The following is a 57,671-nucleotide window of genomic DNA, read 5'->3' as shown; positions in this document are numbered from 1 at the left end:
TGTCAATTCACTTTGTTTAGCGGGTCAGTTTTTTCCTTTTATGGTCATCTGAACCGGACATCAGGTTTAGCGTATTTCAAATCTATTGTTAAATAAAATTATGGTAAAAAGCTTGTTATGAATGGTTTTAATTACATACTCATTGACCCTGAATTTTGAAAGGTAATAAGTATAATTGAAAAAAAATAAATATTAGTTGTGGAAGTCAACTAAATAGTTTTACATTTGTATTCTTAAGATATATGGAGATGAACATAGGTTTAAAAATGGGGGCAGTTATAAAATCTATTGGTAAGCTGATTGATCAATCTGTAATGGATGAAGGAATTGAGCTTTCTATGGAGTACTTCATCCTACTTAATATTCTTTATGATAGAGATAACATCATCCAGAACGACCTCGCCAACCTTATGCATAAGGATAAATCAGCTATTTTGAGGCAGATAGATTTACTGGAAAAGAAAAAATTAGTCGTGCGCATTAACGATAGTGTGGATAGGCGTAAGAAAATTATTATGCTTACTAAAGATGGAATGAAAACTGTGGAGAGACTAAGGGAGGTGGAAGCTGATATTTTTAATAGCCTGCTGAAAGGTATATCGGAAGAGGATTTAAAAATTTTTGATTCGGTACTGAATAAAATGAGGGCTCAGGTATAATATTTTTTTGCCCTAATAATTGACAAAGTCAACATTCTTTTAAATCAACTATAATAACTGATGATATCGAATTATTTAAAATCGAAATGGATCCTGCTCTTAATGGCAGTTTATCTCGGTGCTTTTGAAGCCAATGCGCAAAGCCAGGTTCTTTCCTTAAAAGAAAGTATCAACTACACTTTAAAGCATCACCCGAGCAGTACAATATCTCAATACTCAGCCCAATCGGCAGCGGAAAAAATCAGGGAAAGTAAATCTGTTTTTTTGCCTTCTGTGGCTGGTAGCGTGGGGCTAGATTATAATATTAAACTTCAAACCAGCATTATCCCGGCGGGCAGCTTTTCTCCCACAGAGACAAAACTGCAAATAGGCAATAAATTTAGTAATTCTGCATATGTACAGGCTGATCAGAATCTGTTTGATAAAAGTTCTTCTTTAGGGATTACCGTGGCTAAAGTGGATAAGGAAATTGCGGACCTGAATGTATTAAAGCAAAACGAAACGCTTATTTACAATACTGCAACGGCTTATTACGAGGCTTTAACTTATGCTGAAAAAGGAAGATTGTTGAGGGAAAGCGAAAAGCAATACGCAACGATGGTTGGGATTTTGAAACTGCGTTACGAGCAGGGCGTGGTGAAGAAAAGCGAATACGACCGGGCAAGAGTTAACTATAATAATGTTCAATCTGAAATTCAGGCTAATGACAGTTCGTATAAACTTGCATTGAACACCCTTAAAAACAGCATGGGGCTTGAGCTTGAGGCTGTTATTACTATTGAAGATAGCGTGAGTAATGCTGATGTGAAGGATTTAAAACTTGCCGAATCTTCTTTATCAGCGCCTGATAATATTATCAATTACCGCATCGATCAAAAAAACCTGGAGTTGAAGAGCCTCGATGTGAAACAAAAGAAAGCCGCTTTTTTTCCTACCATTTCCATGTATGGCAAATACGGTGGCAATGCCTATAGTTCAGAATTTGTACCTGCCTTGAGTAATTGGTTTGATTATTCTACTATTGGCATAAAGGCTACCATACCTCTATTCAGCGGCTTTAAAAAGAAAAGCCAACTGGCACAGAGTAAGTTTAGCCTTGCCTCGCAGGAGCTCACCAACAAACTGAACCTGCAAACTTATAAACTCAATGTACAGAATGCCTCTACGCAAATTGTAAGTGCCTATACCAATCTTAAAAAGAACAAAGAAAACCTTCTGCTTGCAAAAGAAATGATGGATGCATCAACAATTGAATACAGGGAGGGCACAGCTACATTATCTTCTCTACTTGATGCCGAATATTCTTACAAGGAAGCACGGACTAATTATACCAATACGCTGCTGGATTACCTGAATGGCCGATTAAGCTATTATAACAACACTGGCACCATTTCTCAATTTGTAAACGATTTAAAATAACCACTCAACATGAAAGCGAAAAGAATTATTACCATCATAGTAATTGTAGCGGTGCCTGTAGCCATCATCATTGGGTTGATGACGAATAAAAAGAAACTGGATGATGCGAAGCAACCTGTTGACAGAAGCAATATTGGAGTAAAGGTAACTATAGATACGGTTTTATTGAAAACGGTTGATGGCTCGGTTACACAGCCGGCTACCCTGATTACTGACAATGACGCGAATGTAGCGGCAGAAACTGCCGGAAAAATTAGCAGTCTCAGCATACAGTTGGGCACAACAGTTAAAAAAGGCCAGGTAATCGGGCGTATTGATGTTACTGAAAACCAACAAAAACTGGAGGCTGCAGTGCTTTCCATTACTAAGCTTACGTCTGACTACGAAAGAAATAAAGTATTGTTGGCGGGCAATGCCACCAATGCCAATGCCGTAACAGATGCAAAATATGATCTGGATGCAAAAAAGCTGGAAGCTGCCCAGCTGCGTACTCAAATTAGCAGGGCCAATATTATAGCCCCATCAAGTGGTGTGATTACCGATAGACAAAAAATTGCTGGCGAATATGTTACAACGGGCACCACGATAGCGATCATCACCAATGTGAATACTTTAAAAGCCAATGTTAGTGTGCCGGAAAGCCAGGTTTTGTATATCAAGAAGGGGCAGAAGGCGATGATCACTTCTGATTCTTACCCGGGAGAGACTTTTACTGGCACAGTGAATTATGTAAGCCCTAAAGGTGATGATAACCACAACTACACGGTGCAGCTTGCCATTGCCAACACTGGTGCTATGCAGTTGAAGGCAGGGCTATACGTGAATGTTGAGTTTACCTACCCGACAACAAAGCAATCATTCTTGATGATTAATAAAAATGCATTGACTGACGGTGTGAAAAATCCGGCTGTATTTGTATTTAAAAGCGGTGTGGTTGAAAAAAGGAAACTGGTTACTGGTACTGAACATGGGGATGATATAGAAGTAAAAAGTGGCTTATCTGCAGGCGAATTGGTGGTAACCAGCGGACAGATCAATCTATCAGACGGCAGCAAAGCCCAAATTATAAAGGTAAAATAAAATACACCAGAAGCCCGCAGTTTTTGCCTCACCGAAAATTTTGAAAAAATGACTATCACAGAATTAAGTATAAAACGTCCGTTGTTGATTACGGTAATATTTGTAACGCTGATCTTATTTGGGTTGATTAGTTACAATTCGCTGAGCCTGAACCTGCTGCCTAAGTTTACGACGAATATGGTTTCGGTTAACACTACTTACACGGGTGCATCGCCTGAAGAAGTGCTTACCAGTGTTACCAAGCCATTGGAAGATGCCTTGTCTTCTGTTGAAGGTGTGGATGCGATAAGTTCTTCCTCGCAGGAAGGTTCTTCTTCCATTTCATTGGAATTAACCAATAGCGTATCGACCAGTGACGCACAGTTGGATGCGGAAAGGAAAGTAAACCAGCTATTGGCCACACTGCCACAGGGTGTAGATGATCCTGTAGTAAGCCGGATGAGTTCAGATGATGATCCGATATTGAAATTAAGCATCAGTTCTGATATGAATGATACGGAACTTTATGATTTTATTGATAATGAAATCAAACCATTGCTGACCAATATTCCTGGTGTATCGGATGTAACGGTGATCGGTGGCACAAAGAGGCAAATCAATGTGGAGATCGACAATGATAAATTGAAGGCCTATAACCTTTCTTTACTTGATGTTAACTCTGTGGTAAGTACAAGTGGAGCTTCATTTCCTTCTGGTAAAATTGAAAATGACAACAATCGCTATTCGCTTGATTTGAATGCAAAGGTTCAAACGGTGGCGCAGTTGAGGGATGTGGTGATCAGACAAAATAATGATGGGAGCAGGGTTTTGTTAAAAGATGTGGCTTCCATTACTGACGGAAAAGAAAATGTAACACAATTAAACCGTTTAAACAGTGAGCCTGCCATTGGTATCGAAATTAAAAAGCAGACGGATGCCAATACGGTAGAGGTAAGTAAGCTGGCTAAACAGCGTTTGGAAGAACTTAAAAAGAGCTATGCAGCAGATAATTTCGATTATAATATCGCTTCTGACCAATCTATTTATACGCAGGCATCTGCTGATGCGGTGGTTCATGATTTAATACTGGCTATAATCATCGTGTCATTTGTGATGTTATTCTTTTTGCACAGCGTCCGCAGTTCAACGTTTGTATTGGTGGCTTTACCTTCTGCAATGATCCCTTCTTTTATTTTGATGTGGATATTTGGTTTTTCGCTGAATATGATGACGCTGATGGCTCTTTCGCTGGTGGTGGGTGTTTTGGTAGATGATAGTATCGTGATCCTGGAAAACATTTTTCGCCACATGGAAATGGGGAAAGATAAAAGAACCGCGGCATTGGATGGCCGTAACGAAATCGGCTTTACGGCGTTGGCGATTACGCTGGTGGATGTGGTGGTATTTTTACCACTTGGATTTGTTGGCGGGATGATTGGCAATATTGTGAAAGAATATGCACTGGTAGTCGTTTTTTCTACCTTGATGAGCTTGTTTGTGGCTTTTACACTTACTCCGCTGTTGGCATCTCGTTGGGCAAAGCTTCCACATTTGAGCAAAACAACTTTATGGGGGAAAACCAATATCTGGTTTGAATCACTGATCGACCAATTTCGTGAGTTTTATTCAAATATCCTGAAATGGTCGTTGAGCCATAAACGATATGTAATTATTGCCATATCCGTATTGATTATTGGTTCTATGGCTTTGATTCCTGCTGGTTTTGTGGGTACGGAGTTTATACCCACCTCTGACCGCGGTGAATTGAACATTCAGATCGATTTGGCAGGTAACACGCCTTTAAAAGAAACAAATGCGAAGATTGCCCAGATAGAAAGCGTCATACTCAAACACCCCGAAGTGGTGAATGTGTTTTCAAAAGTGGGTACGCAAAGTGGTGCTTCCATGGGATCTAATGCATCATCTAACAGTAACCTTGCAGAAATTTCCATCCAGCTTACTGATGTAAACGAACGCTCAATAAGCACTGTCAATTTTGGCAGGAAGGTAAGGGATGAAATTGAACAGATACCGGGTGTGAAGCCTACCATAAAAACAGTGGGTATGACGGGTAACGCTAGTTTTGATATTCAGATGGATGTTCGTGGGGTGAACAGGGATTCGATTATGAAGGCTGCGGCCATTGTTAAAAATATTTTCGAAAAAACAGCCGGTACCGATTATGTGCAATACAGTAGCAAAGAGGCTAAACCACAGGTTTCCATTGTACTTAACCATGATAAAATGGCCAGCTATGCGGTTACCACTAATGATGTGGGCAATGCGGTGCAGTATGGATTCAGTGGAAACGATAATACTAAATTCAGAGATGATGGAGAAGAATATGCCATTAACCTGCAGTTAGATGGTTTCAATACCATGACGATAGAGGATGTGAAGAAGTTTAATGTGAAAAATTCCAGGGGTGCAACCATTCCGCTGGAGGCTATTGCGACCATTACCGAAACATCCAGCCAATCGGTACTTGAACGCAAAGACCGACTCAATTCAGTTACTGTAAATGCCATTGCAGTGGGGCGTGCCTCGGGCAGTATTACGGATGATATTAATAAGGAGCTTGAAAAAATTAAGTTCCCTGCAGGAGTAGATGTTGTACAAGCGGGATTCGGTAAAAACCAAAGTGATGCATTCAGCAGTTTGTTTATGGCGGTTGGGTTGGGCATATTACTGATCTACCTCATTATGGTGGCTTTATACGAAAGTATTGTATATCCTTTTGTGGTATTATTCTCTTTGCCTGTTGCCATTATTGGGGCCATACTGGCTTTAGCACTTACACTACATACCATCAACCTGTTTTCTATATTGGGGATCATCATGCTTTTAGGGTTGGTTGCTAAAAACGCCATCCTGATTGTCGACTTTACCAACCAGGAAAAGGAGAAAGGCAAGTCTGTAAAAGATGCCCTCATTGAAGCTGGACGGGAGCGTTTACGGCCTATTTTAATGACCACACTGGCAATGATTTTAGGTATGCTGCCAATGGCACTTTCATCAGATGCGGGTTCAGAAACCAAGAATGGTATGGCCTGGGTAATTATCGGTGGCTTAACAAGTTCTATGATTTTTACGCTGGTATTTGTACCTGTTATGTATACCATTATTGAAGGTTGGAAAAACAAAGTGAATGGGTGGTTCGTAAAGAAAAATGTTCAGACAGCAAGGGTGCAGGTGAAAGCATAGGTTCTTCATTATATGTTGAGGGGGTGGCAATCTTTTTTAAGAAAATTTAGGTGCATTGGGAAACTGGCGAAGTCTTGCTGCGCACTGGCCTTTGAGACTTCGCAAGTTAATAAGCAAAACGTCGTTTCATGCTGAAAGTACTCATGTTCTTAATGTTTCTGGACTACGATATTTGTAGCTATATATCAAATTTATACGGTAAGGAGATTCTAACCTGTGTGCCTTCTCCTGGTCTGGAATTGATTTTGATGGTACCTTTTAGTAAAAGCACTTTGCTTTTGATAGAGGAGATACCTATTCCTGGTTGATGTAATTTTGGGTGCATGCCTTTACCATTATCTCTAACGGTGATTAATACATTACTCTCTTCTTTTAATACAATAACATCGCAACGCGTTGCCTCCGCATGTTTAACCACATTTACCATCAGTTCTTGCAAAGTTCTGAAGATGGCGAGTTCCATAAAGGTATCTAGTTTGGTTTGTTTAAGTGCTACCATACAATGAAATTCTACTTTTTCAGTTAACTGAGAGCAAGCTTCTTCAATAGCGGCCTTGAGTCCAAATTCTGCCAAAGCGGTTGGCATGAGTTCATGTGAAATTCTCCTGGTCTCTTTGATAGACTCGCCCAATAATTTTGCTGTATAGTTTCGTGAATCATTGAATTTTGTGAGGTCTTCAAATGCCATTTTTGCGGTAATATGATTCATCGATAGCTGAGTGCCATAAAGGAGTTGACCAACCCCGTTATGCAGGCTCTCGGAGATTCTCCTCTGCTCTTGTTCTTGTGTAGTGAGCATAACACGAAGGATTTCCTGCTGTTGCCGCATTTCTAAACGGCGAAGTTTATTTTCTGATTCTCGTAGGGCAGTAATGTCAATATCAACACCCAATACTCGTACGGCATGATCTTGTGTGCTTTTTGCGATAATTCCTTTTAAGCGAACTAGTTTATATTTTCCATTGATATGAAGCGATATGGTTTCTTCAAAGTCTTCACGGCCGTTTTTGATTAAATCCACTACTTTTTGTGCGGTCTTTAAACTTTCTTTAGTGGCGTATTTTAAGTAAATCTCGGGTGCTATTGCTGTGCCTGGTGCTATACTAAAAAGCTTGTACATACCATCTGACCATTTAAAATCATTGCTGTTTACTTGATAATCCCAGCTGCCGCTCAGCGATAATTCTTCTGATTGTTGCAGCAAAATATAATCCCGGAGTCTTTGTTGTTCGGCAATCACCCTATCGGTAATGTCAAGATTGGTACTAACCAAAATGTCTTCTCCTTTAACAAACATGGTAGCGTACCATTTATTAACACCATCAAAATTATAGTGATATTCCATGTTTCCGGGTATTCCGGTCTGAATAGTTTTTACCATCAAATCAAAAATGCCTGTTTCACGGATTCCCGGGAAAACCTCAGTATAAAGTTGCCCTACCAGATCATTCTTGCCAGATTCATCCTGGATCTTTTTATTCACGGTTACAATCTCAAAATCAATGATGGTATTCTGCTCATTACGCACCGGTTTAAATACCGACATACCAACCAATGTGGTGTTATAAACGGTTTGTAAAAGCGTTAAATTTTCCTGAAGTTCCATTGTACGTTTAGCTATTTCCTGCTCCAGGTGTTCATTGAGTTCGACGAGTTTCTGCTCTGCAATTTTTCGCTCGTTGATGTTCACTGCATAAGTTACCAGTGTGCCATCACCAAGCGCCGCAGCGGTAAAAATTAGCCATACCTGGGTGTCATCGCTTCTTTGTACCTCTACTTCAAGCGGTCCGCCAATACCAGACTGCTGCACATCAGAAAGCAATTTTATACTTGCTTTTACATCACTGTTAACAAAATCAAACCAACGATGCTTCTTAAATTCGAAATCTACTCTTGCATATTTAATCATTTCTAAAAAAGCATCATTTGCAGAAAGAATTTTACCGCTGAAATCTAATGTTAGTACGCCAACCTGTGGTATGTTAAGCATCGATTTGAGGTGCTGCTCACTTAATTTCAATCGCTCTTCAGCTGCTGCTCTTTCTACAGCAGCCCAGGTTCGTTGGGCAACTTCTTCTACCAATTGAATTTCCTTTAAGGTCCATTTCCTGGCTTCAATGCTGTGAACCGCCAATGTGGCTACCCAAACCTCTTCCTTAATTAAGGGTACGGCCAGATAAGCATGAAAACCTGAGCTGCTTAAAAACTGACGCTCAACAGGTGAGATTAATGGATCTTTGCTAATGTCGTTAGATACCTGAGTAAGCCCTGCCCGGTATCCTGCTACGAGGTGTTTTCCGAAGTTCTGATAAGGAAACTTGCCTACAAGTGGGGGAAGAATATGGCTCCATCCTTGCTTAATTACGACCAGATCACCTTGTGTTTGCCCATAATGAACCTGATTGGCACCTAAAAAATTGCCTAAAAGGCGACATGCAGTAGCCTCTACATTTACCGGATCGCTGATGAAGCGAAGTTCATCGCCAAGTGATAAAAGAAATGATTGAATGCTTTCGCTCTTTTTGCGCTCAGTAATATCATTGAATAATACGGCGACCTGATAGGGAGATTGTTCTCCGATGGCAAAAGCATATGCCTCATAAATTCGGTTAAGGGCAGCTGCCGGTGCCTCAAAACGTTTAGGTTTGCCACTTAAGGCTACTTCGCCATAACGCTGATACCAATACGTTTCATGATTTGGCGCAATAGACTTCATGGTCTTACCGATCACACCAGATAAACCAGTCTGGACTTCGAAAATCAGGTTTGTTTCCAAAATAAGATAATCTGTAGCCGTTCCTTCTTCATTGAAGAGCATCTCAATTAAGCAGAAACCCTGATCAATTGAATTGAATAGGGAATGGTATTTTCGGGTTGAATCTCTGTAACGGCGTTCTGATTCTCTGAGTAATGTTTCTGCAAGCCTTCTTCCGGTAATATCAACTCCTGTTCCAAACCATTCGGTAATCTTTCCGTTATGATCAAATAATGGGACTGCACGGGAATGTACCCATCCAATTTTACCATCTGCAAGAATTACACGATGCTCAAGCTCAAAATTTATTTTCTTTTCGATGGCTAAGGCGATATGCTTAAGTACCAAATCATGGTCTTGATGGGGAATGTATTTTTCTAACCAGTTTTCGTTAATAAATTTTGTATCATCCAGTGTATCATTCCCTTCCAGCATGTACATCTTTTTCCAATCGGCACTCATGTTGTAAACCATGGATGAGCCTGCTATTACATAATGTTGAAATTTTTTTTCTGATTGCTGAAAGGTATTGGTTTTAAGTTTCTTTAACTCTTTTTCGCTTACATCCTCATAGCGAATGGCTACTTTGGCTGGGTTATTCTCTCCAAATTTAAATGCACTAATTTGAACGCGCTGTTCCGTATCCTTATTCTGAATTATATGCTGATCTGGATTTCCGGATTTAGCAACCTGATGGCAAAATGCATCAAAGTCCCAGTCAGTAGTATTTAGTTGTTTTAAGTATTCACCAATTTGCAAGTTGCCGAATATATTTCTGGCAGAACGGTTTACGCTCAGAGCGGTAATTGCTTGATGCTGTGTGGTATTTTCATGACTGACTTCAAGTAATACATAGGCTTCAGCAGAATTTTCGAAAAATGCTTTGTAGTCATTTTCTGATGCAGAATTTTCAGGTTTTTCCATGAGATTTATTAACTACTTTATCTTAAGCCATTAAACTATGGCTAATTGCAGAATGGATCAATACACCTATATTTTTGGAAGCGTTATAAAGAATAGCACTACCTTGATTCTTTAATATTGAAATCTCTACTTATACGATCCATGAGTATTTAATCTTTAACTTGACTTCTATCCTCTATCTTCGGATATAGTAATATACAACTATCTTGTTTAAAAGGGGCGTGGATAGCCATGGATACGTATCTATTCGGGGAAATTAAGTATTTAACCATCCCAAGATCATCGTTGAGACTTTAATTCATTTCAATATCGATTGAAAGTTTTAAGTTTTCTTATTGAACGGGGGGCAGGCTTATCAGTTAATGGTGAGCGAATACTTATTATTGATCTTAGATAAAGAATAAATATTTCGTTATTTGCTATATTAATTGTAATATTGCGATATAGAATTATGGGACTTACAAAATCTGAAATATTTACCGAAGAGCAAAACAGATTGTCAACTTTGCTCAAAGCGATGGCTCACCCTGCACGGATCGCAATTTTGCAAAGAATTTTGGCATCCAATACCTGTATATGTGGCGATTTAGTGGAGGAATTAGGACTTGCGCAACCTACTATATCTCAACATTTGAAAGAATTAAAGCTTGCCGGAATTATTCAAGGTACTGTTGAAGGAGTAAGTATCTGCTATTGTATTAATCCAGTAACATGGAAGTTATTGAAGGATCAATTGGGTATCTTTTTTGAATCTTACAAAGGCGAAGTATCTTGTTGCTAAGCTTTTTTTTAAAACCAAATCAATCGTTAAATTGCAATATTATAAAATATAAATACACGCATTATGAAACTATCAGAAATAAAAGACATTCTTGGGCAAGTAGACGGTGTTAATTTTCAGTTGGAAAATGGAGCGATGGTTCCAGAACATTTTCATGTGACGGAGATAGGGGTAATCACTAAAAATTTTATCGACTGCGGAGGAACTGTTCGCCATGAAAAAGTTGCCAACTTCCAATTATGGGATGCAGATGATTTCGAACACAGGTTAAAACCTAAAAAATTACTTGACATTATAGGTCTATCGGAAAAAGTATTGGGAATGGAAGATTCAGAAATTGAGGTGGAATACCAGGCAGAAACTATTGGTAAATATGATTTAGCTTTTGATGGTACCAATTTCATCTTGATGGCTAAAAAAACAGCTTGTTTGGCCATGGATAAATGTGGTATACCTGAACCTTCAAAAAAGGCTGGATTGGTTAATCTTGCCGGCCCTGCAAATTCATGTACTCCTGGTGGTGGCTGCTGTTAATAACCTGAATTTGATCATTATTAATTGATTTTAACACACCCGGTCTGCGCGGAAGATTATAATTTGTCAATTGAAAACTGCTTTTGAATGGTTAACCACCCCCGCCCCTCCTAAATTAGGAGGGGAGTTTCCCTCATAGCTGTATAATGTAATATAATTAGTCAATTTAAAACTGCTTTTGAATGGTTAACCAACCCTGCCCTGTTAAATTAGGAGGGGAGTTTCCCTCATAGGTGTATAATGTAATATAATTTGTCAATTGAAGACTGCTATTGAATGGTTAACCACCCCGCTTCTCCTATATTAAGAGGGGAGTTCCACTCATAGGTTTATAATGTAAACTGTAAGGCATGTTATTAATCGAATTTAGGTTAATACTTTCCTTAAAATTAAATCTAAACCAGTTCTCCAAATGTGTAATCACTGGGTGAACTCACATAAAGTAAAAATCCATGAAAAAAATTTTAGTGCTCTGTACGGGCAACAGTTGTAGAAGCCAGATTGCTGAGGGCTATTTAAGAAATTTCGCAGGTGATGTTGCGGATATTTATAGTGCCGGAATTGAAACCCATGGGGTAAATCCGAAGGCAATCCAAACCATGAAGTCAGATGGTATTGATATTTCCGGACATACTTCCAATCACATCAATGAATACGTGGATATTGAATTTGATTACATCATCACGGTATGTGATCACGCAAAGGAAAGTTGCCCTTATTTTCCAAGCAAAGCATTAAAACTGCATCAGAATTTTCCTGATCCTGCTAAAGCTACTGGAACGGAATCAGAAATTGATGCGGAATTTGAGCGTGTAAGGAACATAATCAAAGGTTATACTCAGGCTTTTACGCAGCAATATCTTAAATCGTAATACGGTTTTCGATCGCAATACAACTTCTACTTGAATAAAATAAATTTACATGTCTGCTAATAGCTGCGCACCTGCATCGGAACGAAAAAAATTAAGTTTTCTAGACCGGTATTTAACCCTTTGGATTTTCCTGGCCATGGCTATAGGCGTTGGGGTAGGATCTTTATTCCCATCATCGGCTGTATTGATCAATTCATTCTCTAATGGCACGACCAATATACCACTTGCCATAGGATTGATTTTAATGATGTACCCGCCATTGGCTAAAGTGAAGTATGAGAATCTCGGACAGGTTTTTAAGGATACTAAAGTGTTAACCACTTCTTTAGTATTGAACTGGGTTGTTGGTCCATTTTTAATGTTCTTTCTGGCCATTACTTTTTTACATGATTATCCTGAATACATGGTTGGTCTTATCCTAATTGGACTTGCCCGCTGTATTGCCATGGTGGTGGTGTGGAATGAACTTGCTGAAGGAAACCGTGAATATGCGGCTGGTTTAATTGCCTTGAACAGTATTTTCCAGGTATTATTATACAGTGTATTTGCCTATATATTTATTACTGTTCTTCCGCCGGTGTTTGGATATAAGGGACTTGAAGTTAACATTTCCATTAGTCAGATTGCGAAGAGTGTCGGCATCTACCTTGGCATTCCTTTCGCGATGGGATTAATCAGTCGCATCATTCTAATTCGGGTTAAAGGGGAGGAGTGGTTCAATACGAAGTTCATCCCGTTAATTTCTCCAATTACATTAATAGCACTGTTGTTTACCATTGTAGTGATGTTTAGTTTGAAAGGAGAACTCATTGTTCAGATTCCGATGGATGTTGTTCGAATTGCCATACCGCTGATCATCTATTTTTCGATCATGTTTGTAATGAGCTTTTTTGCTGGGCGTTATTTTGGCGCTGATTATTCAAAAAGTGCGGCTATTGCATTTACCGCAACCGGCAATAACTTTGAGCTGGCTATTGCGGTAGCCATTGGTGTATTTGGAATAAATTCTGGTCAGGCTTTTGCAGGAGTGATTGGTCCATTGGTAGAAGTTCCGGCCTTAATTGCATTGGTAAATCTTGCCTTTTATTTCAGGAAGAAATACTTCGGCTTAAGCTCAGCTACTTGATATTTGGATAGCAATTCTTCGTATAAACCATATTTGTGTGATGAAAAAATCAGGTTGGTTTTAAAAATGTATATTTGAAATTTTGCAGAATAAGATGGAGAAAACAACTATAGAAAAAATCATGGCACCTGTGAGCCACTTTATTCATCTGGAATATACCAGTGGAATAGTCCTGTTGATAAGCGTGATTGTTGCGATCGCCTGGGCGAATTCACCATTCCATGAATTCTATGAACACTTGTGGCATATTAATTTTTCTGTAGGGTTTGATAAGTTCTTGCTCAGCCATCCACTCCATATATGGATCAATGATGGCCTGATGGCTATATTTTTCTTTGTAATTGGTCTTGAACTCAAGCGGGAGTTTATGGAAGGAGAGCTTTCATCACTTCAAAAGGCCTCTCTGCCCATGACAGCAGCTTTGGGAGGTATGCTTGTTCCGGCAGCTATTTATTTTTTCATCAATAGCGGAACTGATGCAGGGCAAGGTTGGGGAATTCCGATGGCGACTGATATTGCATTTGCACTGGCCTTGCTCTCTATGGCAAGTAAGCGTATACCCGTTTCTTTAAAGATTTTTCTTTCTGCTCTTGCTGTAGCAGATGATCTTGGTGCGGTGTTGGTTATTGCCTTCTTTTATACCGACCAGATTAACTTTGTGCCTTTGGCAATTGGAGCAGGGTTTTTGATCTTATTAATGGTGGGAAACCGAATTGGAATCAGAAGTGCGATATTTTATCTTATTCTGGGTATTTGCGTTTGGATTGGGTTTTTGCTTTCTGGCGTTCACGCAACCATTGCCGGAGTTTTGGTCGCTTTTACTATACCTGCCGTAACCAGAATTGATGAACAGATTTACTCCAGCAATCTGCGAAAGCTTTCTTATGATTTTGAAGCTGATATACCCGAAAGAGGAAAACTGATTACACCTGACCAAAACAAGACCATCCAAAAAGTAAAAACTTTAAGTATGGCCGCTGAAACACCTCTTCAGACTATCGAACATGCGCTCCATCCCTGGGTTGCCTTTGGCATTATGCCACTTTTTGCATTGGCTAATGCTGGGATAGTCATCAGTGCTGATTTCTTTAGCTCTATTGCAAATCCAGTATCAATCGGTGTAGCGGCTGGTTTGATTATAGGTAAATTTTCTGGTATTTTATTTTTTTGCTGGATAATGGTAAAGTTTCGTTTATCTAAATTGCCAGAAGGGGCGAACTGGAAACACATCGCTGGCGTAGCATTGTTAGCGGGTATTGGGTTTACGATGTCGCTTTTCATCAGTGGACTTGCTTTCAAAAATCCTGTTTTTATTGATCAGGCTAAATATGGAATTTTAATCGCCTCCATTTTTGCGGGCATTTTAGGGACAATTGTTTTGAAAAGGGTTGGCAAAGCTGGTAGTGATCCCAAGCTTGATCATTTAACTGAAGATAACAGTTAAAAGAAACCAAAGACTCTTCCATCGATTAAATTTCTCATATTTATGTATAGCTCTTCATGCAGCTTTATGCTCCTTAAAGGAGTAAATAAGTTATAGAGGATTTGCAAATAATTGTATCTTTGCTGCAATCGAAATGAGAAAAAATCAACAAGTTTTAAATAACCCTGTGACAAAGCCCTGAATTCTTTCAGTGTAATTTTCTCCCTTAGCTTATTCAATTGCTGAGGAAATATCCGTTATATTTTATTTTTTACTTTAAATTTTCCTGGTATGTTTTTACGTACACGTTTTTTTGATTTTTCTCAAAAAGTCAACTATAAAACCGAAGTTTTGGCAGGCATTACCGTGGCCATGACCATGATGCCTGAATCGCTTTCATTTGCTATTTTGGCTGGTTTCCCTCCATTGGTTGGGTTATATGCCGCATTTATTATGGGTTTGGTCACTGCAGTTTTAGGTGGTCGGCCAGGTTTAATTTCCGGAGGTGCAGGTGCTGTGGTGGTGGTACTAATCGCTTTAATGAAAGCCCATGGGATTGAATATGTATTTGCTGCGGTAGCATTGGCCGGGGTGGTGCAAATTTTGGTTGGCATTTTTAAGCTTGGCAAGTTTATTCGGCTGGTACCTCAACCTGTGATGTATGGCTTTGTAAATGGCTTGGCTGTGATCATTTTTATGGCACAACTTGAGCAATTCAAGACTGTTATCAATGGAAAAGAGACTTGGTTAACTGGCCAGCCTTTACTCATTATGGGTGGCCTTGTTGCATTAACCATAGCCATTGTAGCCTTCTTTCCTAAAGTTACGAAAGCTGTTCCGCCATCACTCGTAGCCATCATTGTGGTATTCCTGGTGGTATTGGGATTTGGAATCCATACGAAGACGGTTAGTGATATTGCTTCTGTAAGTGGGGGTTTTCCACCTTTTCACATCCCTCAAATACCATTTACATTTGAAACTTTTCAGATTATTTTACCTTATGCGGCTATAATGGCAGGGGTTGGACTTACAGAAGGGCTCCTTACACTCAATCTTGTAGATGAAATTACGGAAACCAGAGGAAATGGTAACCGTGAATCTATAGCGCAAGGCATTGCCAATATTTTAAATGGATTTTTTTATGGCATGGGTGGCTGCCCAATGATTGCACAAACGTTGGTGAATCTTTCAGCAGGAGCAAGGGCACGTTTATCAGGAATTGTTGCAGCACTTACTATTTTGCTGATCATCTTATTTGGTGCGCCGATAATTGGACTGCTTCCGATGGCTGCATTAACAGGTGTAATGATTATGGTTGCTGTTGGGACTTTTGAGTGGGTAAGTTTCAGAATTATCAATAAGATGCCTAAGCAGGATATTTTTGTTGGTATTCTCGTCGCCGTAATTACGGTGTGGTTACATAATCTCGCCTTGGCGGTATTGATTGGTGTAATTATTTCAGCTTTGGTATTTGCCTGGGAAAGTGCTAAAAGAATCAGGGCAAGAAAATATATAGATAAAGATGGCGTGAAACATTATGAAATATATGGCCCACTGTTTTTTGGTTCTGTAACGGCCTTTCTTGAAAAATTTGATATAGCAGAAGATCCTGATACGGTTATCATTGATTTTAAAGATAGCAGGGTTACGGATATGTCTGCAATAGAAACGCTTAATAAACTTACGGAAAGATATCATGTGGCAGGTAAAAAACTTCATCTTAAACACCTTAGCCCAGACTGTCTTCTGCTATTAAAAAATGCATCTGAGGTGATTGATGTTAATATTTATGAAGACCCGAATTATAGAATTGTAGCTGATCAAGCATAGGCATTTAGTAGTGGTCTACTCTGCAGGTTTGCACTATACAAAGAAATTAAAATTAAGATAACTTGTTAACTGTTGGCAAAGACTATTTAGTCTTTGCCAACAAAAGCCAGAAGTGATTCGCCTGGTTTTTTGCAGTTGTGTCATTTGCCGTTTAAGTAATTTGCTATAAATGGAGCAGTCTTGCTGTTTTTACATTTTGCAAGGCCATCTAAAGTTCCGGTGTAAATGATTTTTCCACCTGCATCTCCTGCACCTGGTCCAACATCAATTAGCCAGTCGCTTTGTGCGATTACCTGCATATCATGTTCTACCAATACAACAGTATTTCCAGCATCAGCCAGCTTATGAAGCTGAATCAATAACCGTTCAACATCAGCAGGATGTAATCCGGTAGTCGGCTCATCCAGAATATAAATGGCAGATCCTTTCTGACCTTTTTGAAGTTCGGTAGCCAATTTAATGCGTTGAGCCTCTCCACCCGAAAGCTCTGTCGCGGCTTGCCCCAACTTTAAATATCCCAAACCAACTTCCCTTACAATGTCAAGCGCCCGGTATATAAGCGGATCTTCATCAAAAAAAATGCAGGCTTCCTCTACGGTCATTTCCAATACCTGGGCAATGTTCTTTCCTTTATAAATTACTTCAAGTGTATCTGCATTATACCGTGTGCCTTTACAGGTGGGGCAGGGTGTATAAACGCTTGGAAGAAAGAGTAGTTCAACCATTACAAAACCTTCGCCAAGGCAATGCGGACAGCGTCCTTTTGCTACGTTAAATGAAAATCTACCAGCATCGTATTTACGCTTTTTGGCCAGCGGTACCTCAGCAAAGCGTTTTCTCACATGGTCAAAAAGCCCGGTATAGGTGGCCAAATTTGATCTGGGCGTGCGTCCGATTGGGCGCTGGTCTACTACAATAAGCCTCGAAAGCTGTTCCAGCCCTGCTGTTATGCTACCTTTAATTGAGGCGGTATCGTTAATTTGTGGCCCATCTGTAATATCTTCGGGCTGAGCTTCGAGTTTTTGATGAAGGCCATTAGCAACCAATTCAACGAGTAACTGACTCACCAAACTGCTCTTCCCCGAGCCAGATATTCCGGTTACACAAGTCATTACGCCTAATGGAAAATCGATATTTAAATTCTTTAGGTTGTGACGGGAGCCTCCTGTGATGCTTAGCCAGCCTGTAGGTATTCGTGGATTGGTAATTTTTCTCACTTCCTGATTAAACAGGAAAGCTGAAGTTTGCGATTCTTTAACCTTTTTTAGCCCTTCAGGTAGCCCACTGTACAAAATGTAGCCACCCTGATCTCCAGCCATAGGGCCAACATCAATAATCCAGTCGGCATGTTTAATCACCTCAAGCTCGTGTTCCACTACAAATATGGTATTTCCAGCCGCTTTCAATTTATCCAGAATACCCAATAAGGCTCTGGTATCTGCGGGATGAAGTCCAGCTGAAGGTTCATCAAGCACATAAATGACTCCAAATAGATTAGAATGTACCTGAGTCGCGAGTCTCAGGCGTTGAAGCTCTCCGGGAGAAAGGGTAGGTGTGGTACGTTCCATGCTCAGGTAGCCAAGCCCAAGCTCCAGCATCACTTTAATCCGTGAAAGGATATCTGAAGAAATACGTCCGGTAACGATTTGCTTCTCTGTTGATACTTTATCTTTTCCTGATTTTGCATGCTTTTCGAAAATTATGGCGAGTTCAGCTAAAGACAGGCTGGAGATTGTAGCAATATCTTTTCCATCAAATTTAATGGAAAGTGATTCTTTTCTAAGTCTCTTACCTTCGCAAAGCGGACAGATGGCACTACGCATATACTGGCTTACTCTTTTTTTCATCAGCTCAGATTGGCTGGACGAGAAGGTTTTGAGGATATAAGGCTTGGCACCTATGAAAGTGCCCATATAATCGGGTGTTCTTTTATTTTTAATCGCTGCTGCGGTTTCTTTTGGTGAGAAACCCGGATATACCGGAACCGTTGGCGTTTCCTCGGTGAAAAGAATCCATTCGCGATCTTTTTTCGGAAGGTCTTTCCATGGAATATCAACATTATAACCCATCGATACCAGAATATCTCTTTGATTTTGGCCCTGCCAGGCCAGAGGCCATGAAGCAATTGCCCTTTCCCGGATCGTTAGCTGATCATTAGGTACCATGGTACTTTCTGTGATCTCAAACACACTGCCTAATCCATGGCATTCAGGGCATGCACCCTGTGGCGTATTGGGTGAGAAACCTTCGGCATATATCATTCCCTGATGTTCAGGATAATCTCCAGCTCTTGAAAAAAGCATTCTCATCAGATTCGACAGGGTAGTAACACTTCCTACTGATGACCTGGTGCTTGTTCCACCCCGTTGTTGCTGGAGGGCTACCGCTGGTGGAAGACCATCTATGGTATCCACATCTGGTACGCTCATTTGATTAAACAGCCTTCTGGCATATGGAGAAACAGATTCCAGGTACCTTCGCTGTGCTTCGGCATATAATGTTCCAAATGCGAGTGAAGATTTTCCTGAACCAGATACACCAGTAAATACAACGAGCTTATCTCGGGGAATGTCCAGGTTAATATCTTTTAAATTATTTTCTCTGGCTCCACGAACCCTGATCATATTACTCCGCTTATCTATTGCCATTACTTTCTTAGGTGATTTTCAATTTCATTTATGCAACAATAGAGTGCAGACTAAGTTTTCAATTTTGTGGATGTTTTAGCTTTAGGTTATTTGGAGCTTATTGGCATTTCTGAGATAATATAGTTAGCAAGGCATTTTTGTGCCTGCTCTCGGATTTTCCATTATGCGGCGATCAGCCCATTCCCTTAATTCGTTGATCAATGGAATAAGCTCTTTGGCATTGGCTGTTAGCGAATATTCAACCTTTGGCGGAACTTCCAGGTATACTTTACGGTTAACCATTTCATCCTGTTCAAGTTCCCTTAATGTTTGGGTGAGCATTTTAGTTGTAATTCCTTTAAGCAGTCTTTTCAATTCACCATATCTTAATACCTGATGTAAATGAAGATACCATAAAATTCTGCCACGGTATTTTCCTCCAATTCTTTGGAATGCAAAATCAACAGCGCAATAAGGTTCGTCTTTTTCCTTTCTCATTTTTTTTATCATTTTATGTAGCTGATTTTCAACAATAGAATATAAAAGGTATGTAGGATACTTAAAAGTACATACTTGACGCAAAGATATCAATATGATAGATTTGAAGAAAAAAAATGGACAGAAGAACAGCATTATTAAGATTTGCCGGACTTGCACTCATCGGGTTAACGGATATCAGCAGTTTAGTGGCTAAACCCCTAAATGCTACAGGAAGGCGCAAGAATAGCTTTCATCAATTTAAACTTGGTGAATTGGACCTGATGGTGGTTAGCGATGGCCGCATTGTGATGAAGCCAGTTCAGCCGAATTTTGCACCAGGTGTCAATTCAAGATTGGTTGAACAGGAGTTAGAACGTAATTTTGCACCAACAGACCATATTGAATTGGGTATTAATATTTTGGTGATTAAATCCAAAGACAGAACGATTCTATTGGATAGTGGATGTGGCGCAAACTTTGGTGAATTGTCTGGCGGATTAATTAAGAATCTGCAGAAGGCTGACATCAATCCTGATGATGTGACCGATGTGATGATTACACATGCGCACCCAGATCATATTGGCGGATTAATTGGGACAGATAATCAATTGTTGTTTCCTAAAGCAAAGGTTTATTTATCACGCATTGAGCATGATTTCTGGTTATCGGAAAAACCTGACTTTTCAAAAAGTAAGCTTACTGATCAACGGCTGATTAAGTTTGTAATTGATGTGGCTAAGAAAAATATTAATGCTTTGGGTGAGAAATTACATCTTTTTGAAGATGGCGATACGTTACTTGATTGTATAACCATGCAGCTGGCACCAGGCCATACGCCGGGTCATTGTGTAGCTAAAATTTTCTCCAATAGAGAGTCACTTTACCATATTGCAGATTTAGTTCATTCAGCAGTCTTAGTGGTAGCGCACCCTGAATGGGGATTTGAAGGCGATAGCAATTTTAACCAGGCTGTACAAACCAGAAGAAAAGTGATGAATGAATTAGCGGAATCGCGATCGCTAATTTTTTCTTATCATTTGCCATGGCCGGGATTAGGACATGTACGCAAAAAAGGTAATGCATTTGAATGGGTGCAGCAAATAGCTATGGTACCAGATTAATCCTCATGAAATTGATCTGTTAGGCTTTTGCCAGATATTTTTATCGTTGATTAATAAGCCTATCTGTATCAGCGTATTCACTTGGTACTGTTTCCATTACTTGTGTTTTGAAAACCCAAAGCTTCATCATAGGATAATTAAAACCATAAGAAACAACACTGTCTATCAATAAACGTCCGATACGGTAATCGAGGTTAAAACACTTTTGTAAGATATACGTGCCTGCTGATTTTAGGGAAATACTTCCCAGTACAACGGCTGCAAATTTTATGAGTTGGTTCCTTGGAGATGCAACATACTCCGCTTCATCATTGAATGCCCAGAACCTATTGATACAAAAATTAACGATGCCGCCCAATGTTCCGGAAAGCAGGATGGAAATGGTAAAGTGAATGCCCAGAATTTCAGTAAAAAGGATCATAAGGCCATAATCGGTTAATCCACCAGCGAATGCAGATACCTGTGCTTTTAGAAAAACCAAAATTGATTTCTTTTTACTCATGCTTTGCGTATGATATTTCCTAATTGATCTGAAGCAGCTCTGATGAAGGCTTCATGTATTGTTTATTTATTTGTTAAGGTTTGATTTCTCTTTCTTGGCGATCCCGGTCATTTCCAAGTTCCAGCAGCGCATTCGTGTCTTTCAGGTTAATTACCAGTAAGATCACTGTAGTCATTAGGGCAGAATAGGTAATTGATCCAGGAATAGCAGTTTCCAACAGCAAGATGATGGCAATAATGACGCGGAGTTCGGTAGGGCCTAAAAGACCTGCATCAATTCGATAAACACCCAAAATCTTATAGCGCAGTAATGAGATAATCATAGACCAGCCATAACATACCACGAAGATAAAGCCTAAAATCCTTGTAGAATCTGTTGCATAAAAGTAATACCCCATTCCAATCAGGATAATGCTTAGCCAATCCATAATAATGTCTAAGGCAAATCCGTACCATTTTCTGGCGATGCCACGGTAATATGCCAATCTTCCATCAAGTGAATCACCGAACCAGTTGATAAAAAGTCCAATAATTCCTATCGGTAAAAATAAATTTCCAAAATTCGCACCCAAAAGAAAGGCTGCGCATACTATAATAGAGCCAAACATGCCTACTCCAGTCATGATATTTGGCGAAATAAAGCCAGGTATCTTTCTGAGTAAAAAATGAATAAATTGTTGTTCTCCTGCTCTTAAAATGTTTGTTCTTTTTCTATCTGCGAAAATCTGTGCCCGTTCTGTTGTAATCTCTTTCATTTAATTTAATGACCAAAAGCTAAAAGCCAGTATGGCTGTTTTAGGTCTGATCAGCTTTCCACTGATTTTTCCGGGCAATGACTTGATTAGGATAAGCTGACGTTTTAGTTTGCCCGTTCGCGCAAGATAAGTCAAAAATAGGATTATTAGCATATGTTATTTGACTATTCCAGCGAAACGCTGATAAAACACAGTTGGACTATTCTCGTTTTTAGGCACATATTTTCCGACAATGATCGGAATGTAGATGACTCTTCTCCGGCTTGTTTCACCTCGTAGAGAAGATTGTGCTACGCGATGCCAAAGCCTTCCATCATGCACGGTTAAATCTCCAGCTTCTGGCAAAATGGAAATTTCATCTTTATCAGGACGGTTATCCAAAAAGTATTTTTTACGGAAAAGCATTTGATAAATACTTTGCTTGTGCGTACCCGGGATGATTTTTAAACCACCATTTTCTTCCGTTTGGGTACTTAAGTGTACGCCAACATTTAACATTGGGTTTAGTTTGCCACCATAGAAAATGTCTCTCAAACCATCTGTATGCCATCCCATTTTAGTGAAACCACTTTCCGGGCCGTTCACGTAATGGTTGAATACCATTCCATCTTTTTCTTCTATTCCCAATCTGGAATCTTCTCCTGCCAATGGCAATAAAGACGATAATCTTGGATCCAGTAATAATCCGCTTAAGGTTTTATGGTGTTGGTTAATAAAGGCGAAGCGTTGTACAATTTTTTCACCATCTAGATCCTTTCCATATTTTATAGGAACACCATTAACTTTCTGGATATCAGCATTAATCCATTTTTGCTGAACTTCTTTTGAAGCCTGGATAATGGATTCAACAGTTGGTTTGGTAATGAAATTTTTGAAGTGTATAAATCCGTGAATATTAAAAAATTCTACCTGTTGATCGGTGAGTTTTTCTGATAGGGTAAAGGTTGGATACGATGATGCCATTGAAATCAATTTAATAGTTGGAAATGAAGAATTGGTAGAAGAGAAAATTATGCGCAGCAACAACACATTCGCATTCGCGATGAGTTTTGTACCGACAAATAAAACAGCTGCGCTTTATTATACATAATCTATAGATTTTGTAGTGTATGATACAAACTTAACATTTTTTTAACATTCTTAAGAACAATGTAGCGTTTTTTTTTCTGATTAAATTTTTTAAATAAATAGCTGATGATAAAAAACAAGCTTGTATAGTTAATAGGGGCAGTTTTTACCTACGTAGATTTTGATTGAAAAGCTTTTTATTTGGAGGGTTAGAGGGAGATGGTTAGATGGTTTAGGGGGGTAGGGGTTTAGATGGTTTGTTGTTTAGATTGCCGCTCGAAGACTAACGAAATTTCCCCAGCGCACATAAGCCATCAAAACTTCGTAAATCGGCTTAACTTAACTTGCGAAGTTTCAAAGGCCTGGAGTGTGGCAGAACTTCGCCAGTTTACTGTGATTGATTTAAGGTGTATTGGTTAGGAGTTTAGGTGGTTAGTTGTTTAGGGGGTAGATTGCCCGCAAGAAGACTGACGAAGTTTCCCAGCCCACAAATCCATCAAAACTTCGTAAGTCGGGATTTAAGCACTAACCTTCAAAATACGGAAGGTTAGTGCTTAATAGCTTAAGGGTGACCAGATCCTCCGGTTGCTCCATAGATTTGTCCTGTTGAAAAACTGGCATCATTTGCGGCCAATTGAACATAGATGGAGGCTAACTCAGCAGGTTGCCCGGGGCGACCAAGTGGTGTATCTTTCCCAAACGCTCTTAATTTCTCAGGAGTGGAACCTCCGCCCATTTGTAAAGGCGTCCAGATAGGACCTGGCGCTACACCATTTACACGTATTCCTTTCGGGCCAAGTTGTTTGGCTAGTGATTTTACGAAGTTGGTGGTAGCGGCTTTTGTTTGTGCGTAATCATACAAATCTGCTGAAGGATCAGTAGCTTGTACGGAAGTGGTACCAATAATGGAGGAACCTGGCTTTAAATAAGGTAATGCAGCTTTGATAATCCAAAAGGGTGCATAAATATTGGTTTTAATCGTCCAGTCGAATTGCTCGGTGGTAATATCCATAATGGAAGGATTAGACTGTTGGCGGGCGGCATTACTGATTACGATATCTAAACCACCCAATTGCTTAGCGGCTTCATCTACCAATTTTTTGCAGAAATTTTCATCCCTGAGGTCTCCGGGGATAGCTACCGCCTTTCTGCCGGCTTTTTTAATTAATTCTACCACTTCGCGTGCATCTGGTTCTTCCTGTGGTAAATAATTAATGGCTACATCTGCGCCTTCGCGTGCATAGGCAATGGCCGCTGCTCTTCCCATACCTGAATCGCCACCAGTAATTAGTGCCTTTCTACCCGTTAAACGACCAGAACCTTTATAACTGGTTTCGCCATGATCTGGTTTAGGGTCCATTTTACTCGCTAATGCCGGCCAGGGTTGATTTTGATGAATAAAAGGTGGTCGTGGGTATTTTGTTGTAGGATCTTGCAAATCCGCAGGGCCGAATTTAATATCTTCCGGCACTGCGGCATTACTTAAAATAGGAGAAGCTGCAACGGCAGCCATTGCTAAACTCAGGCCTCCTAAAGCCTTTCGTCTGCTCATTTTTTCATTTTCCATGATGATGTTTTTCTTAGGTGTATCTTTATAACCCACTCAAATTTTTTAAGTTTCAGAATTCGATCAACCATGACACTTAAATGAAAACAAAATAAATCACATCATTCTGGTTAATTAAAAGCTAACGAATTTTACACCTAAACTCATCCAGCGGGATGGGAGGGGAATAGCACCAATTTCATAATATTGGGTGTCGAAAATATTCTGCGCATCCAGGTATATGGTAAATTTCTGTATAGCCTGGCTAATCCTTAGATCATTGATCCAATATGTTGACCCTGCCATCCGTTGATTGAAACGGGTGGCTACTAATAAAGTGAAATTATGGTATTTAAAATCTATGGTATTGGTTACCTGATGTTTTAATGAAGCCAGTTGATATTTAGAGGAAATTTCCGGCTGCATATCTCCAAACTTCGAATCAAGATAAGAATAGGCCAGGTTAATATTCATCTTCGAATTTTCTGATACGTCTAAGCTATAGTTTGAACGAAGATTAATTCCCTTCGTAATCATGGTGCCTAAATTATTGGCTTCAAATGGTTCAGTGCTAAGCACTCTGGTATAATCGATAAAATCTGTAATTCTTCTATAGAAAAAGTTAGCATTGAAAGTGAAATTTCCTTTGGCAATCTTAAATCCCATCTCACTTTGGAATGCATTTTCAGGTTTGACATTCGGGTTGCCAATGTTTCCCGGTCGCTGGTTTATATAAAGATCTGTGAAAGACGGCAACCTTTGACTGGTTCCGATACTACCAATAATTTTGAAAACATCTGTAAAAGAATAGCTGGCATCAAGACCCGGATAAGCCTGCCATTTATAAGCGGAGTTATAATTTACATAAGTACCCAGATTGATATTTAGTTTTTCAGTCAGAAAAGTTCTGTATTGAGCATATATCCCTACATTCTCTCTTTGGTGTTTACCAATGTTGGAAGAATTTATGGCATCACTTCTTAATTCTGCGCCTAAGCCTAATTCACCTCCTTTGGTTTTATAGGTACTGTTTACTTCTGCCGCAAGTGAATTTGTACTGTGTTTGCTGATACCTGCATTAGGATTGGTATTGCCGAAATAGCGGTAATCATCAAAATTATATCGATAACTCAATCTTGGCATCAGCATCCATTTTTCTGAAAGCTTATGTTTTGATTGTACACTAGCCAATGTAGTTTGTACGGCTTCAGTAGAATTCCGGTCTCCTGGTGCAGCATAAAATCCATTGGCGCCGAACTCATTTTTAGTGTAACCAAATGAAGTCATGATTTCATTTGCACTATCAATCTGAATATTCCCTTGGTAAAGTAATTTGAGGTTTTCAAATTGGGTGTTAAAGCGGTAACCATTGCTTTGATCACGTGAGCCAAAAATAGAATGCTGATTGTTCTTTTTACTTAAAACTGCTCCGGCCTGAATGCCTGCACCATAAAATGTTTTTCCGTTACCTTCTGCATTTTTTTTGAAATTTGAACCTGCATAGGAATCAATCAGAAAGCCAGATTTGGTAAATTTTTTGGTGATAATGTTAATGGCCCCGGTTAGGCTGTTGATGCCGTAAATCCGAGCAGCTGGTCCGCGAACAATTTCAATCCGCTCAATCGCTTCTACCGGAATAGGCAGATTCAGCATGTTATGTGCCGTTTGCGTATCAATAATTTTAACGCCATTTAACAGCACAACTGTTTGCTCAAAACTTCCGCCATCAATACTAATATCTGCCTGACTACCAAAAGGTCCTCTTTGCCTTAAATCTACACCATTGGCATATTGCAAAAGCTCCTGAATGGTGCGGCCGGGTAATTTGGCAATCATAGCCTGATCAATGATATAAACATTTCGATTTTGTTTGGATACGGGTGTATGGAAACCATTCTCATTAATCACCACATCTTTAAAGGTGATCACAGTATCTTGCTTTTGTTGAGCGTATAGGTTAGCGCACCAAAAAAGCGGTATAGCCAGGTAAATTTTTTTCATTCCTTATAATTTTCAGCAAAAGTACTACCTTGCCGTACCACTAATGTATACCAGTTTTAATATAATGGATAGTCCGGTTCAAATTCCTTTTAAAAGTTTTATTCAGCTTAAGGTGGGCGATGCTACACCAATTTATTTGCAAATTATTTTTGAGTTCATTAAAGCGATTCAACTCGGTTTGCTTCCTGAAGGTACAAAACTTCCGGGTACACGGATCTTATGTAAGCTGCTAGCGGTTAATAGAAATACGCTAATCAAAGCCTTTCAGGATTTAGAAGCTCAGGGTTTTATTGAAATCCGTCCAAATCAGGGAACATTTATTTTATCTGATCAAAAGCGGAATCAGAGTAAAAGGGGGATTTCGAAACCAGAAAAAACGGCAAAGGCACCGATAGAAAATTTCAGTTTTAAATCTTCATCAGTGTTGGAAAACCCGGAGGAATGGAGTGATTTACCCTTACAGTTTAACGATGGCTTGCCTGACATAAGACTGATTCATACTGATATATTGGCGAGGTTGTATGTTTCAAAACTTAAGCGACAGAAAATTCGCCAGCCTTGGGAACAAATCCAGACACAATCTCATCAGCATTTTAAGAAGCAATTCTTTAATTTTTTAAACCTTACCCGTGGTCTGCGAATTTCTGAATCTAATCTGCTCACCACCAGTAGTCATGAGGTAAGCTTATTTCTGGTGACTAAACTGCTGATTTCTGAAGGAGATCAGGTTATAGTGGGTGCACCCGGATATTATTTATCGAACATGACTTTAACTGATAGCGGGGCAAAGATTATTCCGGTTGCTGTAGATGAGGAAGGCCTGGATTTGGCCTCGTTAAAGAAAATTTGTGAGACCCAAAAAATCAGAATGGTTTATCTGACTTCAGTTTATCATTATCCGACCACGATTTCGCTAAGCGCTAAAAGACGAATGGAAATACTGGAACTGGCTAACCAATATGGTTTTGTGATTGTGGAAGATGACTACGACTTTGATTTTCACCTTGATAGTAATCCAATATTGCCTTTAGCTGCCATAGATTCAAATCATCGGGTGGTTTATCTGGGTTCATTTGCTCGATCACTACCTGCAGGCTTTGGTTATGGCTTTATAACCGCCCCAGCAGCATTTATCAAAGAGCTGGAAAAGCATCAGCGTATCCTGGAGCCTGGAATAGATGTAATTAAAGAACAGGTTTTAACAGATTGGATTCAGGATGGTGAGGTTCACCGGCTTTCAAAAAAGAATAAAGTAATTTACAGGGAGCGTCGTGATGAGTTTGTGCGTTTGTTAACAGAAAAACTGAGTGGAAGAATCAAGTTTAGCATTCCTGTACGTGGTTTGGCCATTTGGGTGGAGTGGCTCGATCATTTTAACCTCATCAGGATGCAGAAAAAATGTGCTGAAGATGGATTGTTTCTCCCTAAAACCATTTTATACCAAACAAAAAGTGTTACTGCTACCCGTTTGGGTTTTGGTAGTATGAATTTGAAAGAGATGGAAAATGCCATTAATATCCTTGCGAAATGCCTTAAGCGCCTCATTAATGATCCCCTAGAAGGAGAAAAAATAACTTTAACTGCTTAAGATTAGCCATTCGGAGCAAACATTTTAACCTGCGGTATGTTATTTTCATCAACCATTAGCCCTTAATATATAAAATAATTAAGGGTCATGTGGCAGAGAATAAAATATCCTTTAAAATTTATGGGGATCAAATGAATACGGTTTGATCAAAAATGATTGTTAATAAAATGTCGTCTGTGCCACAACCTGCTTATGAAATTGAACGCTTACATGCGTTGCAATCTTACAATATTCTGGATACCTTATCTGAACGTGAGTTTGATGATTTGACCGAGCTTTCTTCTATTATTTGTAACACGCCAATTGCCTTAGTCAGTTTGGTTGATCAGAACAGGCAGTGGTTTAAATCCAGAAAGGGCCTTGATGTTACAGAAACACATCGTGATCATTCTTTCTGTGCACATGCCATCCAAAATCCATATGAACTGATGGAAATTGAAGATGCCAAGCAAGATGAAAGATTTATGCATAATCCGCTTGTAACCGGGAAACCTTACATCACTTTTTATGCTGGTGTTCCACTCATCAATGAAGAGGGTTTTCCAATTGGTTCACTTTGTGTGATCGATTCTGTTACACGAAAGCTCACAGAAGCCCAGCGATCGGCTTTAAAAATTATGGCCAAGCAGGTGATGGATAAGATGGAGCTGCGCCGGAAAATGACTTTGCTGGAGAAGTCAGATAAACTTAATGCTGCTTTACTTGAACGCTCAGTTTTAGGAGAGATGAGGAGCCATATGCTGATTCAGCAGGCACCTATTGCGATGGCATTATTTAGAGGCGAGGATTTTTATGTAGAAGCGATCAATCCACCAATGCTGAAGTTTTTAGGTCAGGATGCCGATATTTTGCATCAACCGATTTTGTCAGTAATTCCAGCGTTTGATAAGCAGGAAGCCTATACGATAATGCTAAAAATTTACAAAACAGGCGAAACCATTTATGTTAAGGAACAAGAGGTTAAATCGACAGATAAAAATACAGAAAATACAAGCTATTACAATTTCACTTTTTGCCCCTTAATTGAGAATGAAAAGATTACAGGCGTAATTAATATGGCCATTGATGTAACAGAACAGGTGGTGGCGAGAAAAAGGGTAGAAGAGGTGAGCAATGATCTTCGTGCATCTTACATTAAACTGGAACAGAGCGAGCAAAAACAAAGCAGTGCAATTGAACAAGCTAAACTAGGTACCTATACCATAGATGGTTTTACTGGCAAAATGTGGGCTTCAGCCAGGTTAAAAGAAATTTTTGGTTACAGGGATGAGGAAGAGATGACTTATCAATCTGTAATTGATCAGGTAAGTGTAGATTACAGAGATCAGGTTATTAGGGGCGCAGAATCGGTTATTAAGAAAGACCTCGTTTTTGATATGGAGTATACCATTAAAAAACGCAATGACGGCTTAACGCGTTGGGTTAAATCTACTGGTAAACATTACAAAACGGAAGCTGAACCTTATGGTCATTTTTCTGGAACCATCCTGGACATTACAGAGGAAAAAGAAGATAATATCCGTAAGGATGATTTCATTGGAATGGTGAGCCATGAATTAAAAACCCCACTCACATCGTTAAAAGGATTTATCCAGCTCTTACAACTCAGAACTAAAACCATAGATGATCTGCTTACTAAAAATATTTTAGATAAAGCAGATAAACAGATCACCAAGATGACGAGGATGATCAATGGTTTTCTAAACGTATCAAGACTTGAATCTGGCAAGATTCATATTGAAAAAGAACTTTTTGATATTAGCGTATTGATCAGTGAAATTGAAGATGATACCATTTTAAATGCAGATGGACATACTGTCATTTTTGATCCGGTGGAAACGGCTTGGGTAAATGCAGATAAAGATAAAATAGGTCAGGTGATTAATAATTTCATCAGTAATTCGATTAAATATTCTCCAATGGGAACTATCGTCCGGATTTCCTGTGTTTCTGATGAGCATGGATCAGTAGTCAGTGTACGTGATGAGGGTATGGGTATAGAAGCGTCAGATATTCCTCATTTATTTGAACGTTATTATCGGGTAGAAAAGCACAATACGAAATCAATAGCCGGATTTGGAATAGGTCTTTATCTCTGTGCAGAGATTATGAAAAGGCACAATGGTCAGATTTGGGTAGAAAGTGAAATTAAACAGGGTTCAGTTTTTCACTTTAGTCTTCCTGCTGCACAACCACCCCATTAAAAATAAATTATTAAGGGTTTTGAAGTTTCGCCTAATTGGGTTATGACATCTGGCAGACATGACTTAAAGTGCTCTACCCAATTGTTTTATCACCCCTATACTAAATAATGAATTTGTGCAGACATTTAATTTTTAATTCCAAACACTGATTCGTTTTATATTTGTTAATAAGATGAAAAACTAAGATATTTTATGATAGCAACAAAAGGATATGCGGCACAAAGTGCCGAAACAGATTTGGCTCCCTGGGATTTTGAACGCCGTGAGGTGGGGCCACATGATGTACAGTTTGAAATACTTTTCTGTGGTGTATGCCACTCTGATTTACATCAAATCAAAAACGACTGGTTTCCAGGTATTTTTCCAATGGTACCCGGACATGAAATCGTTGGTCGTGTAATTAAAGTAGGTGATCATGTTAAAAAGTTTAAAGTAGGAGATCTTGCAGGTACGGGCTGTATGGTAGATTCTTGTCAGGTTTGTGAAAACTGTAAACAAGATCTGGAGCAATATTGCTTGGAAGGAAATACACAAACTTATAATGGAATGGAGCGTGATGGTTCTATGCCAACTTACGGTGGTTATTCAAACAACATCGTGGTAAGAGAAGAATTTGTACTGCATGTATCGGATAAATTGAATCTGGCAGCTGTTGCACCACTACTTTGTGCAGGTATAACCACTTACTCGCCACTAAGACACTGGAAAGTAGGTAAAGGACATAAGCTTGCTGTTTTAGGTTTAGGTGGATTGGGCCACATGGCTGTTAAATTTGGTGTAGCATTTGGTGCTGAAGTAACCGTTTTAAGTACTTCACCTAAAAAAGAAGAGGATGCTAGAAAGTTAGGTGCACATCACTTTGTAGTCACTACGGATGCAGATCAGGTTGCTGCAGCAAAAGGTACCTTTGATTTTATTTTGGATACGGTTTCTGCAGAGCATGATTTCAACATGTACTTATCTCTTTTAAGAACAAACGGAACGCATATCTGTGTAGGTGTACCACCAAAGCCAGCTGAAATTGCAGCGTTTAGTTTATTGGGAGGTCGTAAAAGTTTGGCAGGATCTGGAATTGGCGGTATTGCTGAGACTCAGGAAATGCTTGATTTTTGTGCTGAACACAATATTGTTTCAGATATTGAAATGATTGATATGAAAGACATTCACAACGCTTACGAGCGGATGGAAAAAGGTGATGTAAGATATCGCTTCGTTATTGATATGGCTACATTATAAGATCTGATAGATGACTTATTAGGTCTTCGGGGAAACCTGATTATCTACTAGAAAGTCGAAATCATATAAACAAGGGATGGCCGAATAGGTTATCCCTTGTTTTGTTTTCAAACTAACTGCGAAGTTTCTGTGGCCTTAAGTGTGGTAGAGCTTCGCCAGTTTTAGTGTGGGTGATTTAAGTTTTTTTGGTTAGAGGGTTAGACGGTTAGTTGTTTAGGTGGTTAGGATATAAGTGGTGTAGATTCTTCATAGACTGACGAAGTTTCCCTAGTGCTCTACCCATCAAAACTTCGTAAGTCGTGTTAACATGGACAAAATGGAATACTAAATCACTGATCCCAATCTGAATGAAAAGCAAATCATTAAATTCAATAGAATTAGTAAAATGATGAAGTAAATGACGGCAAACTTTATACCTTTTGTAATGTTATTCTTTTTAATTGCTGATGTATTTTGATACGGACATCATTCGCAATAAGGACGTCATATCAATGATCAATATTTCCATTTTAGATAGGAGTGCCTTAACTTTAATCCATAAATAATATAAATATGAATACTGAAAAAGCCATTCTTGCTGGCGGTTGCTTTTGGGGGGTAGAAGAACTGATTCGTAATCAACCTGGAGTAATTTCTACTGTGGTGGGTTACACTGGCGGAGATGTGCCGAATGCAACTTACCGCAACCATGGCACACATGCTGAAGCCATAGAAATTGTTTTTGATCCTGAGAAATTATCATACAGACGTTTATTGGAATATTTTTTTCAAATTCACGATCCAACAACAAAAAACAGGCAAGGAAATGATGTTGGAACATCTTACCGTTCTGCAATTTTCTTTGAGAATGATACACAACGGGAAACCGCAGAAGAACTGATTGCGGAAATGGAAGCGTCAGGAATCTGGCCAGGTAAAATCATTACCGAAGTAGTTCCGGCAGAAGATTTTTGGAATGCAGAGGAGGAACACCAGGATTACCTTCAGAAATATCCTTATGGCTATACCTGTCATTTCGAACGGCCTGAGTGGAAATTGGTTTAAAGTTCCTTCATTCAAACCGCAATGGAGGAATCTTTGAACAGTTAAATGGTGTAATTAAAAGAACTAAGTTATAAGATCTTTCCGTTTCGCTGCGCTTCAGTCGAGAAGACGATTATACGAAGGGTCGTCATTTCGAGCGTAGTCGAGAAATCTTTGAACCAGTTAAATTATATAATTAAAAGACCTAAGTTCAAAGATCTCTCCGTTTCGCTGCGCTTCAGTCGAGAGGACGATTTTAAGAGGGGTCGTCATTTCGAGCGTAGTCGAGAAATCTTTGAACCAGTAAATTGTATAATTAAAAAAATTAAGTTCAAAGATCTCTCCGTTTCGCTGCGCTTCAGTCAAGAGGACGACCTTTGAGCAATAGGGGGGCACACTCTCAATTAAACGACCAACCATTTTCATCAGCAGTTAAATTCCTATTGATAACCCTTAGCCTGCAGGTTAAAAAGTTCTGCATACCTGCCTTCCTGTTCCAGTAGTTCTGCGTGTGTACCTGATTCCAGAAGTGTTCCCTGATCTAAAACTAAAATCCGGTCGGCTAGCCGGGCGGTAGAAAAGCGATGCGAAATTAACACCGCAGATTTTCCCTTTGTTAATTCGGCAAAGCGTTGAAAAACTTCATATTCTGCACGGGCATCCAAAGCAGCAGTAGGTTCATCGAGGATTAATACCTGTGCCTCTTTCATGTAAGCCCTTGCTAAAGCCACCTTTTGCCATTCGCCGCCAGAAAGTTCTATGCCATCATTAAATTTCCTACCCAACCATTGTTGGTAAGCCCCTGGCAACTTAGCTGCGAGTTGATCTGCAAGACTTTCTTCTGCAGCTTTTTTAACCAGTTGCTGGTTGTCGATTTCTTTGATATTTCCAACGGCAATATTCTGGTAAAACGTCATTTGGTAACGGATATAATCCTGAAAAATAATACCGAGATTATGTCTCAAATCATCCAGATCATAAGATTTTAAATCTTTTCCATCCAATAAAATCCGACCTTCTGTTGGATCATATAATCGGGCAAGAAGCTTAACCAAGGTGGTTTTTCCTGCACCGTTTTCACCAACCAATGCCAGTTTTTCGCCCGGGCGAAGTTCAAAGCTCAGGTTCCTGTTCGCCCACCTGGTGGAATTATGGTATTGAAAGCCTACATTTTCAAATACGAAGCCCGTTTGAATGGGGTTAGGGAAAGGAATTGCATTTTCTGGCTTGGTGATTTTAGGTTTAATCTCAAAAAAATCTATAAAATCATTCAAATAAATAGCACCCTGTGATACAATGGTAAACCTGGATAACATGGTTTCCATTAAACTGCTTAATTGTCTAAAAGAACCTGCTAAAAAAGTTAAGCTTCCAACTGTTGATTTTCCGATTACGGTATTGTAAATGATGAAACCGTAAGCTGCATAATAGCCCAGGGTACCCAGCACGGAAAAGAAGGTACCCCAGCCTGAACGCCTGATGGCCAGTTTGCTGTTGTCTGCATAAAATTGGTCAGACAGCATTTTAAAACGCCCAATCACGAAATCAGAAAGACCAAATATTTTAACTTCTTTCGCTGTTTCATCACTTGCTCCCAGATAACGCAGGTAATCCAGTTCCCTGCGCTCAGGTGTCTGACTTCTGGATAGGGCATAGTTTTTACTGTTGAAATAAGATTCGCCCAAAAAGGAGGGAACAATGGAGAGCAACAGCAATAGAATCAACCATGGATTAAAGGCTATGAGTCCGGTGAGGAGAAAGGCTATGGAAATAAAATCCTGAATCTGGCTCATGACTTGTGAAAGTAATACCGTTCGGCCTACGGTTTGTTGCCTTGCACGTTCCAGTTTATCGTAAAATACAGAATCTTCAAACTGATCCAGATCCAGTGTTGCCGCATGTTGCATAATGCGCATCGATGTGTAATTCGAGAATAAATCACCCAACAAACTATCCGTCAGGTTAATCATTCTGTTTAATCCATCAGTAACAATAGCAAGTGCAAATTCTAAAGCCACCAGCTCCCAGAGTTTTTGCAAATCTCCATTACCGATATGACTATTTAAGGAAACCACCTCATCGATAATGAGTTTGCCTACATATAATAAAGCAACCGGCATTGCCGATCTTAGAAGGCGAAGGATGAAACTGATGCTCGTTTTACTCGGACTGCTTTTCCAAACCAATTTGAAAAAATCTGGTAAATTTTTGAGTGAGGTAAGCCTGTCTTTGAAGGATATGTTTTCTATTGAAATGGTATTTCTGTTTTTTGCCATAGGTAGGGAAGCGCATGCAAAGCTAAACTTATTGCAGCATTTGAGATTCAGTTGCTTGTAAAATCTTTAGATAGTTAAGTTTGCATAGAAAACAAAAAATAAGCGTTTAATGATGATGAAATTCACAAAAGAATATCATAATTTGCTGCTCTAAATTATTTAAAGCTCACATGTTTAAAGCTGTTTTTTCATTCAATGGCAGGATTCGTCGGACCGAATATGCCTTAACACAAATTTTTTACCTGATTTTTTTATATACGATCATGGCTGCTGCCGAGGCACCTGGTAATGAATTAATTGGATTACTTCTACTCCTGCCCATTTATATCTTAATTGCTCAAGGTGCTAAACGCTGCCATGACAAGGGAAAATCAGGATGGTGGATGCTCGTGCCGTTTTATGGTTTCGTAATGCTTTTTGGTGCGGGAGACTATGGCCCGAATGAATATGGTGATAACCCAAAAGGCGAGGGAAATGATGAATTTCAAGATCCTTTTACCTCAGAATTTCAATCCAAGATTTAAGTTTAGTGAACGGTATATTTTATAGTTGAATAACTCCTTCCATATTGATATTTTAGTGTTGACAACTTTCTATGCAGCCTGATCATATGTAAAGCTGAAAATTAACTTTCTAAATGATAAATTTGTAAAAAAAACAGATGATGAAAATTATAAAACTCTTAACCAGTACATTCATGTTTCTTCTATTAATGAATGTTGCCAAAGCGCAAACCACCACTGCTGATTTATTGAAAGAGTGGGAGCGTGCTAAAACTTACACTTCGGAATATTTAAATGCCATGCCGGAAACAGGTTATGCATTGAAACCTACACCAGAAATGAGGTCTTTCGCTGAACAAATGTTACACCTGGCAGCAGATAACTATGTTTTTGCCGCTGCAGCTACAGGTGAGAAAAGCCTGGAAGGCAAAGATGAGTTAGAGAAAACCAGTGAGAAAACAAAGGCTGTAGTGACTAAAAGTGTGTTAGAGAGCTATGATTTTATGATTGCGACCATTAAAAAGATGACTCCAGCTCAATTGAACGAAAAGGTGAAACTTTTTGGTCGTTTTGATATGAGTCGTGAACAGGCCTTAGGTAAGGGATTTGAACATCAAACCCATCACCGTGGACAAACCACTGTTTATTTGCGATTGGCTAAAACCACTCCACCTCAAGAAAAATTATTTTAATTTAGTTAAGCCATTAACTTCGATAAAATCCTCACAACTAAATTTAAAGGGCGGAAACTTCTGATCTACACCTTGTAAGCCTTCTCTTTTTTAGCTGGTGTTTTCAAATTATCTATACCATCACTAGCAGCTTTGAGAGCCTAAAGGGAATTTTTCACTTCAGCTTCCGATAATGAATTACTCGATTTTTTTAATTATAGTAATAGTTAATGTCCAAATCTGTTTCCTTTTCACTTTTTGATGCAGCAGGTGTTTTCAGTTTGTTACTTAACAATGTTTTATCGGCTTGATTGGTAGATGCTATTAACGGATCTAAATGATTTTTGCACTATAATTTTAAATTAGGGATCAGGTTTAAAAAAGCCTGAAAATTGGCTTTATATTTTTTCTTGTCCAGTTTAAAGTAAAAGGCACCTTTCTTTGATCCCGATTTATCTTTTTCCTCAAGTTTGATCAATAAACCAGTAGAACTGATTTTTCTGCTGAAATTCCGGGTGTCTATTTTGGTGTCGTTCACTTCCTCAAATAGCAATTGTAACTGTGGAATGGTAAACTTTTTAGGTAACATTTCAAAAAGGATAGGGTGGAGGGCAGCCTTGTAGCGTAATTTTTTCCGGGCATCAGCAACCATTTGAGCATGGTCGAAAATTAGCTTCGGACTTTCATTCACTAAAAACCATTCTGCGTGATATTCATCACTCAATTGCGCTTCATATTTATGAATATCAATTAAAGCAAAGTAGCCTACCGATAGCGTACGTTCAATAGGATCACGATCAGGCTCACCATAAATTTGCAATTGTTCGAGGTAAATCCCTTCCAGACCGGTGTTTTTTTTTAAAACCCTGTTGGCCGCATCATCAGGACTTTCATTAGCACCCACAAATCCACCGATTAAACTCCATTTATTAATCTCAGGTTCTAACCCGCGCTTCACCAGCAATAATTTAAGGCGCTCTCCGTCAAAACCAAAAACAATGCAATCTACAGCCACCAGGTAATGCGGTTGGCCTGAATATTCTATCATGCTGAAATCAAATTAAATGTGCCTGAATATCTTCAAAATTTTGCGAAAATAGAAATTATCATTAAATTATTAAATGTCATTTTGACAAATAATAATTTATTTATACTTTAGCAGAATTCAAATCCCATTTTATAGCCAAACATTCTAATCAATAATATAATATGAGTACAACATTTGATCTTGATTCAAATCCGCACAGAAGACTCAATATTCTCACTGGAGAATGGGTTTTGGTATCACCGCATCGCACCAAGCGGCCATGGCAAGGTAAGGTTGAAGATGTAACGGCTGATAACCGCCCGGAATATGATCCTAAATGTTATCTGTGCCCGGGAAATGATCGTGCAGATGGCGATGTCAATCCGGATTATAAGGAAAGTTTTGTCTTTAAAAATGATTTTTCAGCCCTGCTGGAAGATACACCTGCTGCCGGCATGAACGATGACGGTTTATTGGTGGCGCAAAATGAGCGTGGCATCTGTAAGGTAATTAGTTTTAGTCCTAAACATAATTTAACCCTGCCAGAATTAAGCGTTAGTGAAATTACTGCGGTTGTAGACTTATGGCAAAAAGAATTTAACAGCCTTTCTGAAAATGAATGGATCAAGTATATCCAGATTTTCGAAAATAAGGGCGAAATTATGGGTTGCAGCAATCCGCATCCACATGGGCAAATTTGGTCGCAAAGCGAAGTGCCAATGGAAATTGTGAAAGAAACCGAGCGCCAGAAAAATTACTATGCCGTTCATCGGGAAAGTTTACTATCTGCTTACCTTAAAATCGAATTAAAAAAGAATGAAAGAATTGTTTACGAAAATGAACATTTCGTTGTGCTGGTGCCATTCTGGGCAGTCTGGCCTTACGAAACCATGATTATTAGTAAACGGCAAGTGAATAGCATTAAATATTTTAATGGTGTAGAGAAAGCAGCTTTGGCAGATGCAATAAAGATGCTTACGATCAAATACGACAACCTTTTCGAAACCTCTTTTCCTTATTCCGCAGGAATGCATCAAGCACCTGTAAACGGTGGGGATCATCCGGAATGGCACTGGCATATGCATTTTTATCCGCCATTGCTGCGTTCAGCTACGGTGAAAAAATTTATGGTCGGTTATGAAATGCTTGCGAACCCTCAGCGTGATATTACACCAGAATTCGCTGCAAATCGCCTGAAGGAATTGTCGACAGAACATTATAAATTAAAACTAACCAAATAAACATAATTAAGAGCGAATGGATATTGAGCGTTTAAAAAGTGCATTTAGAGGTATTTACCAAACTGAACCCATCCTGGTTAAATCTCCGGGAAGAATTAATATTATCGGTGAGCATACCGATTATAATGGTGGCTTTGTAATGCCTGCGGCCATTAATAAGGCCATTTATGTCGCAGTATCAAAAAGAGATGATGAGGAAATTCACTTATATTCTGAAAGTTATCAGGCATCATATGCTTCCTCCATTACTGCAATAGAAAAATCTGATCTTGGTTGGGCAAACTATGTACTGGGCGTAGCCGATCAATTGGTTAAAAGGGGCTATAAAATTAATGGTTTCAACCTTTATTTAGATGGAAATGTTCCTTTAGGTGCGGGGCTTTCCTCCTCAGCTGCCTTGGAGTGTGCAACGGCCTTTGCGCTTGACCACCTGAATGATCTGGGTATTTCACAAATGGATCTGGCTTTAATTTCCCAAAAAGCTGAACATGTGTTTGCTGGCGTAAACTGTGGTATTATGGATCAGTTTGCTTCTGTTTTTGGTAAGCAGGATCATGCTGTTTTACTGGATTGCAGAACGATGGAATATGAATATATACCTTTGGAATTGAAAGGTTATAAACTTGTTTTGCTCAACACAAACGTAAAACACTCCCTTTCTGATTCTGCCTATAACCAGAGAAGATCTCAGTGTGAACAAGGCGTAGCCTGGATTAGTGCACATCACCCTGAGGTAACCAGTTTAAGGGATGCCAATATAAACATGCTGGAGGAGTTTGTTAAGCCAAAGGATACGGAAGTTTACCAGAAATGTAAATATGTAGTAGAGGAAATCGGCCGGATTCAAAAAGCAGCGGAAGCACTTAAACAAGGTGATTTAGTGGCATTAGGCAAGCTCATGCTCGAAACGCATGAAGGCTTAAGTCAGCAATATGAAGTGAGTTGTAAGGAACTGGATTTTCTGGTTGATTATGTGAAAGATTTAGATCATGTTCTTGGTGCCAGGATGATGGGTGGCGGCTTTGGTGGCTGTACCATCAACATTGTAAAAGATGAAAATATCGACGCTTTAATTTTAGAGGTAAGTGCCCTTTATGAAAAAGAATTTGGTTTGTCGCTTGATGCATATGTGGTAGAAACAGCAAACGGATCAGCGCTAATCGATGCTTAAAGCTTAGGTTTTTGAAAGATCTTGAAATAAAAAAAATAGAATTTAATATGCCATCCGGGCTGGTTAAATAAAACCTAAACAAATACATGAATGAAAAATAATATTCTGGATACAAAAGATTACATCGTATTTGCGGTGTACTTTGTGATTGTAGCAGCCTATGGCCTTTACATTTACAATAAGAAAAAATCTGTATCAACAGGCTCAAAAGATTACTTTTTGGCCGAAGGGTCGCTTACTTGGTGGGCTATTGGCGCTTCACTAATTGCTTCGAATATCTCAGCCGAACAATTTATCGGGATGAGTGGTTCGGGATTTAAAATGGGATTGGCCATTGCCACTTACGAATGGATGGGAAGTTTAACCCTTATCGTGGTTGCGGTGTTCTTCATTCCGGTTTACCTTAAAAACAAAATTGCCACCATGCCACAATTTCTTCACCAGCGCTATAATGGTACTGTTGCAATGATTATGGCTGTTTTTTGGTTGCTCTTATATGTAGTGGTTAATTTAACTTCTATCCTGTATTTAGGTGCATTGGCCGTAAGCAGTATTTCTGGTTTCAACCTGGAACTGTGTATGTATGCCATTGCAGCCTTTGCCATCATCATTACTTTAGGTGGGATGAAGGTAATTGGTTATACCGATGTTATTCAGGTGTTCTTCTTAATTTTAGGTGGTTTGGCTACAACCTATCTGGCGCTTAATCTCGTGTCTACCCATTACGGAACAACCGGTATTTTCGAAGGTTATCATCTAATGAGCACTAAAGCATCAGAGCATTTTCATATGATACTAAAACCTGATAATGAAAATTATATCGATTTACCAGGTTTGAGCGTACTTATCGGCGGGATGTGGATTGTAAACCTGAATTATTGGGGTTGCAATCAATATATTACTCAACGTGCTTTAGGTGCGGATTTAAATACCGCAAGAGGTGGTTTATTATTTGCTGCTTTTTTGAAATTGTTAATGCCGATCATTGTGGTGCTTCCGGGTATTGCAGCCTATGTACTTTATAAGGATGGTGCATTCCAGACAGAAATGTTGCAGAATGGCTCTGTAAATCCAGATCGTGCTTATCCGGTATTGCTGAACTTACTTCCTGCAGGTTTAAAAGGTTTATCATTTGCGGCATTAACAGCAGCTGTGGTAGCTTCTTTAGCGGGTAAGGCAAACAGTATCGCCACTATTTTCACCCTTGATATTTACAAAAAAGTAATCAATCCGGCAGCAACAGAAAAGAACCTGGTATTGACCGGAAAAATTTCCATCATTGTGGCAATGATTTTGGGCGTATTAATTGCACCGCATTTGGGGATTGATAAAAAAGGTGGTTTCCAATACATTCAGGAATATACTGGTTTTGTTTCGCCAGGTATTTTCGCCATGTTTATTTTAGGTTTCTTTTGGAAAAGAACCACTTCAAATGCTGCTTTATTTGCAACGATAGGTGGTTTCGGTATGTCGTTATTGCTTAAGGCTTTGCCAAAGTTAACAGACCTTTCCTGGTTATCTGGTTTAGGCTTTTCTGTGAAAAATGCAACAGGAGTTTATGAAATTCCTTTCCTTGACAGAATGGGCTTTGTATTTGTATTCTGTATCATTGGTATGATCATCATCAGTTTATTTGAAAACAGAAAAGGCGTGAATCCTAAAGGGTTGGATATCGATGTTAAAATGTTTAAAACCAGTACCAGCTTTGCCGTTGGAACATTACTTATTATTGGCTTATTGGTTGCGCTTTACAGTGTTTACTGGTAAGATATTAAGTCATTAGAACGATAAAAAAAAGGATAGCATCTTATGACGCTATCCTTTTTTTGTTTAGGAGCTATAACCTTTGGTTTTAAAAATATATAAGGTATAGCGGTTGATTTCTAATAACCAATAAAATGATCAGAACGTATGTTTTTTAAATAGCAGAATCTTTTAACGCTGAAGACGTGGTCTTTTAGATTTGAATGCTTCGTTTGTTCTTGGTTTTGGAGCTGGCTTTTTAGGCGCAACTTCTTCCGATAACTTAACGGTAATCACATTTCCTTTAAATGTTTCTCCATTTAGCATAGAAATGATGTTTTTAGCATCATCTAAACTTTCAACCTCAATAAAGGCATAACCTTTGCATTTTCCTGTAGCCCGATCCCGAACAACTTTAATCGTATCAATTTTACCATGGAGACTTACAAAAATTGCTAAATCCATTTCCTGAATATTGTCTGCCAGGCCACCGACGAAAAGCTTGTTCATTTTTAGAATATTATGTTGTTATTGATATCGCCTTTGATAACGTTTTCGCCAGCATTATGTTTTATGTTAAATTGTTTTGCAAAATAAAAATTTATAATGATGAAAACAAAACAGATTTTAACTTAAAAGCTGCTAATTCTCACATCATCATTAATTTGCATGAGTTTGACATGGAATTTATACGCGCATTAGTGTATTAAAGGTTATAATGAATTCTAACTAAGCCCAAATTGTCGAGCAGCTATGCTGGAATGACGAAACCATATGACCAATAACCATTTTGGATGATGTTTTCTGCTCAATAAAAGCTTCTCTCCATTTGATCGACTAGAAAATTTGCTATTAAGATTAACATTCTTTAACGAAGCTGAAAAGCAGTTTTAAACATTACGGCAAGAATTTTGTTAAATGTTCATCTATAAAAAAAAGATAAGATTATGAAATTTTACAAATCAATCCCGATAATGCTCTTGGCTGGAGTGATGATTTCTGGTTGCGTGAGCAATAAGAAATATACAGAACTTCAGGACACTTACTCTAAATTAAGAGAAAGAAATCAAGAGTTAAGTAACAAATACCAGGATAGCCAGCGAGAGCTTTCAGGTACCAGTAGCAGAGTGAAAAGTCTGGAAGAGCAAATTGCCTCCGAAAAATCGAATGTTGTCGCTTTACAGGATGCCTTGAATAAATGCTTAAACTCCAGCAGCCAGGGTAATGTTAATATCTCCAAACTCGTGGATGAAATTAACAGTTCAAATCAATATATTAAGCAATTGGTAAATGCCAAAAATAAAAGTGACTCACTTAATATGGTGTTAACCAACAACCTTACCCGTTCTTTAAGCAGAGAAGAACTTAGTGATGTTGATGTTCAGGTACTCAAAGGTGTAGTGTATATTTCATTGGCTGATAACATGCTTTATAAATCTGGTAGTTATGAAGTATCTGATAAGGCTGGAGAAACCTTAAGCAAAATTGCCAAGATCATTAAAGATTACAGTACTTATGATGTATTAATTGAAGGTAATACAGATAATGTTCCCATCACACAGCCTAATATCCGCAATAACTGGGATTTAAGTGCACTAAGAGCTTCATCAGTGGTTCAGGTTTTGCAAACTAAGTATCAGGTAGATCCAAAGCGATTGACTGCAGGAGGCAGAGGTGAATTTAATCCGGTTGCTGATAACAACACGCCAGCAGGGAAGGCACAAAATAGAAGAACTCAAATTATCATCACGCCTAAACTGGATCAGTTTATGGACTTAATTGGTAAAGCTCCAGAGCAATCACAAAAATAAGATTCATTAGTAGATGGGCAGTCTTTTTAAAGGCTGCCCTTTTTTTGTGCTCTTATTTTTGATTGATGATCAATTTTATTGCTTTATAGATTTTAGCAAGCATAAAAACTAAAGTGTCTTTGATTTACATCTTCAGATTAATTTCGGTTATTGATTAATTCAGCATCTATTAATAAGGTTAACATTTAAGATGCTTTTAAAGGAGTACAAAAAAAGAGTAGATGTTCTTCCGTTTGAATAATTGAAACTTATTAGACACAAAAAAGCCTCAACTGGTGGTTGAGGCTTAATTTTGTTTATGCGCTATATGCTTCCTTGGCATAAGTTTTTAAATATTTTTTAAGCATTTCTCTCGCCACATGGATTCTGGTTTTTACTGTTCCCAGTGGAATCTGTAATTCATCTGCTATTTCATGATATTTAAATCCTTCAAAATATTTAATGAATGGAACACTGTAAACTTCTGGTAAATGATTTAATGCTTTCTGAATATCATCTACAATCATTTTACCTACACTTCCATTTCGCTCAGAACTGTACATTAAATTTGCAGATGAAATTTCATCATCTTGTGTAATTAATGTTTTTGCTTTTGCTGATTTACGATAATTGTTAATGAATGTATTTTTCATTATCACAAATAGCCAGCCTTTGAAATTCGTACCTTCTTGAAAGTTCTGATAGAATCTAATGGCTTTCAACATCGTGTCTTGAACCAAATCGTTCGCATCTTCAATATCTTTTGTGAAATTTAAAGCATGCATCTTAAGCGAAAGGGAGTGGCTGTTAACCATGTTGTTAAATTCAAACTGTGTCATGATGTTTTAGGTTAAGGATGTACTTTCAAACGAACAATAGTTATACCAAAAGATCCTGATGATATCTTTGGTCTGATTACTTATTCGGATCAAAAAATGGTTTTATAGCTACTTAAATGCGGTTTTTAGGTATTGAGGGTTGTCTGTTCATTTCTATATAGCGTATAAATACGGGTGTTTATACTCACATAAAATCTACCGTTTTAGTGTGTGATTGTTCAGCTGCTCAATTTTTAATACAGCATTTCTTTAAAATTATTTTCCATATTCAACACTTTTTTTAGTAAATCAATAGCAGGTTGCAATGAGTAAGGTTAATTATTAGAATAGAAAACCATTGCATTCAATTCTTGTTTTAAAGCTTGTGTAACCTGAATGCTAATAATTTTTTTAAATCATATTATCTTAATGCTTTAAATGTGTTGTATTTGAGTATTCAGTTTATAAGATTCACCGTATTAATAAATTAAAATAATTAAGGAAAAGCCAAGGTTAAAACCTTTATATATAAGTATGGAAATTGATATCCACAAAAGAAAAATAGGCTTAAACTTTAATGAAAGAGGCGCAGCAGAAGTCTACCTATGGGCACCGTATTCGAGCAATGTTTATTTGATAACCAATAACTTAAAACTTCAACTGATTAAGCAAGATTATGGGTATTGGTTTTTAGAGACGGATCAAATCGCTGATCAAGACTCTTATTGCTTTGAAATGATCCCTTTTGCGCAAGCAACAGATCAGCCATCAGAAACAAAACATTTACAGCGGTCAGATCCAGCTTCATTATGGCAAAAGGAGGGGGTAAACGGAAAATCCATTGCCTATAATTTAAATGGATTTAAGTGGGAGGATCAAGACTGGAATGGAATTCCACTGGAAGAATTTATCATTTATGAACTTCATACCGGAACTTTCACTGAAAATGGTGACTTTAAATCCATAGAAAATAAGATTCTATATTTAAAAGAATTGGGCATTACGGCAATCGAACTGATGCCTGTTGCGCAGTTCTCTGGAGAAAGAAATTGGGGTTATGATGGCGTTTTCCCTTTTGCTATTCAAAACTCATATGGTGGCCCTGAAGCATTGAAGCACCTGATCAATATCTGCCATATAAATGGTTTAGCTGTCATTCTTGATGTGGTTTACAATCATATGGGACCTGAAGGGAACTATTTCAATGATTTTGGTCCATATTTTACAGATAAATACCAAACCCCCTGGGGCCAGGCCATTAACTTTGATGATGCCAACTGCGATCCTGTTCGGAATTACTTCATTGAAAATGTTTTGATGTGGTTCCGGGATTTTCATGTGGATGCCCTTCGTTTAGATGCAGTACATGCGATTAAAGATTTTAGCAGCACCCATATTCTGCAAGAAATTAAGCAATATGTAGATCAACTTTCTGCACAAAATGGAAAAAGCTATCAGTTAATTGTTGAATTGGATTTAAATGATCCAAAATATATTAATCCAACTAATAAAGGTGGATATGGTATGGATGCGCAATGGGCTGATGAGTTTCATCATGCACTTCGGGTTGCTGCCGGACAAGAACCGAATGGATATTATGCTGAATTTATTGGCATTGAGCATCTCGCAAAATCTTATGAAGATGCTTATGTTAATGACGGGCAATATTCACCACACCGGCAGAAAAAATTCGGTGCAAAGGCAAAAAATAATACGGGAAGACAATTTATCGTTTTTTCACAAAATCATGATCAGGTGGGGAACAGGATGCTTGGTGAACGAACCAGTGAACTGTTGAGTTTCGAAATGACAAAATTACTTGCAGGAGCAGTATTTTGTAGTTCATTTTTACCCCTCATTTTTATGGGAGAAGAATATGGGGAAACCAATCGTTTCCAATTTTTCACTAGCCATAGTGATCAAGACCTGATTGAAGCGGTGAGAAAAGGAAGGAAGTCTGAGTTTGCTGCTTTTCATCATGGAGAAGAAACACCTGATCCGCAAAGTGATACTACCTTTTTAACATCTAAATTAAGTTGGGACAGGATAACGCAAAAACCCCATGAAAGCCTGCTTAAATTTTATAAGGCGCTCATTAATTTGAGGAAAACCTATAAAGTAATGTCTGTTTTGGATAGAAATCATGTTAAGGCAATCGCACTGGCTGATCAAAACTGTTTGATTTTAGAACGCTGGCACGAAGACGAAAAAATTCTGTGTCTAATGAACTTTTCTGATCATGAACAGACGCTGAACCTTAAATATAGCTTTCAATATCAAAACATTTTTAACTCCGCATCAGTCTTGTGGGGTGGAATAAGTGTTGACGATTCCATACCAACAAATAATAAAATAACCCTTTTACCTGAATCGATCCAAATTTTTCTTTGTAAAAATGTATAAACCTTCAAGCACTTACCGAATCCAGTTTAATAAAGATTTTCCTTTTAAATCGCTTAATCATATCGTTCCATATTTAAAAGAATTAGGGATAGATACTATATATGCTTCACCCATATTTGAGGCTTCCCCTGGAAGTATGCATGGTTACGATACGATTAATCCGCATAAAATTAACCCCGAAATAGGAACAGAAGAAGAATTATATCAGCTTGCTGCAAATCTGAAAGCTGCCGGAATTGGCTGGCTGCAAGATATTGTGCCCAATCATATGGCATTCCATACGGGTAATGCATGGCTGATGGACATATTAAAAAAAGGAAAAGAATCCGCATATGCCGCCTTTTTTGATATTGATTTAAAGCATGAAAAACAACTGATGGTACCTTTTTTAGGTGAGGACCTGAATGATGCTATCGCAAATGCAGCGCTAAAGTTAACGGAGGAAAATGATGCGTTTTATGTTAATTATAGTGGAACGATTTGGCCGTTAAGTGATGACACTTCTAAAAAACTCAGAGATAAAAATATAGCTGATATCAATAGTAATCCTTCAGCATTGCTGGAAATTCTAAATGAGCAGCATTACCGCCTCTGTAACTGGCAGGAAACCTTTTATAAAATCAATTACAGGCGATTCTTCACCGTAAATAGCTTAATCTGCTTAAACATTCAGGATAAAGCCGTATTTGATACTTACCACGAATATATTTTCAATTTTGTAAATGAAGGTGTTTTTCAAGGATTAAGAATAGATCATATTGATGGACTTTACGATCCGAAGATGTATCTAGATAGATTAAGAGAATCTGTAGGTGATGATGTATACGTGGTTATTGAGAAAATTCTAGAATACGACGAACAATTGCCGCAAGATTGGAATACCCAGGGCAATACAGGATATGATTTTCTGGCGATCACCAATAACCTTTTCACCAATCAATCCGCTCAGCAATCATTTGATAAACTATATCAAAAAGTAACAGGTAAAGCGCAGGATCTGGATGTATTGATTCATGAGAAAAAAGAAACCATTCTTTATGAACACATGAGTGGCGAACTTGATAATTTATATCAGTTGGCTAAAGATCTAAATTTAATTTCAGATACCGATGAAGACGAAATTGGTACCGATATGATTAAAAAAGGAATTGGGGAAATGATGATTCAAATGCCCGTTTACCGCTATTATGATTATCAGTTTCCTTTAAAAAATGAATCATTAATTCAAGTTACGGAATTAATTTCCGGCGTAAATCAGCAGGATGAATTAAAAGCAGCTGGTGCATTTTTAGCGAAAATTCTTATTGAAAAGCCTTTACAAGGAAATGTAAACTACCTTGAAAACATCGGTAAGTTTTACCAGCGTTGTATGCAGTTTACTGGTCCACTAATGGCAAAGGGGGTAGAAGATACTGTAATGTTTACGTATAACCTTTTTGTTGGCCATACTGAAGTTGGCGATGCACCGCATGCATTTGGAATTTCTATCGAAGATTTCCACCAGAAAATGAAAGACAGGCAGGCGCGATGGCCGCTTTCGTTAAATGGAAGTGCTACTCATGATACCAAAAAGGGGGAGGATGTAAGGGCACGATTAAATGTGTTAACAGATCTTCCAAATGAATGGATTGATTTGGTAGAAGACTTATTGAAGACCACTGAGCAGTTAAAAAAAGAAAATGAATCTTTTAAAGATCTGCATCAGAATGATATGTACCTGGTTATTCAAACTATCTTAGGCGCTTTACCCATGCCTGGCGAAGATTCAGATCAAATCAGTGAGCGTTTAGCACAATACATTGAGAAAGCTTTAAGAGAAGCTAAAAAACGATCGGACTGGGCATCGCCGGATGAAGATTACGAGCAAAATGTAAAAGATTTTGCTAATGCATCATTGAATGAGGAAAATGTCGCCTATCAAGTCATTCAAAAATTTATTAGCAAGATTGCAGATTTTGGCATCATTAATAGTTTATCTCAGTTGTCGTTGAAGTTTACTTGTCCTGGGATTCCGGATGTTTATCAAGGAACGGAATTATGGGATTTGAGTATGGTAGACCCTGATAATCGCAGGCCTGTAGATTATGAAAAGAGACTTGATTTTCAATCTGCAAAAGATGATCAAAGTTTACAAAATCTATGGGATGAACGCTATTCTGGTAAAATAAAACTCTGGCTAACCCAGCGCCTCGCAATCCTTAGAAAAAAACACCAGCAACTTTTTGAAAATGGTGAATATATTCCGCTTCAGGTTGAAGGGAAATACAAACAAAACGTAGTTGCTTTTGCCAGGAAGCTTCACAATGAATGGCTAATTGTAGTAACTCCGTTAGGATTAGCTGCATTAGTAAACGACGAATCAGCGCCAAATCAGTTTGATTGGGCAGATACTCAAATTATTCTTCCAGCAAATGCCCCAATTGAATGGGATGATTTAATTACAGAAAAATCGGGTGTTAAGGATATCCTGAATAAGGGGATTCTGATCAATCAGCTGCTAAGTGAAGTGCCTGTTGGATTAATCAAGCTTAAAACTAAACAGAACAATAGGTCGGCCGGCATTTTAATGCATATCAGTTCATTGCCGTCTGCTTATGGAATAGGGGATATTGGTACTGAAAGTGAAAAATTTATAGAATTTTTGGCCAATTCTAGTCAAAAATTCTGGCAAATATTACCTGTAAATCCTACTAAGGCTGGAAATGGCCACTCACCATATTCCAGTAATTCTGCCATGGCGGGTAATGTATTGCTAATTAGTCCGGATGTTCTTTTATCAGATGGTTTGTTAAATGAAGCAGATTTGGAAAGCGTGAAAATTGAGTTAACAGATCAAATTGATTATGATCGTGTTGAAAGTAATAAATACCATTTACTAAAAGTAGCCTATCAGAATTTCAGGCAATCAACAAATCCTTCTCTAAAATCTTCTTTTGAAGTGTTTTGCGAAGAAGAACAAAGCTGGCTACATGATTTTGCATTATACGTAGCCATTAAAGCAAATCACCATCAACTAGAATGGTACAATTGGCCAGATCTATTTAGAACAAGTGATAAAAAGACTTTGGCTGAATTTAGTAATCAGTTTGCGGATGATATTGATGAGATTAAATGGCAGCAATTTATTTTTTTTAAGCAATGGCATCGCCTTAAGGATTATGCCAATCAAAATGGTATACAGATGGTAGGCGATTTGCCTTTCTATCTGGATTTGGATTCAGTGGAAGTTTGGTCTCAACCTTCATTATTTAAATTGGATATAGATTTAAAGCCACTTAAAGTTGCTGGAGTTCCTCCTGATTATTTCAATGAAAATGGTCAGCTTTGGGGAATGCCCATCTTTAACTGGGCTGCCATGAAGGCTGAAAAGTATGCCTGGTGGATCAATCGCCTTAAAAAAAATATGGAACTGTTTGATTTATTAAGGTTAGACCATTTCAGGGCTTTTTCTTCCTTTTGGGAAGTGGATGCAGGTGCTGAAACAGCAGTTCATGGTAAATGGATTGACGGACCTGGAGAAGAATTTTTTGATATTATTAAGCATGCGCTCGGTCATTTGCCATTTATTGCTGAAGACTTGGGAGAAATTACCAATGATGTAGAATTGCTTCGAGATCAATTTGAACTGCCTGGGATGAAGGTGTTGCAATTTGCTTTTGGAGGCGATTTAATCACTACAACGCATATTCCCCATAATTTTAATTCCACTAATTGCCTGGTTTATACAGGTACTCACGATAATAACACTTTATTAGGCTGGTTTAAAGCTGAGGCAGATGCAGATATAAAGAAAAGACTGGATAACTATTTTGGGTTTGAGGTTAATGAGAAAAATATCAATCACACACTTTTAAGAGCTGTATATTCCTCCAGTGCTAAAATTGCAATTATACCTATTCAGGATATTTTAAATCTTGATGAATCTGCAAGAATGAATAAGCCCGGTGATGGATCTGGAAACTGGAAGTGGCGCTTAACCGGGCAAATGTTAGATTCTGAATTAACAGAATGGCTGAAACAAGCAATAGAATTGTACAATAGAAATTGATAATATGATCTTTGTATAGGTTTGCATTGTTTAGTAAGGTAATGATTCAGTGATACTTTGATAAATAAAAGCAATTCTGAGATAAATAGAATTTCATCAACATAACTATTCAATAAAACAACAATTAGTAAATGTTCTATTAATACGGAAAGGTATCAAAAATGTTAATTTCAAAGATCGATAATCACATAAGTATATATTATATCTCCATTTATGTCTGATAGTATTGACTTTTTTTAAGTAAAATGAATATTTTTATGTGTGGTTTTAAATAAAAAATGATTTTATTTAAAATTATTTAATTGATAATCAGGTGTTTGTGTTATTGTATCCATCTGACGCAAACTTTTACATAATTTAACAGTTCTACTTTATCTTTTCTTGAAAAAATATATATATTTGTTCTTACCCTTTCGAGGGTATGTTTTTCATAGGTAGATGTAGGGTCGAATACTTGTATTCGGCCCTTTTTTTGTGTAAAAGTGTTTTTATAACGTATTTTTGAAGATGATAAAAAAGAAAGTAGTGGTAGCCATTACCGGAGCCAGTGGATCAATTTATGCTAAAGTTTTATTTGATAAATTAATTGAACTTCAGGATCAGATTGAAGCAGTTGGTGTGGTGATGAGTGATAACGCTAAAGAGGTATGGCAATTTGAATTGGGTAATCAAAATTATGCGGACTATAACCAATTTACTTTCTTTAATAAAAATGATTTTAATGCACCTTTTGCGTCAGGCTCTGCTAAATATGATACCATGATCATCGTTCCATGTTCAATGGGTACATTAGGAAGAATTGCGCATGGTATATCAAATGATCTGATTTCCAGAGCTGCAGATGTGATTTTAAAAGAACGTAGAAAACTGATTGCCGTAGTAAGAGATACGCCTTTTAGTTTAATTCACATCAATAATATGAAAACCGTAACTGAAGCTGGAGGAATCATTTGTCCGGCAAACCCATCGTTTTATAGTTTGCCTAAAAGCATTGAAGAAGTAGCGGGTACGGTAATTAGCAGGGTATTGGATTTGGCTGGTTTTGAGCAACAAAGTTATCGCTGGCAAGAAAAATAACCCTTTTCGGAATTCCTTATTCTTCGTCTATGATTTGTCAGTTCTCCAAATACGAAACTGACAACTTCGAACTTATTTCTTATCTTTGCAGGCTCAATGAAAAAGGTCGCATTTTATACATTAGGTTGTAAATTAAATTTCTCTGAAACTTCAACAATTGGTCGATTATTCACCGATGCGGGGTATGCTGTGGTAGAATTTCAAGATCAAGCTGATGTATATGTAATCAATACCTGTTCAGTTACTGATCATGCCGATAAAAAATGCCGTAAGGTTGTTAAGGAAGCCTTAAAATACTCTCCAAACGCTTTTGTCACTATTGTTGGGTGTTACGCCCAGTTAAAACCACAGGAAATTGCAGGAATTGAAGGTGTAGACATGGTTTTGGGTGCTGCTGAAAAATTCAGAATTGTTGAGTATATCACTGATTTAACCAAACAGCCAAAAGCGGTGGTTCATCAGCAAAATATAGAAAAGGTAAACCATAATTTTATCGCCTCTTATTCTATTGGCGACAGAACGCGTACTTTTTTAAAGGTTCAGGATGGATGTGATTATCCCTGCACCTATTGCACTATTCCTTTAGCACGGGGGGCAAGCCGTAGCGATACCATCGAAAACGTAGTCAACCGGGCAAAAATGATTGCTGAAAGTGGTGTGAAGGAAATTGTACTTACCGGAGTTAATCTGGGCGATTTTGGAATCCGAAATGGTACCCGTGAAGATAAGTTTTTTGATTTGGTTAAGACCCTGGATGAAGTAGAAGGAATTGAAAGAATCCGAATTTCATCTATCGAACCCAATCTTTTAAGTAATGAAATTATCGAATTTGTAGCAGCTTCAAAGCGATTTGTACCTCATTTTCATATTCCCTTACAATCTGGTTCTGATAAGATTCTAGGTTTAATGCGTCGTCGTTATCGTACTGATCTTTATGTGGAACGTGTGGCAAAAATTAAATCAGTGATGCCACATTGCTGTATCGGTGTCGATGTAATTGTAGGCTTCCCTGGTGAAACAAAGGAAGATTTTCTGGATACCTATCAGTTCTTAAATCAACTGGATATTTCTTATTTGCATGTATTTACCTATTCTGAACGAGAACTTACTGCTGCGGCTGATATGAAAGGCGTAGTAACCGGTAGTGAACGGAATGAAAGAAGTAAAATGTTGCACATTCTTTCTGATAAAAAACGTCGTGCTTTTTATCAATCACAGATTGGTACTGATGCTGAAGTGCTTTTTGAAGCCGATCAAAAAATGGGTTATATGCATGGTTTTACTAAAAACTATGTTAAGGTACGTGCAAAGTATGATCCTATTATGGTAAATGAACTCAAAGCAGTTAAATTACTAGAAATGACGCCTGAAGGTGAAGTTGAAGTAGCTGAATTGGAAACAGTTTACGCGCATCATTAGTATTTTAAATTATCATGCTGAATTAGTTCGGCGCCTATTCGGATAAGATCTTGAAACAAATTCAGGAGGACGACTTTTCGTAAATGCAGGCATTCCTTAATCAAATCGTCATGCTGAATTCAGTTCAGCACCTTTTTAGATCAGATCCTGAAACAAGTTCAGGAAGACGATTCATCTAGTAGATCTTCTTTAGAGTATGCACGACCGATTAATCTACTTTGCGGAACCTACGAAGGAGATTGCTTCAGCAGATGAAGAATCTGATTCGCAATGACGGATTTTAAGGAGAATAGTCATTGCGAGGAGGCACGACGAAGCAATCTATTTAACTAAATCTACGAAGGTTTTTAATAGGTATTTTTAATCGATTCGTCATGCTGAATTTATTTCAGCATCTATTTAGATCAGATACTGAAACAGTTCAGGAAGACGATTTTTCTAATAGATCTTCTTCAGAGTATGCACGACCGATTAATCTACTTTCGGAACCTAAGAAGGAGATTGCTTCAGCAGATGGAGAGTCTGCTTCGCAATGACGGGTTTTGAGGCAGATCGTCCTTGCGAGGAGGCACGACGAAGCAATCTAATTTGCCTTTAGTCTTTCCGCTTTAGCCTTTCAGCTTTCTTTCCTATCTTCGCAACAAATTATTTGTATGTTTCCTACCGTCTCCCATTTTTTAGAATATTTATTTGGCATTAACCTGCCATTGCCGTTTAATACTTTTGGTGTTTTTGTAGCGCTAGCCTTTGTTGCTGGGTATTGGGCTTTTACCAAAGAATTACAGCGGAAAGAAGCATTAGGCATTCTTCATCCCATCACTAAAACGGTGGTAGTTGGAAAGCCTGCTACCACTTCTGAGCTTATTATGAATGCGCTGTTTGGATTTTTAATAGGCTATAAACTGGTATATGCCTTGTTAAACTATTCATTATTTGTAAGCGATGCGCAATCCGTTCTAATGTCTGCTAAAGGAAACGTGATCGGTGGTTTACTATTTGCCGCCCTGTTTGCCTATTGGGATTATAAGGAAAAAGATAAATATAAATTAGATGCACCTAAAGAAACAAAAGTAACCATACATCCTTACCAGCTCATGAGCAATCTCATTGTGTGGGCCGCAATCTGGGGTTTTTTGGGTGCCAAGTTTTTCGATAACTTAGAATATTGGGATGATTTTGTACAACATCCAATTGAACGTTTACTTTCATTCAGTGGTTTAACCTTTTATGGCGGATTAATTTGTGGCGGGGCAGCTGTACTTATCATTGCAAAGAAAAATGGAATAAAGCCTTTACATATGCTAGATGTAGGCGGTCCGGGAATGATGCTGGCTTACGCCGTTGGACGTATTGGCTGTCATTTATCTGGAGATGGGGACTGGGGAATTGTGAATTCAAATCCAAAACCTTTCTCTTGGTTACCAGATTGGTTATGGTCGTATACTTATCCGAACAATGTAGTGGGCGAGGGGATTCCTATTTCTGGCTGCACAGGTAAATTTTGTAACGAGTTGGCTCAGGGAGTTTATCCCACACCTATATATGAAGTAATTGTATGCTTAATTCTTTTTGCCTTCTTGTGGAGCATCCGAGATAAAATAAAAGCTCCTGGATTGATGTTTGGGATTTATATGATTTTGAATGGAATTGAACGTTTTTGTATCGAATTGATTCGTGTAAACTCTAAGTACCACGTATTTGGATTGTCATTTACCCAGGCAGAAATGATTTCAACTTTTCTGGTAATCGGAGGAATTGCTTTAAGCATCTATGCATTAAGAAATAAAAACGAATTGAGTTAAATCTATCTTCCAAGTATCTCCAATCCATTTTGATAAAAAAATATGAATTACGAATTAATATGTAATAAGGTTATCTCAATAGTGAAGTTAACCGGGAACTTTATCCGTAAAGAATCTTTACAATTTGATGCCAGTAAAATCGAATACAAAGGGTTGAACGATATGGTTTCTTATGTAGATAAAACAGCAGAACAGAAACTGGTTCAAAACCTGGAAAAACTTATTCCGGATGCTGGTTTTATTACAGAAGAAAAAACGATCAGCAGAGTAGGTAAAACTTATACGTGGATTATTGATCCTCTTGATGGTACCACAAACTTTATTCATGGAATTCCTGCATATGGTATCAGTGTAGCCTTATATGAAGAAGGTAAGCCGGTAATCGGTGTGGTTTATGAACTTAATCGCGGTGAAATGTTTTACTCATTTAAAGGCGGAGAAGCTTTTATGAATAAAAAACAAATCCGCGTTTCTACCAATCCAGATTTACCTTCTAGTTTGCTGGCTACTGGTTTTCCATATTATCAGTTTGATAAGCAGGCACAATATTTAAAGTTATTGGAAGAAATGATGCAGAAAAGCCATGGCGTTCGTCGGATTGGCGCTGCTGCAATTGATTTGGTTTATACCGCTTGTGGCCGTTTTGATGCTTTTTTTGAATACAATCTTCAACAGTGGGATTTTGCAGCAGGGTGTTACATTGTACAACAGGCAGGTGGAGAGGTATTTGATTTCTCTGGTGGTAATGATTACTTTGAGAAAAGAGAGATCCTGGCTACTAATGGAAAGCTTACTGGTGAAATGCTAGCAGCTATTAAGCAGTATTTTTAATAAAAACCATTTCTTTATAAACGGTTTTTAAACATAAGCTAAATAAATACCTTATGTTTCTTATAAGATGAAATGGTATAGTATGATAAACAAGTTGAGCTTATTATGGCCTCATTGTGATAAGCGACTGAATAAATGAGTTAATATTGGTGGGGCGTACTTATTTGAGGGGTCTATAAGATCAAATAAAAAAAGGTCTTGGTTTAAACCAAGACCTTTTTACTATGTATGTACTATGAAAAATGCAGAATTTTAAAGCGCTTCAGATACGACATCAGTAACTTCAGGTACCATTCGTTGTAATAAATTCTGAATACCCGATTTAAGGGTGATGGTTGAAGATGGGCAACCACTGCAAGAACCTCTTAATTCTACAGTTACCACGCCTTCATCAAATGATTTATAAGTAATCGCACCACCATCCTGTTCAACAGCAGGACGAACATAGTCATGAAGGATTTGCTGAATTTTAATTTCTGTTTCTGTACCTTCAAAAGACGGTGCTTCCTCAGAAGTTACTTCTTTAATTTTTAATTCAGATTCTACAGCACCTTTTACAAATTCTTTTAAAATCGCTTCAATATCCGCCCATTCTGCATCATCTGTTTTAGTAATGGTCACAAAGTTGCTTGCAAAAAACACACCCGTAACAAAGTTGAACTTAAATAATTCCTTCGCGAAAGGAGAATGATCAGCACTTTCCTTTGTTGCGAAATCCTCGCTACCATTAATCAGCAATTTATTCACCATGAATTTCATGGTAGCTGGATTAGGAGTCTGTTCTGTATATACGTTAATCGTCATGTCTTAATCAATTTGAATAAACAAAATTAACAATTACTCATCAATAAAGCCTTTGCAGGCTGTCTGTTTAGCGTCAATTTAATAGGCTAATAAATGCCTGTATAATTGAAAGGGGTAATGGTTCTTAATTGTTCTTTTACTTCCTCCTCAACAGCTAATCCTTCAATAAATTCAGCAATACTCGCTGCATTAATTTTTGAGTTGGTTCTGGTTAGTTCTTTCAACGCCTCATATGGATTAGGGAAGTTCTCTCTACGTAAAACCGTTTGAATGGCCTCAGCAACAACTGCCCAATTATCATCTAGATCTGCATGTAGAGCGGCTTCATTTAGTAAAATTTTATTTAATCCCCTTAAAGTAGAATGAATAGCAATTAAGGTATGTCCAAATGGAACGCCAATATTTCTCAATACGGTTGAATCTGTTAAATCCCTTTGTAAACGTGAAATCGGTAGTTTAGCCGCAAAAAATTCAAATAATGCATTGGCAATGCCAGCATTGCCCTCAGCATTTTCAAAATCAATTGGATTTACCTTGTGAGGCATGGCCGATGAACCAATTTCTCCTGCTTTAATTTTTTGTTTGAAGTAGTTTTTAGAAATATAAGTCCAGATGTCTCTGTCTAAATCAATGATGATGTTGTTAATCCGCTTTAAGGCGTCACACTGGGCCGCAAACTGATCATAATGTTCAATCTGTGTAGTATGTTGTGCCCTTGTTAAGCCCAAAATTTCGTTCACAAAATGATTGGAGAAATTCACCCAGTTTACCTGCGGATATGCAATATGATGTGCATTGAAATTGCCTGTTGCGCCACCAAACTTTGCACTATTTGGAATCGACTTTAAATTCTCCAGCTGAATGTTTAAACGATCAGCAAAAACAAGAAACTCTTTCCCTAATTTAGTTGGAGAAGCGGGCTGACCATGCGTATGCGCTAGCATTGGAATATCTTTCCATTCTGCAGCAAGGGCTTCTATTTTAGTTATTAATGTGGTTATTGCCGGATAATAGCTATCATTCAACGCTAATTTTATAGAGTAGGGGATAGCGGTATTATTAATATCCTGGGAAGTTAACCCAAAATGAATAAATTCCTTAAACTCTTGAAGTGCCAGGTTGTCGAATTTATTCTTGATAAAATATTCCACTGCCTTTACATCATGGTTGGTTACTTTTTCAGTCTCTTTAATTTCGAGTGCATCACTTTCCGAAAAGTTCTCATGAATATTACGAAGTGCAGCATAATGGTTTTTGTCGAAATTTTCCAGGCCGGGCAAGTTTGTTTCACATAAAGAAATAAAATATTCA

The 57,671-nt window shown here is 38.2% G+C and carries 41 protein-coding genes (1 of these 41 running past the window's edge); 27 read left to right on the top strand and 14 right to left on the bottom strand.

What is annotated here, in order from left to right; translation table 11 throughout:
• Positions 1–248 precede the first annotated feature (248 nt).
• The 4 genes from EV200_RS17925 (at position 249) to EV200_RS17910 (ending at position 6,341) form a co-directional block, all read left to right on the top strand.
• Positions 249–659: a MarR family winged helix-turn-helix transcriptional regulator gene (locus tag EV200_RS17925; protein ID WP_165877966.1), complete on the top strand. Its 411-nt coding sequence runs from the start codon at positions 249–251 to the stop codon at positions 657–659.
• Positions 660–761: 102 nt separating this feature from the next.
• Positions 762–2,078 (top strand): TolC family protein, encoded by a 1,317-nt coding sequence (locus tag EV200_RS17920; RefSeq protein WP_165877965.1) that lies wholly within the window; start codon positions 762–764, stop codon positions 2,076–2,078.
• A 9-nt stretch (positions 2,079–2,087) separates the two neighbouring features.
• Positions 2,088–3,158: an efflux RND transporter periplasmic adaptor subunit gene (locus EV200_RS17915; RefSeq protein ID WP_132535108.1), complete on the top strand. Its 1,071-nt coding sequence runs from the start codon at positions 2,088–2,090 to the stop codon at positions 3,156–3,158.
• A gap of 48 nt (positions 3,159–3,206) precedes the next feature.
• A complete protein-coding gene (locus tag EV200_RS17910) occupies positions 3,207–6,341 on the top strand; it encodes an efflux RND transporter permease subunit (protein WP_132535105.1) in 3,135 nt (1,044 codons plus the stop codon).
• Positions 6,342–6,519: 178 nt separating this feature from the next.
• Here the strand turns inward: EV200_RS17910 and EV200_RS17905 are convergent, their stop codons facing one another.
• Positions 6,520–10,020, bottom strand: a complete 3,501-nt coding sequence (locus tag EV200_RS17905; RefSeq protein WP_132535103.1) for a PAS domain-containing protein — start codon at positions 10,018–10,020, stop codon at positions 6,520–6,522.
• A 451-nt stretch (positions 10,021–10,471) separates the two neighbouring features.
• On the opposite strand from EV200_RS17905, the gene EV200_RS17900 reads away from it, so the two are divergent.
• The 6 genes from EV200_RS17900 to EV200_RS17875 all read left to right on the top strand — a co-directional run bounded on the left by EV200_RS17900 (position 10,472) and on the right by EV200_RS17875 (position 16,586).
• A complete protein-coding gene (locus tag EV200_RS17900) occupies positions 10,472–10,801 on the top strand; it encodes an ArsR/SmtB family transcription factor (RefSeq protein ID WP_132535101.1) in 330 nt (109 codons plus the stop codon).
• 63 nt (positions 10,802–10,864) lie between these two features.
• A complete protein-coding gene (locus tag EV200_RS17895) occupies positions 10,865–11,335 on the top strand; it encodes a DUF6428 family protein (protein ID WP_132535099.1) in 471 nt (156 codons plus the stop codon).
• 452 nt (positions 11,336–11,787) lie between these two features.
• Complete coding sequence (locus EV200_RS17890; protein ID WP_132535097.1) at positions 11,788–12,207, top strand: arsenate reductase ArsC; 420 nt, start codon at positions 11,788–11,790, stop codon at positions 12,205–12,207.
• A 49-nt stretch (positions 12,208–12,256) separates the two neighbouring features.
• Positions 12,257–13,333, top strand: a complete 1,077-nt coding sequence (gene arsB, locus EV200_RS17885; RefSeq protein WP_132535095.1) for an ACR3 family arsenite efflux transporter — start codon at positions 12,257–12,259, stop codon at positions 13,331–13,333.
• 94 nt (positions 13,334–13,427) lie between these two features.
• Positions 13,428–14,777: a Na+/H+ antiporter NhaA gene (gene nhaA, locus EV200_RS17880; RefSeq protein ID WP_229676691.1), complete on the top strand. Its 1,350-nt coding sequence runs from the start codon at positions 13,428–13,430 to the stop codon at positions 14,775–14,777.
• A 270-nt stretch (positions 14,778–15,047) separates the two neighbouring features.
• On the top strand, positions 15,048–16,586 hold the full coding sequence (locus tag EV200_RS17875; RefSeq protein WP_132535093.1) for a SulP family inorganic anion transporter: 1,539 nt from the start codon (positions 15,048–15,050) through the stop codon (positions 16,584–16,586).
• A 140-nt stretch (positions 16,587–16,726) separates the two neighbouring features.
• On the opposite strand, the gene EV200_RS17870 is transcribed toward EV200_RS17875, so the two are convergent.
• Both EV200_RS17870 and EV200_RS17865 read right to left on the bottom strand, forming a co-directional pair.
• A complete protein-coding gene (locus EV200_RS17870) occupies positions 16,727–19,234 on the bottom strand; it encodes an excinuclease ABC subunit UvrA (protein ID WP_132535091.1) in 2,508 nt (835 codons plus the stop codon).
• Positions 19,235–19,357: 123 nt separating this feature from the next.
• On the bottom strand, positions 19,358–19,711 hold the full coding sequence (locus EV200_RS17865; protein WP_132535089.1) for a winged helix-turn-helix transcriptional regulator: 354 nt from the start codon (positions 19,709–19,711) through the stop codon (positions 19,358–19,360).
• A gap of 116 nt (positions 19,712–19,827) precedes the next feature.
• On the opposite strand from EV200_RS17865, the gene EV200_RS17860 reads away from it, so the two are divergent.
• Entirely contained in the window at positions 19,828–20,814 is a 987-nt protein-coding gene (locus tag EV200_RS17860) for an MBL fold metallo-hydrolase (protein ID WP_132535087.1), read from the top strand.
• Between the two features lie 40 nt (positions 20,815–20,854).
• Here the strand turns inward: EV200_RS17860 and EV200_RS17855 are convergent, their stop codons facing one another.
• The 5 genes from EV200_RS17855 to EV200_RS17835 form a co-directional block, all read right to left on the bottom strand.
• Positions 20,855–21,316 carry a GtrA family protein gene (locus tag EV200_RS17855; RefSeq protein ID WP_132535085.1) on the bottom strand — a complete coding sequence of 154 codons (462 nt, stop codon included), beginning with the start codon at positions 21,314–21,316 and terminating at the stop codon, positions 20,855–20,857.
• Positions 21,317–21,389: 73 nt separating this feature from the next.
• Complete coding sequence (locus tag EV200_RS17850; protein WP_132535083.1) at positions 21,390–22,070, bottom strand: CDP-alcohol phosphatidyltransferase family protein; 681 nt, start codon at positions 22,068–22,070, stop codon at positions 21,390–21,392.
• 156 nt (positions 22,071–22,226) lie between these two features.
• Positions 22,227–23,033 carry a phytanoyl-CoA dioxygenase family protein gene (locus EV200_RS17845; protein WP_132535081.1) on the bottom strand — a complete coding sequence of 269 codons (807 nt, stop codon included), beginning with the start codon at positions 23,031–23,033 and terminating at the stop codon, positions 22,227–22,229.
• A 667-nt stretch (positions 23,034–23,700) separates the two neighbouring features.
• On the bottom strand, positions 23,701–24,705 hold the full coding sequence (locus EV200_RS17840; protein WP_132535079.1) for an SDR family oxidoreductase: 1,005 nt from the start codon (positions 24,703–24,705) through the stop codon (positions 23,701–23,703).
• A gap of 114 nt (positions 24,706–24,819) precedes the next feature.
• A complete protein-coding gene (locus tag EV200_RS17835) occupies positions 24,820–26,685 on the bottom strand; it encodes a TonB-dependent receptor plug domain-containing protein (protein ID WP_132535077.1) in 1,866 nt (621 codons plus the stop codon).
• A gap of 43 nt (positions 26,686–26,728) precedes the next feature.
• Here EV200_RS17835 and EV200_RS17830 point away from each other — a divergent pair, with 43 nt between their 5' ends.
• The 4 genes from EV200_RS17830 (at position 26,729) to msrA (ending at position 32,757) form a co-directional block, all read left to right on the top strand.
• Positions 26,729–28,273, top strand: a complete 1,545-nt coding sequence (locus EV200_RS17830) for an aminotransferase-like domain-containing protein (RefSeq protein WP_244313024.1) — start codon at positions 26,729–26,731, stop codon at positions 28,271–28,273.
• Between the two features lie 152 nt (positions 28,274–28,425).
• A complete protein-coding gene (locus tag EV200_RS17825) occupies positions 28,426–30,477 on the top strand; it encodes an ATP-binding protein (RefSeq protein ID WP_132535075.1) in 2,052 nt (683 codons plus the stop codon).
• A gap of 192 nt (positions 30,478–30,669) precedes the next feature.
• Complete coding sequence (locus EV200_RS17820) at positions 30,670–31,713, top strand: NAD(P)-dependent alcohol dehydrogenase (protein ID WP_132535073.1); 1,044 nt, start codon at positions 30,670–30,672, stop codon at positions 31,711–31,713.
• A gap of 552 nt (positions 31,714–32,265) precedes the next feature.
• A complete protein-coding gene (msrA, locus tag EV200_RS17815; protein ID WP_132535071.1) occupies positions 32,266–32,757 on the top strand; it encodes a peptide-methionine (S)-S-oxide reductase MsrA in 492 nt (163 codons plus the stop codon).
• A gap of 419 nt (positions 32,758–33,176) precedes the next feature.
• On the opposite strand, the gene EV200_RS17810 is transcribed toward msrA, so the two are convergent.
• Positions 33,177–35,012, bottom strand: coding sequence for an ABC transporter ATP-binding protein (locus EV200_RS17810; RefSeq protein ID WP_132535069.1), 1,836 nt, complete (start codon positions 35,010–35,012; stop codon positions 33,177–33,179).
• Between the two features lie 170 nt (positions 35,013–35,182).
• On the opposite strand from EV200_RS17810, the gene EV200_RS17805 reads away from it, so the two are divergent.
• Together EV200_RS17805 and EV200_RS17800 are read left to right on the top strand one after the other, a co-directional pair.
• Positions 35,183–35,536 (top strand): DUF805 domain-containing protein, encoded by a 354-nt coding sequence (locus tag EV200_RS17805; protein ID WP_132535067.1) that lies wholly within the window; start codon positions 35,183–35,185, stop codon positions 35,534–35,536.
• Between the two features lie 137 nt (positions 35,537–35,673).
• A complete protein-coding gene (locus EV200_RS17800) occupies positions 35,674–36,207 on the top strand; it encodes a DinB family protein (RefSeq protein WP_229676690.1) in 534 nt (177 codons plus the stop codon).
• 328 nt (positions 36,208–36,535) lie between these two features.
• Here the strand turns inward: EV200_RS17800 and EV200_RS17795 are convergent, their stop codons facing one another.
• Positions 36,536–37,234, bottom strand: coding sequence for an NUDIX hydrolase (locus EV200_RS17795; protein WP_132535065.1), 699 nt, complete (start codon positions 37,232–37,234; stop codon positions 36,536–36,538).
• A gap of 161 nt (positions 37,235–37,395) precedes the next feature.
• On the opposite strand from EV200_RS17795, the gene EV200_RS17790 reads away from it, so the two are divergent.
• From EV200_RS17790 to EV200_RS17780, 3 genes are all read left to right on the top strand, one after another.
• On the top strand, positions 37,396–38,454 hold the full coding sequence (locus EV200_RS17790) for a UDP-glucose--hexose-1-phosphate uridylyltransferase (protein WP_132535063.1): 1,059 nt from the start codon (positions 37,396–37,398) through the stop codon (positions 38,452–38,454).
• A gap of 16 nt (positions 38,455–38,470) precedes the next feature.
• On the top strand, positions 38,471–39,625 hold the full coding sequence (locus tag EV200_RS17785) for a galactokinase (protein WP_132535061.1): 1,155 nt from the start codon (positions 38,471–38,473) through the stop codon (positions 39,623–39,625).
• Between the two features lie 90 nt (positions 39,626–39,715).
• Positions 39,716–41,392, top strand: coding sequence for a sodium/sugar symporter (locus EV200_RS17780; protein WP_132535059.1), 1,677 nt, complete (start codon positions 39,716–39,718; stop codon positions 41,390–41,392).
• Positions 41,393–41,560: 168 nt separating this feature from the next.
• On the opposite strand, the gene EV200_RS17775 is transcribed toward EV200_RS17780, so the two are convergent.
• On the bottom strand, positions 41,561–41,878 hold the full coding sequence (locus EV200_RS17775) for an RNA recognition motif domain-containing protein (protein WP_132535057.1): 318 nt from the start codon (positions 41,876–41,878) through the stop codon (positions 41,561–41,563).
• A 437-nt stretch (positions 41,879–42,315) separates the two neighbouring features.
• Here EV200_RS17775 and EV200_RS17770 point away from each other — a divergent pair, with 437 nt between their 5' ends.
• Complete coding sequence (locus EV200_RS17770) at positions 42,316–43,179, top strand: OmpA/MotB family protein (RefSeq protein ID WP_132535055.1); 864 nt, start codon at positions 42,316–42,318, stop codon at positions 43,177–43,179.
• Between the two features lie 296 nt (positions 43,180–43,475).
• Here the strand turns inward: EV200_RS17770 and EV200_RS17765 are convergent, their stop codons facing one another.
• Entirely contained in the window at positions 43,476–43,997 is a 522-nt protein-coding gene (locus EV200_RS17765) for an RNA polymerase sigma factor (protein WP_132535053.1), read from the bottom strand.
• Positions 43,998–44,510: 513 nt separating this feature from the next.
• Between EV200_RS17765 and treZ the strand changes: the two genes are divergently transcribed.
• From treZ to EV200_RS17735, 6 genes are all read left to right on the top strand, one after another.
• Positions 44,511–46,379, top strand: a complete 1,869-nt coding sequence (gene treZ, locus EV200_RS17760) for a malto-oligosyltrehalose trehalohydrolase (RefSeq protein ID WP_132535051.1) — start codon at positions 44,511–44,513, stop codon at positions 46,377–46,379.
• Positions 46,372–50,427, top strand: coding sequence for a malto-oligosyltrehalose synthase (gene treY, locus EV200_RS17755; RefSeq protein WP_132535049.1), 4,056 nt, complete (start codon positions 46,372–46,374; stop codon positions 50,425–50,427). Before treZ ends, treY begins: the two co-directional genes overlap by 8 nt.
• Before the next feature lie 507 nt (positions 50,428–50,934).
• Positions 50,935–51,504, top strand: a complete 570-nt coding sequence (locus EV200_RS17750; protein WP_132535047.1) for a UbiX family flavin prenyltransferase — start codon at positions 50,935–50,937, stop codon at positions 51,502–51,504.
• Between the two features lie 96 nt (positions 51,505–51,600).
• Positions 51,601–52,923: a tRNA (N(6)-L-threonylcarbamoyladenosine(37)-C(2))-methylthiotransferase MtaB gene (mtaB, locus tag EV200_RS17745; RefSeq protein WP_132535045.1), complete on the top strand. Its 1,323-nt coding sequence runs from the start codon at positions 51,601–51,603 to the stop codon at positions 52,921–52,923.
• A gap of 653 nt (positions 52,924–53,576) precedes the next feature.
• Positions 53,577–54,725 carry a prolipoprotein diacylglyceryl transferase gene (locus EV200_RS17740; protein WP_132535043.1) on the top strand — a complete coding sequence of 383 codons (1,149 nt, stop codon included), beginning with the start codon at positions 53,577–53,579 and terminating at the stop codon, positions 54,723–54,725.
• 42 nt (positions 54,726–54,767) lie between these two features.
• Positions 54,768–55,556 carry an inositol monophosphatase family protein gene (locus EV200_RS17735; protein ID WP_132535041.1) on the top strand — a complete coding sequence of 263 codons (789 nt, stop codon included), beginning with the start codon at positions 54,768–54,770 and terminating at the stop codon, positions 55,554–55,556.
• Positions 55,557–55,808: 252 nt separating this feature from the next.
• On the opposite strand, the gene EV200_RS17730 is transcribed toward EV200_RS17735, so the two are convergent.
• Together EV200_RS17730 and purB are read right to left on the bottom strand one after the other, a co-directional pair.
• Positions 55,809–56,360, bottom strand: a complete 552-nt coding sequence (locus EV200_RS17730) for a NifU family protein (protein ID WP_132535039.1) — start codon at positions 56,358–56,360, stop codon at positions 55,809–55,811.
• An 86-nt stretch (positions 56,361–56,446) separates the two neighbouring features.
• Positions 56,447–57,671, bottom strand: partial view of an adenylosuccinate lyase gene (gene purB / locus EV200_RS17725; RefSeq protein ID WP_132535037.1) — the 3' portion only. Its footprint extends 122 nt past the window's final position; the window shows 1,225 of its 1,347 coding nt (coding positions 123–1,347); its start codon lies beyond the right edge, outside the window — the gene reads right to left on this strand; its stop codon occupies positions 56,447–56,449.

Origin of the sequence: Pedobacter psychrotolerans (assembly GCF_004340665.1) — a bacterium.
Classification (GTDB): domain Bacteria; phylum Bacteroidota; class Bacteroidia; order Sphingobacteriales; family Sphingobacteriaceae; genus Pedobacter; species Pedobacter psychrotolerans.
The sequence above is the reverse complement of the archived record's forward strand: the minus strand, read 5'-3'. Positions and strand labels throughout refer to the sequence as shown.

Bases quoted from the DNA above. Each gene is read 5' to 3' on its own strand.
- EV200_RS17820 (WP_132535073.1), top strand. From the start codon at position 30,670: ATGATAGCAACAAAAGGATATGCGGCACAAAGTGCCGAAACAGATTTG.
- EV200_RS17825 (WP_132535075.1), top strand. From the start codon at position 28,426: ATGATTGTTAATAAAATGTCGTCTGTGCCACAACCTGCTTATGAAATT.
- EV200_RS17775 (WP_132535057.1), bottom strand. From the start codon at position 41,878: ATGAACAAGCTTTTCGTCGGTGGCCTGGCAGACAATATTCAGGAAATG.
- EV200_RS17845 (WP_132535081.1), bottom strand. From the start codon at position 23,033: ATGGCATCATCGTATCCAACCTTTACCCTATCAGAAAAACTCACCGAT.
- EV200_RS17780 (WP_132535059.1), top strand. From the start codon at position 39,716: ATGAAAAATAATATTCTGGATACAAAAGATTACATCGTATTTGCGGTG.
- EV200_RS17765 (WP_132535053.1), bottom strand. From the start codon at position 43,997: ATGACACAGTTTGAATTTAACAACATGGTTAACAGCCACTCCCTTTCG.
- EV200_RS17795 (WP_132535065.1), bottom strand. From the start codon at position 37,234: ATGATAGAATATTCAGGCCAACCGCATTACCTGGTGGCTGTAGATTGC.
- nhaA (WP_229676691.1), top strand. From the start codon at position 13,428: ATGGAGAAAACAACTATAGAAAAAATCATGGCACCTGTGAGCCACTTT.
- EV200_RS17920 (WP_165877965.1), top strand. From the start codon at position 762: ATGGCAGTTTATCTCGGTGCTTTTGAAGCCAATGCGCAAAGCCAGGTT.
- EV200_RS17735 (WP_132535041.1), top strand. From the start codon at position 54,768: ATGAATTACGAATTAATATGTAATAAGGTTATCTCAATAGTGAAGTTA.
- EV200_RS17870 (WP_132535091.1), bottom strand. From the start codon at position 19,234: ATGGCAATAGATAAGCGGAGTAATATGATCAGGGTTCGTGGAGCCAGA.
- arsB (WP_132535095.1), top strand. From the start codon at position 12,257: ATGTCTGCTAATAGCTGCGCACCTGCATCGGAACGAAAAAAATTAAGT.
- EV200_RS17800 (WP_229676690.1), top strand. From the start codon at position 35,674: ATGATGAAAATTATAAAACTCTTAACCAGTACATTCATGTTTCTTCTA.
- EV200_RS17770 (WP_132535055.1), top strand. From the start codon at position 42,316: ATGAAATTTTACAAATCAATCCCGATAATGCTCTTGGCTGGAGTGATG.
- EV200_RS17905 (WP_132535103.1), bottom strand. From the start codon at position 10,020: ATGGAAAAACCTGAAAATTCTGCATCAGAAAATGACTACAAAGCATTT.
- EV200_RS17810 (WP_132535069.1), bottom strand. From the start codon at position 35,012: ATGGCAAAAAACAGAAATACCATTTCAATAGAAAACATATCCTTCAAA.
- EV200_RS17900 (WP_132535101.1), top strand. From the start codon at position 10,472: ATGGGACTTACAAAATCTGAAATATTTACCGAAGAGCAAAACAGATTG.
- EV200_RS17910 (WP_132535105.1), top strand. From the start codon at position 3,207: ATGACTATCACAGAATTAAGTATAAAACGTCCGTTGTTGATTACGGTA.
- EV200_RS17875 (WP_132535093.1), top strand. From the start codon at position 15,048: ATGTTTTTACGTACACGTTTTTTTGATTTTTCTCAAAAAGTCAACTAT.
- EV200_RS17915 (WP_132535108.1), top strand. From the start codon at position 2,088: ATGAAAGCGAAAAGAATTATTACCATCATAGTAATTGTAGCGGTGCCT.
- EV200_RS17840 (WP_132535079.1), bottom strand. From the start codon at position 24,705: ATGGAAAATGAAAAAATGAGCAGACGAAAGGCTTTAGGAGGCCTGAGT.
- mtaB (WP_132535045.1), top strand. From the start codon at position 51,601: ATGAAAAAGGTCGCATTTTATACATTAGGTTGTAAATTAAATTTCTCT.
- EV200_RS17785 (WP_132535061.1), top strand. From the start codon at position 38,471: ATGGATATTGAGCGTTTAAAAAGTGCATTTAGAGGTATTTACCAAACT.
- EV200_RS17750 (WP_132535047.1), top strand. From the start codon at position 50,935: ATGATAAAAAAGAAAGTAGTGGTAGCCATTACCGGAGCCAGTGGATCA.
- EV200_RS17865 (WP_132535089.1), bottom strand. From the start codon at position 19,711: ATGAGAAAGGAAAAAGACGAACCTTATTGCGCTGTTGATTTTGCATTC.
- msrA (WP_132535071.1), top strand. From the start codon at position 32,266: ATGAATACTGAAAAAGCCATTCTTGCTGGCGGTTGCTTTTGGGGGGTA.
- EV200_RS17860 (WP_132535087.1), top strand. From the start codon at position 19,828: ATGGACAGAAGAACAGCATTATTAAGATTTGCCGGACTTGCACTCATC.
- treY (WP_132535049.1), top strand. From the start codon at position 46,372: ATGTATAAACCTTCAAGCACTTACCGAATCCAGTTTAATAAAGATTTT.
- EV200_RS17740 (WP_132535043.1), top strand. From the start codon at position 53,577: ATGTTTCCTACCGTCTCCCATTTTTTAGAATATTTATTTGGCATTAAC.
- treZ (WP_132535051.1), top strand. From the start codon at position 44,511: ATGGAAATTGATATCCACAAAAGAAAAATAGGCTTAAACTTTAATGAA.
- EV200_RS17835 (WP_132535077.1), bottom strand. From the start codon at position 26,685: ATGAAAAAAATTTACCTGGCTATACCGCTTTTTTGGTGCGCTAACCTA.
- EV200_RS17850 (WP_132535083.1), bottom strand. From the start codon at position 22,070: ATGAAAGAGATTACAACAGAACGGGCACAGATTTTCGCAGATAGAAAA.
- EV200_RS17730 (WP_132535039.1), bottom strand. From the start codon at position 56,360: ATGACGATTAACGTATATACAGAACAGACTCCTAATCCAGCTACCATG.
- EV200_RS17895 (WP_132535099.1), top strand. From the start codon at position 10,865: ATGAAACTATCAGAAATAAAAGACATTCTTGGGCAAGTAGACGGTGTT.
- EV200_RS17890 (WP_132535097.1), top strand. From the start codon at position 11,788: ATGAAAAAAATTTTAGTGCTCTGTACGGGCAACAGTTGTAGAAGCCAG.
- EV200_RS17925 (WP_165877966.1), top strand. From the start codon at position 249: ATGAACATAGGTTTAAAAATGGGGGCAGTTATAAAATCTATTGGTAAG.
- EV200_RS17805 (WP_132535067.1), top strand. From the start codon at position 35,183: ATGTTTAAAGCTGTTTTTTCATTCAATGGCAGGATTCGTCGGACCGAA.
- EV200_RS17790 (WP_132535063.1), top strand. From the start codon at position 37,396: ATGAGTACAACATTTGATCTTGATTCAAATCCGCACAGAAGACTCAAT.
- EV200_RS17830 (WP_244313024.1), top strand. From the start codon at position 26,729: ATGTATACCAGTTTTAATATAATGGATAGTCCGGTTCAAATTCCTTTT.
- EV200_RS17855 (WP_132535085.1), bottom strand. From the start codon at position 21,316: ATGAGTAAAAAGAAATCAATTTTGGTTTTTCTAAAAGCACAGGTATCT.